Genomic DNA, 57,671 nt, shown 5'->3' with positions numbered 1-57,671 from the left:
GCACCACAGCGCGGACCAGCGATGGCTGCTCGTCATGACGACGCAGGGGCCCGCCTGGGTCCGGAGCGGCGACATCGCGGAAGGTACGGCGGACGCCGTCTTCGCGTACGTGGAGAAGGCGCCCGGACGGGTCGTCACCGGAGACCAGGTGCGCACGGTCTTCACGCCAGAAGCACCCGCCGTGTCCGAACTCGAGCTCGACATGGGAACCGCCCTGCCCCGAGCCGAGGTCGCGCCCGACGAGCCCATCAACGGCGCCAGCAGCTACGCGTCATGGCCGGTGCAACTGCCGGTGCGCCAGCAGGACGGCACGCTGGCCTTCGGCAACGCGCTGTTGCGCCGCACCGCCGATACGGCACCGGGCTATCTCCCGGTGACGCGGGCCAACATCCTCCGTCAGGCGTTCAAGTTCCTCGGCGAGCGCTATGGCTGGGGGCACCAGTTCAATGCGCGGGATTGCAGCGGCCTGACGAGCGAGGTGTACCGCAGCATGGGGCTGCACCTGCCCCCCAACTCGGGACTGCAGGGGAAGAGCGCGGCGCTGAACCACCGCCTCTTCACGGAACAGGACTCACATGCCGAACGGGTGCGCGCCCTGGAACAGGCCCAGGTGGGCGACCTCGTCGTCGTCCCGGGCCACGTGCTGATGATCATCGGCCACGTGAACGGCGAGCCCTACGTCATCCAGGACGTCCCGTACGCCGTTTTCAAGGACCCCGCCACGCGGCAGCTCCGCAAGACGAAGCTGAACCAGGTCTCCGTCACCCCGCTGCTCCCGCTGTATGCCACCGACACGACCCTGTACGTGGATGCGATGACCAGCCTCGTTCACGTCACGCGGCCATAGGCCCGACGGCCCCATCAACAGACGGGTGGCGCTGAGCCCCGGCATCGACTCAAGCGCTGAACGCGCGAATCGTCACCGAAATCCGCCGTCCGCGTGCCTGCGCGGAGGGCGGCACCTCGTGGGTGAAGGCGCGGTTCGTCGACCACGGAATCACGATGACGCCGCCGTTCACCGCGGGGATGTCGATGAAGCCCTCCCCCTTCCAGGGCCGCATGCGGAACGCGCGCTGCTCTCCGAACGAGAGCGTGACGATGGGGGTGCCCTCGACGCGGTTGACGTCACTGTCGCGATGCTTGCCGATGTAGTGGTCCTCCGTGCCTTCGTACCAGTTCAACAGCAGGCCATTGAGGCGCGCGTCGAACTCGGTTCGCGACCACTGGAGCCACTGCTCCATGGACGGGGTGAGGGGCAAGGCCCGGTTGACGCGCCCCGTGTAGTGGTAGTCCGCGCCATAGGCCTGCTGCCACCGTGGCGTGCGGACCCGCCGCCCATGGATCTGGATCTCGTGGAACTCCACGGGATGGAGCCCCCAGAGCGCCTCGAAGGCTTCGTCCAAGAGCACGAGTTCGCGAGGCAACTGCCCCACCAGGACCTCATGACCGTCGCCGAGTGGAATGGAGCGGAGCTCTGCCATGGACTGAACCTATGTCCAGCATCCCGACCGGAGCAAGGTCCCGGAGCCACCCCACCCGAGCGGAGGACCTCCTGGGTGTGCTCACGCTCCGGACACCCGGGCGCCCATCCCTCGAGGCGCCCGGGTGCCCGCCGGCTATCGGAGCGGCGCCTCGACGGTCAACCAGATGCCGCTGTGGGCGCCCGTGGGCGTCAGGGTGACGTACCAGGGGCCCGGCGCTGGATGGGAGACGTTGCAGCCCTGGCGCCCCGCGGAATCTGGAGCGGCGCAGACCCCGTCCACCGGCGTCGGAGGCGCGCCCTGCTGGAGCGAGAGCAGGACGGACCCTTGGGGGCTGGAGCCGGAGCGCCCCGTCCTCACCGCGAGGGTCGGGGTCCCCTCCGGCACCATGAACTTGTAGGTCCGCACCTGGCTCGGGGTCCCCGAAAGCCCCTTCAACAACAGCCCAGGGAGGAGGAACGTCGCGTCATCCACCCACGCGCCATGGAAGCCCACGACCTGCGTATGGGAATGGGCATACGACGTGGACCGCACCATCGCGTACCAGGTGCCCGCCTCCGGAGAGAGCACCTTGCAGCGCACGCTCCCCGCGGAGGGCTCCGGGCAACGCAGGCTCCCCGTCGTGGGGAGCGAGCCCCGCGACAGATGGACAGCCAGGTCTCCCGTCGTGCTCGACGACGACTTCGCATCGAACGTCAACACGGCCTCTCCGGCGGGGACCTCCAGCTTGAAGAACTGCGGCTGCCCGGGTTGGACGGCGAGGTGGGGAATGGGGAGTCCATTGGAGAGCGCGGTGACGCTCCCTGCGCCGAGGAATCCCCCCATCAGCGACTGCTGCTCGTATGACGCGCCCTCGTCGAGCGACACGAACCAGGTCCCCGCGCGAGGATTCTGGATGAGGCACTGCCGCCCCCGGACCGTGGAGGTCACCGTGCAATCCAGGCTCGCGCCCGCCACGGGGCGCCCGCCGAACTTCACCTTCAGCGCGGGAGGTCCACCCCAGCCGTCTTCCGTCGTGAACCACAACGACGCCTGCCCCGGGGGAACCTCCATCTTCCAGAGCTTGCGAGCGCTGGGACGCGCGAACGGAATCGTGATCGGCACGTGTGAGGCGAGCTCTGGAACGTCCTCGCCCGGTGTCAGGGCATACGTCCCGGACACCTGTGAGTACGAATACGTCTCGCGCGACAGCACACCCACGTACCAGGTCCCCGCCTGGGGCTGGACGAAGTCGCAATCCTCCTCGTGCCCTCCCGGACGCGTCGAGGCGCAGTCGTAGGTCGTCGCGGTGGGCAGCGCTCCACGTCGGACGAAGAGGTTCGCGTCAGCGACCCCCTCCGTCCATCCCCGGAGGTTGAAGTTCAGGTCGCTGACCCCCTCGGGTACCTCCATCTTCCAGTAGGTCATCGTGGAGGCAGCGGCCTCCAGCTCGTTCTCCATCAGGCCATTGACCAGCGTCCGCACCTCCCTGTTCGTCGTCGTGAGGCGCAGCGCGCCCTCGAAGTCGCGAGGGAGGTGGACCGTGACGTACCAGACGCCCGCCTCCGGGTTGGGAACACCGCAGGCATTGACGGCTTCGCAGCGCGAGGCGAAGTCCGTTGGGAATCCGCCCCGTTGGATCCAGACGCTGCCATCGGCGAACGGATCCTTCTTGGACCGGAGCACCTCCGCGAAGAGATAGGGCCGCCCCTCGGGGACCTCCACCCGGAAGGTCTGGGACAGGTGCTCCAGGGAGGAGAGGGATACGACGGCATCCTCGGCGGCCGACAGGACGGGGCCCGTCTGCGAATACGTGGCGCGCAGGGTGAGCATCGACAGCTCTCCGGGGTCCGCGACGGAGGACACCGTCACCAACGCGAACCAGATCCCCGCCTGCGGGTCGAAATAGCTGCACGACTCGTTGGAGGTCGACGCGCGCGCCGAGGCGCAATCGTAGTCCGACTCCGTGGGCAACGAGCCCCGCTTGACGTAGAGGTCCGCCCCGACGCCATTGCCCCCCGACAGGGAGAACCGCATCCCCACCTGACCAGGAGGGACCTCCAGACGGAAGTAGTTCAGGGCACGCTTCGTGGTGATGCCCCACTGGGTCTGGTGGGTCCGGATCTCCCGGGGGGCGGTGAGCTTCGCGACGAGCCGCGTCCCCGTGAAGGACGTCTCACCGATGACTCGCACGTACCAGAGGCCCGGTGCGGGGCGCTCGAAGGAGCAACTCGTGGACCGGCCACAGGAGGAGGTGCTCCCGAACGGAGGAACCTCGCCGGGCTTCGGCACCAGTGACACGCTGCCCGTGCCGCCGCTCAGCGACAGCTCGAGGAGTGCCTGATTCGGTGGAACCTCCACGGCGAACACCCGGTCATCGAGCGGCGTCCCGGAGAACTCGGACGAGGGCTGCCCGGCGACCAGCGCGACGGGAGGGGCCGCGGGTTCGGCCGTGTGGCGCGCCGTCACCGTCCGCCCCTGGAGGGGCATGGCGGGGTTGGACTCCACCAGGAAGTACCAGGTCCCCGCCTGGGGATTCTCGACGTCACACGAGCTCGAATCGCTCCCCTTGCAGTTGAAGGTGGACGAGGTGGGCCTGGCGCCGCGACGACCGTAGAGGGTCCCCAAGCCCGCGCCGCCCTCGACCCAGAAGGACGACCGCCGCTGTCCCGCCGGGACCTCCAGGGTGAAGTAATAGCGGTCGTAGGGCTCGCCGCCGATGCCCGACACGGCCTGGCCGTTCGTCAGCGCCTGGGTGCGCACCACGCCCCGATAGGTGCCCTTCATCGACAGATTGGTGAAGGAGCTGGGCGACGAGCCCGGCGTGATCAGCGCATACCAGGGCCCCGCGGCGGGCTCAGTGAAGTCGCAGGCCCCCTGGGTGCTGGTCAGTCGACAATCGTAGGTGGTCCCCACGGGAGGCGCGCCGAAGCGCACGTCCATCTTGAAGGAGCCGGTCTTCAGGGACGGCACCACGAACCGGACGTTGCCCACGTCCGGCGGGACGTCCAGCCGATACAGGAACGGCCCGCCGCTGGCGCTCGAGGCAATGGAGACCGGCTCCCCGTTCACCAACGCGGTGCCCTGCCCCATCCCCACCGCGCCCAGGAGGGTCACCCCACTGAAGGCCGCGAAGCCGCGCACGACGATGAAGTACGTGCCAGCCTGGGGAAGCGTCATCGAGCACGTCTCCGCGTTGCCGCCCACCCACGAGCGACAGTCGTAGCTGCTCGTGGTGGGCATGCTCCCCCGCTTGACATAGAGGTCCGCGTCACCCGTTCCGCCCGTGAGCGTCACGTCGAGCGAGTACTTCCCCGCGGGGACCTCCAGCGCATACAGGAGCTGCGCATCCTTCGCCCCCGAGAGGTTCGAGACGGGCTGGCCCGGGGTGAGCACCGCCAGCGGCGACACCAGCGACGCGAGGAGCTTCGCGCCGGCGAAGGCCTCGTAGCCGCGCAACATCACGTACCAGGTACCCGCCTGGGGCGCGCTCACCCGGCAGCTCTCCGTGTTGCCGGTGTTCCACGAGCGGCAGTCGTAGCTCGTGAGCCCGGGCATCCCGCTGCGCCGCAGATAGAGGTCGGCGTCCCCCGTCCCCTCCGAGAGCACCACGTCCAGTTGCGCCTGCCCCGCGGGGACCTGGAACGAGTACGTCACCCAATCGCCGACCGCGCCGGAGACGTCCGTCACCGGCAGGCCCGGGGTGAGCACGGGAATGGGCTGTGGACGCGGCCCCGACGCGCTGTAGCTCCCCGTGAGCACCACGTTGGAGAAGGAGGTCGTGGCGGTGAGCAGCACGTACCAGGCGCCGGCCGTGGTGCTGCCGGAGACGGTGCAGCGCTCCACACTGTCCGACCCCGAGGAGACGCACTGCGCCTGGGTGTCGGTCGGCGCGGCGCCGAAGGCGACCCGCATGTCCGCGTTCCCCGGGCCGCCGCTCGTGGTGAAGGTGACGGTGTTCTGGTCCACCGGGACGTCCAGCCGGTAGAGCAACTGGGTGCCGACAGGTGCCGCCAGGAAGTAGACGGGGGTGTCCGGCACCAGGACGCCGGCCTCCAATGCCCCGGACAGGCCACCGAAGGAGTCCGACTCCGAGGTGCGAGCTTCACCACCACAGGCGCTCACCAGGAGCAGCGCCCCGGCGAGCAGGAGAATGCATGGACGACGGTTCACGAGGTCCTCGAGACGTGACGGGCCCTCGAGGCAGGCTTCCCCCGAATGCCCTGGTTATGGCAATCGGGTAGCATCTGCATCTGACATCCCGTGCGACCCGAGGAGTGGTCACACCCCGTCAGGCGTCACATCGTGCGCAGCGGACCGTGGTCGTCGCAGTGCGAGTCGTGGACGTGGTGCAGGTGCCCCTCGACGAGGTAGTCGACGTGATCCCCGTGGGGGACGCCCTCGTGTCCGCAGTCCGGGCCGTGCGTGTGCCCCTGCGCGTGGCCCGAACACTGATGAGACGGCGTACAGCGACTCGGGTTGGTCGCGTCCACCGCGATGGTACATTCATCGGTGTGGCCGTTGTGGCTGTGGTGAAGGTGCCCCTCGTGCATGTAGTCGACGTGGTCCCCGTGCTTCACCGGGGTGTGACCGCAGTTACCGCCGTGGACGTGCTCGTGGTTCGTGTGTGTCGTGTGCGCCATGTGCTGCCTCCGTCCAGCGCGGTATAGGGAGCCGGAGGCCCGCCACGAAGCTCCCGCAGTCGCCCCACTGTGCCCGGCACGACGAAGCCGGGACGACTCTTCACGATTCGCGACACGCCCCCGTCCTCGCGGCCTGGACGCGGGGCCAGCCCCTCGGCGGCTCGATTGCCTCCGTGACGCGGTCCGTGACTTGACACCCTGCGTGGCCCCTGCCTAAGGATTGGTTGAGTAGCGACTCGATAACCCCATGGCCCGTCCCGTCTCCATCCGCGACGAAGACATCCTCGATGCGGCGCGAGAGGTCTTCCTCGCGCACGGCATCCGGGCCACCTCCGCCATGGTCGCCGAGCGGGCACGCGTGTCGGAGGGCATCATCTTCCGCCGCTTCAAGACCAAGGACGGGCTGTTCCGCGCCGCGCTCGACCTGGACCTCGTGGACCCGCCGGAGATCGCCGACCTGGAGCAGCGCGTGGGCCAGGGCACCGTCGTCGACAACCTGCACGACGCGGGCGTCGCGCTCGTGGGGATCCTCCGGCTGCTCGTCCCCCTCAACGTCCTCGCCCTGAGCAACCCCAGCCGCTCCGGGCCCATCGGCAGTCGGGCCAGGCCCAATCCCCGGGAGGCCTACTCCTCCATCCTCGCGAACTACACCCGCGGGGAGGTGGCCCTGGGGCGCCTGCGGGACGTCGACCCCGACCTGTTCGCCTGCGCGTTCATCGGCGGCATCAACGACTACGTCGTCGGGCAGACGTTCCGCGCCGACACGACTCCCCTCAGGGCCCTCACCGTGCCCGCCTTCATCCGCGCCCTGCTCGACCTGCTGATGCGCGGCGCCCAGCTCACACCCGAGCCGCCCCGCCGCCGCTGACCCGCTCCCTCCTCACCGCAAGACCTCCCCCGCGCACGCCCCATTAATGAGTCCCCATTCAATAAATCACCGATTCCGGGGCTCTCACGGGATGCGCTCCTGACCTGGCCGCTCTCCTCGTTCACACACCGAGACTTCCTCGAATGCCACTTCTTCGCGCCGAATTAATGAGCGGAAAATCAATAATCAGGGTCCTCGCGATGGCGGTGCTGGGCCTCGCACCAGGAGCGTGGGCGCTCCAACCCCTGGAGACGTTCGTCCGCGCAGCGCGCGAGGGGAGTCCTGACAACCAGGAGGCCCGCGCCACCGCCGCGCAGCAGCAGGCGCAGGCGCAGGTGGCGCTCGGGGGCGCGCTCCCCAACCTCACCGCGCGAGGCACCTACACGCGCAACCAGGCCACCGCGGAGATCAACCTCCAGCTCGACCCCAACGCGCCGCCCATCCGGGCCGTCCTCACGCCCTCGGACCAGCTGGACGCGGTCATCACCCTGAACGTGCCGCTGGTGGACCTCGCCCGCTTCCAGCGCATCTCCGCGGCGCGCACCGGCGCTCGAGCGGCGGAGCATCAAGCCGAGGCCACCCGCCTCCAGGTCGAGGCCAACGTGGTGCAGGGCTACTACCAGCTCGTCGCCAACGCGGCGCTCGTGGAGGCCTCGCGACAGGCGCTCGACGTGGCCCGCGCGAGCCTGACGCTCACCGAGGACCGCCAGGAGGCGGGCACCGCCTCGTCGCTCGAGGTGGACCGCGCCCGCGCGGAGGTGGAGCGACAGGTCCAGCAGCTCGCCTCGTCCGAGCTGTCCCTCTCCCTCTCCGCCCGCTCCCTGGAATCGATGTCGGGGCTCGCCCCGGAGCTGGACGCCCCCGTGGGGCCCATCCAGGACGACCTGCACCCCGAGCCCGGGCTGGAGACGTTCGCGACCCCGGAGCTGGAGCTGCCCTCGCTGGCCGCGGCCCAGGCCAACACACGCGCCGCCGCGCAGCAGGCCCGCGCGCAACGCCTCACGCTCCTGCCCACCCTGTCCGGCAACGTGACGGAGCGCATCACCAACGCCGCGGGCTTCGCCGGGAACAAGGCGTCCTACACGGCGGGGCTCTCCCTGAACTGGATGCTCGACTACACCACCTTCGCCAGCATGAAGAGCCAGGACGCGGCGCTCGCGGTGGCCCGGGCCCGCGAGGAGCGCACCCGTCGGAGCGCGTCCGACGGCATCCACCGCGCGTGGAGCCAGGTCTCCGCCAACATCGCGAAGAGCCGCTCGGCGCGCGCCCAGGTGCAGGCGACGAACCACGCCTCGGAGCTGGCCCTGGACCGCTACCAGGTCGGCGCCGCCACCCAGCTCGACCTGCTCCAGGCCCAGCGCGATGCCTTCAGCGCCGAGGTCTCCCGCATCCAGGCCGACGCCGAGCTGGCCAACGCGCGCGCCCAGCTCCGCATCGCCGCCGGCAAGGACCCGTTCTCGCCCTCCACTCCCTCCGACACCTGAATCCGAGCCCCCTCATGAAGACCTCCGCGTCCACGCCTTGCGCGCTCCTCTTGCTGTCGCTGTCCGCCTGCTCCCGCCAGGAGGCCGAGCCCGCCGCCGCCCCGCCCCCTCCCGCCATCCACGTCGACACCGTCACCGTCGAGGCCCACCCGATGCCCCGGGCGCTCCCCTTGACGGGCTCGCTCGTGTCCAACCAGAAGTCGGACGTGGCGGCCAACGCCTCCGGCGTCGTCATCAAGACCTTCGTCGAGCGCGGCACCTTCGTGAAGGCCGGTCAGCCCCTGGTCCAGCTCGACACGCGCAACGCCGTGCTGTCCCAGGCCGAGGCGCGGGCCAACCTGGGCAACGCCCAGGCGCAGCAGGAGCTGGCCAGGTCCCAGTGCGAGCGCTACCAGAAGCTGCTCGACAAGGGCGCCATCAGCCGCGACGAGTGGGAGAAGATCTCCTCCCAGTGCAAGGCCTCCACCGGCACCGCCGAGGCCGCGCGCGCCCGGGTGGAGCTGGCGCAGAAGACGCTCGGTGATGCCATCGTCCGCGCCCCCTTCGCGGGCATGGTCGACGAGCGCTCCGTCAGCGTCGGTGAGTACGTGCAGCCCAACTCCAAGGTGGCCCACGTCGTGGAGCTGGACCCGCTGCGCATCCAGCTCCTGGTGGGCGAGGCCGACATCCAGCAGATCCAGGAGGGCCAGCAGGTGGCCTTCGACGTGTCCGCGTTCCCCCGTCAGGTCTTCACCGGGACGGTGAAGTACATCGGCCCCACCGTTCGCGCCGACAGCCGCGACCTCGTGGTGGAGGCCGTGGTGGACAACCCGGACCGCAAGCTGCGCCCCGGCATGTTCGCCACCGCGCACCTGCAGCTCACCGAGCACGCGCTGCCCTCCGTTCCCAAGGCCACCCTCGTCGTGGACGGAGAGACCACGCGCCTCTTCACGGTGGTGGAGGGGCACATCGAGGAGCGCGTCGTCCAGACGGGCCCCGAGCGTGATGGTCGCGTCGCGGTCGTCGAGGGCGTGAAGCCCGGCGAGCGCGTCGTCAGTCAACCCGGCCCCCAGGTGAAGGACGGCACGCCGGTCAACTGACCGCGAGCCCCCTCCCCCGCTCTCCACCGAGGACCTTCCCGCATGCAATGGCTCGCCAACCTCGCCGTCCGACGCGCCGTCTTCGCGTCGGTGCTGATGATCGCCATCGTCGTCGTCGGCATCGCCGGCTACGCCAACCTGGGCGTGGACGCCTTCCCCAAGGTCGACGTCCCCGTCATCACCGTCACCACCCGCCTGGACGGCGCCTCGCCCGAGGTCGTCGAGACGGAGATCACCGAGAAGATCGAAGAGGCCGTCAACACCATCTCCGGCATCGATGAGCTGCGCTCCGTCTCCAGCGACGGCGTGAGCCAGGTCATCATCAACTTCACGCTCGAGAAGGACATCGACGTGGCCGCCCAGGACGTGCGCGACCACGTCTCCGTCGTCCTCAACGACCTCCCCACCGGCATCGACCAGCCCGTCATCACCAAGATGGACCCGGATGCCAGCCCCGTCCTCTACATCGCGCTGAAGAGCCCGCCGGGCGCGTCGCTGCGCGACACCACCGAGCTGGCCGACAAGCGCCTCAAGCGGGAGATCGAGAACGTCTCCGGCGTGGGCGAGGTGGCCGTCGTCGGCGGGCGCGACCGGCAGGTCAACGTGTGGCTGGAGAGCGAGGCGCTGCGCGCCTTCGGCGTCACCGCGGCGGACGTCCAGCGCGCCCTGGCCGCGCAGAACCTGGAGGCCCCCGGCGGGACGCTGCAAACGGGACCCAAGGACCTGAGCCTGCGCGTGCAGGGGCGCGTCGAGTCCGTCGAGGCGCTCGGCCGCATCGTCATCCGCAACGTGGAGGGTCGCCCCGTCCGCATCCGGGACGTCGCCCGCGTCGAGGACGGCGAGGTGGAGGAGCAGACGGCGGCGCGCCTGGACGGCGAATCCACCGTCGTGCTGACGGTGCGCAAGCAGAGCGGCGAGAACACCGTCGCGGTGGTGAAGGCGGTGCGCGGGCGGATCGACCGCGTCCGCAAGCTCCTGCCCCAGGGATACACGCTCGACGTGGTGCGGGACACGTCCGGCACCATCCAGACGCAGGTCCACTCCGTGACGGAGCACCTGGTGCTCGGCGCGCTCTTCTCCGCGCTCGTGGTGCTGCTCTTCCTGGGCAACGTGCGCTCCACGCTCATCGCGGCGCTCGCCATCCCCATCTCCATCATCGGGACGTTCGCCCTGATGTGGCTGCAGGGCTTCACGCTCAACATCATCACCCTGCTGGCCCTGGCCCTGGCGGTGGGCATCGTCATCGACGACGCCATCGTGGTGCTGGAGAACATCGTCCGCTTCATCGAGGAGAAGAAGCTCAAGCCCTTCCCCGCCGCCATCCTCGCCACGCGGGACATCGGCCTCGCGGTGCTCGCCACCACGCTGAGCCTCATGGCGGTGTTCATCCCCGTGGCCTTCATGACGGGCATCGTCGGCCGGTTCCTCAAGGGCTTCGGCCTCACCATGGCCTACGCCATCGGCGTGTCCCTCATCGTCTCCTTCACCCTGACGCCCATGCTGGCGGCGCGGTGGCTGGACCCGGCTCCCGAGGGAGGTCACGCGAAGAAGACGGTGCTCCAGAAGCTCGTGGACCGCTTCTACCAACCCATCGAGGACGTCTACATGGCGATGCTGCGCTACGTGATGCGCCATCGCTGGCTCGTCGTCGTGGCGTGCGTGGTGACGCTGGGCTCCTGTGTCCCCATCTTCAAGGCCGTCCCGGTCAGCTTCCAGCCGCCCAACGACGAGGCGAACTTCGCCATCAACATCCGCACCCCGGAGGGCACCAGCCTCCAGTCAACCCTCATCGTCGCCGAGCGCATCGCCCGGGAGACGCGGCGGATTCCAGGCGTCGCCCACACGCTGACCACCATCGGTGACGGCGCCCGGCGCACGCCCAACGTGGCCAACATCTACGTGCGGCTCGTGGACCCCGTCGAACGGACACAGAGCCAGCAGGAGCTGGGGGCGCGCGTCCGACGCGACATCATCTCCAAGCAGCCCAAGGAGCTGCGCATCGACGTCTCCGACGTGAGCGCCTTCTCCGGAGGCTCCAGCAAGTCCGTGCAGTACATCCTCAACGGGCCGGACCTGGACATGCTGGGCGGGTACAGCCAGCGCATCGTCGAGGAGCTGCGGAAGTTCCCCGGCGCCGCGGACGTGGACTCCAGCATGGTGCTGGGCAAGCCCGAGGTGCGCGTCCACGTGCTGCGCGACAAGGCGGCGGACCTGGGCGTCCAGGTGGCGGACATCGCCAACACCCTGCGACTGCTCGTGGGCGGCATGGACGTCTCCACGTTCCAGGACGGCGGCGAGGACTACGACGTGCGTCTGCGGGCCCAGGCGTCCGACCGGAACCACGTGGAGCGCCTCCTGCGGATGACGGTGCCGTCCAACCGGCTCGGCACGGTGCCGCTGCGCGACGTCGTCGAGCTGACCCAGGAGACGGGCCCGTCCGAAATCGCCCGGCTCAACCGCCGCCGGCAGGTCACCGTCGCCGCCAACGTCCAGCCCGGCGTGGGACAGAGCGTGGTGTCCAAGCGCCTGGAGGAGATCGTCAAGACGCTGGAGCTCCCGTCCGGCTACTCGGCGGCGCCCACCGGGCAGTCCCGTGAGATGGGGCGCACCATGGTGTCGTTCATGACGGCGTTCGCCCTGTCCTTCATCTTCATGTACCTCATCCTGGCGGCCCAGTTCGAGAGCTGGATCCACCCCTTCACCATCCTCTTCTGCCTGCCACTCACCGTGCCGTTCGCGCTGCTGTCGCTGCTCATCTTCGGGCAGACGTTCAACCTCCAGTCCGCGCTCGGCCTGCTGGTGCTCTTCGGCGTGGTGAAGAAGAACTCCATCCTCCAGGTGGACCACACCAACAACCTGCGCGCGAAGGGGATGGCTCGGGCCGAGGCCATCCTGGAGGCCAACCGCGACCGACTGCGCCCCATCCTGATGACGACCATCGCGTTCGTCGCGGGCATGGTGCCGCTCGTCACCTCCAAGGGCATCGGCGCGGGCATCAACCGCGCCACCGCGGGCATCGTCGTGGGCGGACAGACGCTCTCACTGCTGCTCACCCTGCTGGCCACCCCCGTCCTGTACTCGCTGCTGGACGACGCCGTGGAGTGGTGGCGCCGTCGCCGGGCGAACCGGGCCGTCGTGGACCGGGGCGAGGGAGAGCTGATCCACCTCGACCGCCCGGAGCCCCTGCCCGTGGAGCCTTCCGCCTCGTCGAGCGGGAGCTGACGAACCGAGAACCCCGTCCCCGGAGGCCGACCGTCATGTTCATCCTGTTCGCCATGTACATGGTCTTGCCCCAGGGGGCGGGCCCGGACGCAGGAAAGACCACCGGGGACGGGGGGCGTCCCCGTCACCCTCCTCCGTCCCGCCGACGCGCGAAGGCCCCCAAGCCCACCGTCCCCCGGCCCGGAGCCATCGCGCGTCGACGCAAGGCTCCCCGCGCGCCCAGAGCGCGTTGACCCGGGTCGACGCATATCGACCTCGACACGAACCTCGCGGCGGAAGGCCGGCCCACCCGCGTCTCGCAACCCCACCCTCCGCTCCACGCCCCCCTGCAAAGGCCGCCCGCGCCATGCCCGACCTCCACTTCTCCGTTCACGCCGAGCGCGACTCATCCAGGACGCTCCGGACCACGACCCGCGCCACCGTCTTCACCCTCGCCCTGCTGACGTCAGGCATCGCCAGCGCGCAGAACACGCTGGACCGCGCCTACGTGGGCTTCACCTGGACTCGGGGGACGGAGATCGGCTCGCAGGGCGGAAAGCTGAAGGAGCAGCTCCGCCTCGACGTCCGGCCCTTCATCCCCGTGGTGTCGCTGGGGAAGCTCAAGCTCATCCCCAGCCTGGGTTTCGAGACGCGATGGATGGGCATGGAGCGCCGCACCGCGCCGCTGCAGACGGAGGACGTCGAGAAGACCGGCAACGTCCACCGCTTCCAGCTCGGGCTCTCCCTGCTGACCCCGATCTCGACTCGGGCGCTGCTCCTGACCGGAATCACCACGAACATCCGCCCGGACTTCTCCAAGGGCTTCAAGGAGTTCGACGCCCAGCGGGACATCGCGTGGACGGGTATCGCCATGGGCAGCTACTTCCTGGGTGGGGACCCGAGGAAGACGCTGACGCTGGGCCTGGCGGCGCAGTACCCGTTCGAGAAGATTCCCGTCTTCCCCATCGTGGGCTTCTCCTATCGCGTGGACCCGTACATCCTGGAGCTCGGCGCGCCACGCACCACGCTGCTCCGGAAGGTGGGCAACAACCTGGAGCTGGGACTCACCGCCGCGTTCGAGCGACAGGTCTTCCGCGCGGACCTGCCCGACACCGACTCGACGGCGGGCGTGCGCTACGTGAGCCAGACGGAGCTGCGCGTCGGCCCGGTGGCCAACCTCCGGCTGGGGTCCAGCAACGTGTGGCTGAGCGCCTCCGGAGGGCTCGATTTCATCAACGACTACGCCCTGCTCGACTCGGAGCGGGAGCGCATCTACCCCGACCTCCCGGGCTCGACGAAGCCAGCCCCCTATCTGCGCTTCCTCGTGAGCTGGCGACCCCAGCACCCCACCGCCAGCAGCCGCCCCGCCCGAGCCCCGGAACCAGCCCCCACCGCGTCGACGCGGAGCCCGTCACCGCTGCTCCGTTGAGACGGCGGAACCTCTGTCTGGGATTCCACTGCGCCCAGCGTAACCCCCAGGGCTACAACGTCGCGGATTCTGTGTCCGGAAGCGCTACCGGGGTAGAAGACAGCGCGGGGCCGCCGTGGTGGTAGGGATTGGGGCACGGCTGGCACAGAGACTGCTTTGGTCCTCTCGCCGCGAATGACTCTCGGCGTCGTTCATCTTGCGAGAAGGCCCCTTGAAGAATCCGATGCTGTGGTCGGTGGTGTCCGCGTTCGCGCTGGCGTCCAGCGCCCTGCTCCCGATGTCCGCGGAGGGCGCGCCCGCCTGTACATGCTCCATCACCTGCCCCAATGGCACGAAATGTGGCGCCGGTGGGGATTCTTGCTCCTGTTCCTGTAGCTGGTGGACGGGCAATGCCAAATGCTCGGGTACCGCATCCAGAGGGCTGAGCGAGTTGGACGTCCCCCGGCTCGTGCGGACCTACCCCGGGACCTTCATCGATCGAGTGAACGAGAGGCTCAGCGACAAGATCGCGGCCGCGGAAGTGAGGACCGCCGTCCTCCAGGCAAAGAATGCCCTGCTGTTCGAAGACGACGAGGCCTATCAGGCCGCGATGCTTGCCCTGGAGGCGACGGTGGACACGCTCAGCACGAGCGACCGGGACATCATCGCGGAGATTGCCGCCGAACTGCTCGCCACCGGGGCACCCGCGGAGCCCGAGCAACAGTAGGCTCGGGTAGGTTCGACGACCGCATGGGTTTCGAATGACATCAGCGCTCCGCTGTGGCCTCTCCCGCTACAACGGAGTGGCACCTGTGACTTGGAGCGCTACCCATGCGGCGGCCAAGACGAGGCGTCCTGACGATAGGGTTTGAAGCATGGCTGGCATGGAGACTGCTTGACCTACCCGTGCCGCGAATTGTTCGCGGTGTCTGTTCATTCTCTCGAGGATGGCCTCATGAAGAGCCCGATGCTGCGGTCGGTGGTGTCCGCTTTCGCGCTGGTGTCCAGCGCGCTGGTCCCGATGTCCTCGGAGGGAGCGGCCAACTGCAGTTGCAGCATCACCTGCGACAACGGCACCACCTGTAACGCCAGCGGCACCAGTTGCTCGTGTTCGTGTAGCTGGTGGACGGGAAACGCCTCGTGCTCCGGCAGCAACTCGGTGGCGATGTCCGACGCGGACGTCCAGCGGCTGATGCAGACCTATGCCCAATCCTTCATCACGCAGGTGGACGAGAAGATCGCCGACAAGAACGCCGTCGCCGAGGTGAAGGCCGCCACGCTCCAGGCCCAGCAGGCCCTGTGGATGGGCAATGACGAGGCGTACGTGGCCGCGATGCACAGCCTGGACGCGGCGGTGGCCCCGCTCAGCACGGGCGACCGGCACACCATCGCGGAGATCGGCGCCCGGCTGCTCGAGTCGGGCATCCCAGGCACCGGGACGACCCAGCCGTAGGCCCAGGCCCGGTCATCGAGCACCTGGAGGCCCGTCAGACGGCGAGCCTCCACGCTCGAGCCCAGAAGGAAGCTCGACCGCTTGTCCTGGATGGAAACCACAACAATCACAGCCACACCCAGAACGTCGTCACCTCCGCCCAGAAGGAGCCACAGATGAGAAAGATGAGCGCGCTCGCCATATCAGTCCTCACCTCACTGTCCCTACTCGCATGCAACTCCACGGATAGCGTCGACCCGATTGGCCAGCACGAGAGCGCCGCAACCAGTCCCTCGGTCGGCGCAAGGACCCGCTACCTGGACAAAGACGGCGGATGTGGAGACAAAGGGACGAATGTCTGCAGTTTCGGCTTTGGTACGACCGACCCCACGGAGATCCTTACCGCGGTGGGAGAGGACAGGGTCGAACTCACCTACCTCGAGAAGCCGGATTTCCTCCTCGGCAGAGGAGGTCTGGCTGTGAAGGAGGCGATTCCGCTGGACGAGGCAACAACGAGCGCGCTCGGTCTTCCAGAAGGGACCATGGTGCACCCCCAGTTCGCCCCTCTGACGAGCAACAGCGCCGGGCTCATGACGGTTTCCCTGAGCGTCGGGACGATCCGCGTCGATACCCCGGACACCGATACGTACGACCCACCGATGCAAGTCCGCTGCTGCGGCGACGGCCAGATCAAGTTCTGCAGAAGCTGCGTTGGTGGAAACAGCAGCGAGCGCCCCCCGTTCAGAGGGAGTGCGTGCTGCCTCAACAGCATCCACTACGATCCAGACCTCCTGGACTGACGTTCGCCAGGTACCGCAAAGGCACACGGCGGCTCGGGAATCTACAACGAGCCGCCACCGGCCTCGGAGGGTCTTCAGGCCGCCCGCAGGATGAGGTGCGTGATCTCCGCGGGTGAGCCGAGCCGCATGGGCGGCCCCGAAAAGCCCGTGCCACTGCTGACGTAGACCCAGGTCGCGCCGAACCTGGCGAGCCCCGCGACCACCGGTTGCCCCAGGCGCAGCAGCCAGCCCAGCGGCCAAATCTGCCCCCCGTGGGTGTGCCCCGACAACTGCAAGTCGACTTCGTGCTGGACGGCTTCGTGGATGGCCTTGGGTTGGTGCGCCAGGAGGACCAACGCTCGACGCGTGTCTCTGCCTGCCACGGCGCCTGGGAGGTCTACCCGGTGGCCGATGTCGAAACGGGTCGACTCGTAGTCGTCGATGCCCGCCAGGTGGAGCACGTGCTCCCCGCGTCCCACCTCCACGTATTCGTTGCGCAGGACCCGCACGCCGAGCTGACCGAGGTGCTCGCACCATCGACTCGCGTCCGCGTGGTACTCGTGATTGCCCGTGACGAAGTAGGAGCCATGGGTGGAGGTGAGGTTCGCGAGCGGCGCGACCTGAAGCGCGAGGTCTTCGACGCTGCCATCCACCAGATCTCCCGTGATGGCAACGACGTCTGGAGCGAGCGCGTTCACCGTCTTCACGACGTGCTCGACGAAATCCCGGCCAATCATCGGCCCGATGTGCATGTCCGACAGTTGAACGATGCTCAGTCCGTCGAGTTCGGGTGGCAGCTTCTTCAGCGGAACCTCGACCCGCTTGACGCGAACCCTGCGGCCTTCTCGGAGCCCCCAACCGCTGGCGACCAGGCCGACCGTCACCGCGGCCAACGCGCCCAGCCGCGCCAACGCCTCCCGACGGTCGGCCTCCATCGGCGGGGAGCCCCCGCTCGCCAACAAGGCGCCCACCCGCAGCACGTCCACCACCACGACCGACATGAGCAACAGCGTGGACACGCCGATCCACACGTAGACCGGCGTGAGCCACCACACCGACCACGCGGGAGGCACCAGCCGGCTCACGAACACCCCCAGGGGAATACTGACCGCGAGCACGCCCAGGCTCAGGGTCAGCGTCCATGTGGCTGGTTTGGGGAGGCCAACATCCCGGACCAGTCGCGCCCACAAGTAGTAGTGCTCGAATGCGAGCCATCCCACCCCGAGCAGCAGAAACCCGCTGAGCGAAGTCCATGCCTCGGAGAGCTTGCTCACGCCGACGGCTCCAGCGAAGCCGCATCGAGGCCATGACCAGAGGGGCATCCCATCATGAGCACCGTCCTCATGCCCCGCCTCCGGCGCCGAGCTTTCCACCGGCGGGGACTTCGTCCTGGTACCGAGCCTCGCCAGTAACGAGCGAGGCGAGCTCCACGACCAGGGCCTGGGCTCGGGGGCTCGCGAGGTTCGCGGCGTGCGCCGCCTGCGTGGTCCACCCCTCCGTGACGTGGACCACGTCCGGATTGCTCGCGGAGCGACCCACGAGATAGAGGACGCAGTCCGTGTTGGTGACGAGGCCCGTGTTGCGCGTGGCGGAGAGCAACAGGGCCACCAGTTCATCGCCTCTGCCCGGGAGCGCAGTCATGGTCGCCCGGAATCCGTACGTTGCCTTCATGTCGGCTCCTTGCATCGCCGCGATTCGTGCGGCGTTGATGCTCCGAAGGTACGCGCGGCCGACAGGACGCTCCACCATGTGGGGTCCGTATTTCTTCTGCGAGAGTCCGGTCGGGACCGCCCACTTCCGGAGAGCATCGCCCTGCGTCAACCACGAGCGTTCTTCTCGAAGGGCATCTGCGGAGCCTGCGCCCCCCACGAACGCCGGTCAGGCTGAGTCCTTCCACGAAGTGGAGGACGGCAATGGAGAGACCACACGGCGACTCTCCGCGTGTCGGCACGGCGCGGTCCCGTGCCGCGTCGACACGCGAATGCCCCGCATGCGTCGTGGCTCCGTCACACGGATACACTAAGGACTTTCCGCTATTTATCGAACTCTCGAATTGACACATCGTGACCGTGGGGCAATCCCACAACCATTGCTTCAGACACCGCTCCGCCGGTCCCCTGTCGTCCAGAACTCCGACGTCATCATGGCCAGTCTTCCACAATGAGGAGGGGGCACCATGCGCTCCGTTTGGACTCGTCGCGTCTGTCTGGCTGTTCTCGCCGCGGGGGCCTCCGCCTGGGCGTCCGCGCCCTCTGTCTCGACCCCGGAGGCCCCGCGAGGCCCTGAGGAATACTTCGTGCCGGAGCTCGCGCTCCCCAGCGGGCAGGTCCCACTGGAGGAGGCATTGCCGAAGCTCGGTCAGGGAGCACAGAAGGCGTGGGAGGACTTCTTCGCGCGCAACGGAAAGGACTTCACCGTCTTCATCGACGCGCAGACGGGGACGGCCGCGAACATCGTGGGTGCTGTTCCGTTGATTCCCGGGCGCGGGACTGGAAACACGGTGACGTTGATGGAGTTGGGCGACAAGCTCGGCTCGAAAGTGGATGTGGTGGATGAAGACGTGGTCGCCAACCTCGTCCGCCGGTTCGTCGAGTCCAACCACGTCGCCATCGGCGTGGACATGCGCCAGCTCGGGGCGCCTCGCGTCCACCCGATCTCCGATGACCTGTGGCAGCTCTCCTTCCCGCAGATCCATCGGGGGATCCCCGTGCGGCACGGACGACTGGCGGCGACCGTGGGCCACGGCAACCTCGTCCTCCTCGGGACCGAGTCCTGGAGCAACGTGGACGTCTCCCCCATGCCCCTGGTGGATTCGGAGCGGGCCATGGAGGCTGGAATCGAGCGGCTTGGGCTGGCCACGAGTCCATCCGAGCTGTGGCTGGAGCCCATCCTGGAGTGGGCCCCGGTGGCCGCGGCGAACGCGGGGTTCGGGAAAGGCCAGCAGCACCGCCTCGTCTGGGCCTATGGCCTGACGCTCCCAGGCATGCACGCGCGGTGGAAGGTGACGGTCGATGCCAGCTCGGGGGTGGTCCTCGCCATCGAGGACGACAACCACCATGTCGACCAGTCGGTCACGGGCGGAATCTATCCGGTGACGAACTCGGGCGAGTGCTCGGACATCAGCGCCTGCGGGACGATGCAGCCCGACACTCCCATGCCATGGGCGGACGTCGGGAACGGCGTCTACGCGGACAGCGCCGGGATGTTCCCCTGGGAGTCAGGCCCCACCGTGACCACGCTGTCCGGGCGCTATTTCCGCATCCAGAGCAGTTGCGGCGCCATCCGGGTCAATGGGACGGGGAGGATTGCCCTGGGCGGCGCCAACAACCAGCATGACTGTATCGTCCCGGCGGGCCTCAGCGCCGGAAATACAGCCGCGGCGCGAACGGCCTTCTACCAACTGAACCGGTTCGCCCAGGTCGGCCGTGGATGGCTTCCCAACAACGCCTGGCTCAATCAGACGATCACGGCCAATGTCGACATCGTATCGACCTGCAACGCCTTCTGGAACGGGACGACCCTCAACTTCTATCGCAGCGGCGGCGGATGCAGGAACACGGGAGAGGCCGCTGACGTCCTGGGCCACGAATGGGGTCATGGCCTGGATGACAACGACACGACGGGGACGCTGAGCAATTCTCCAGAGACCTATGGCGATATCGCCGCGGCGTTCCGCCTGTCGATTTCATGCATCGGGATGGGAGTGGGACCAGACCCCGTCACCACGTGCAACAATCCGAACTACACCACACGGCAACTGAACTTCGAGAGAGACTCTCGCGGCCTCCCCTCCACGCCGCAACGTGTCTGTGCGAACTGCAATTCCGGGGTTGGGCCCTGCGCCAGGAACATCCACTGTGCGTCCCTCATCATGGGGCAGACGGCCTATGACCTCGTCTACCGCGATCTCACCGCGCCGCCCTTCAACTACGACCTGTTCACGGCCCTGCTCATCGGAAACAAGCTCTTCTACCAAGGCAGTGGCAACGTAGGCGCATGGCATAGCTGTAATTGTAGCGCCGGTACGGCAGATGGGTGCGGGGCCACGCACGGGTACATGCAGTGGCTCGCCGCGGACGACGACAACGGCAACCTCAACGACGGCACCCCGCACATGACCGCCCTCTACAACGCATTCAACCGGCACAACATCGCCTGCCACTTGATTCCGCCTGGGAACAGTGGATGCGCCACGGGGCCGACCACCAGACCGAGCGCCCTGGCCGCCGCCTCGTCCGACACGATCACCTTGAGTTGGGCCGCCGTGCCGAACGCCACTGAGTATTGGGTCATGAAGTCGGACGGGTTCAATGCCTGTCGCCTTGGAATGGCCCGTGTCGCGACGGTCACTACCCCGGGCTTCGTGGATACCGAGGTCCTCAACGGGCGCAACACCTGCTACACCGTCGTCGCCGCGAGCAGCGGGGCCTGCTTCACCCCCACCAGCTACTGTACCTGCGCGACGGCGACCTGGTGACCGACCCGACTCCAGGCCGCGGTGGGCCCGCCATCGACGGGGTGTCCGCGAGCCTCAGGGAGGCAGGCAGACGTTCAGCACGAACGTGGCGGTCTTTGCCTCCGCGTCGTTGAAGGCGAGGTCCGGCAGACCATCCGCGTTCCAGTCCGCGATGAGCGCGTCCTGGGCATAGAAGCCCCAGGAGGCCTGCGGCCCCAGGGCGAACGTGCTGGAGGGCTGCTGCAGCACCAGTCGGCTCTCCTGCTCGGTGAAGGAGAACACGTCCATCAGGCCGTCCGCGTTGAAGTCCGCCGCGAGGATGCCGAGGCCCGCACCGAGCCCCAGGGTGTGTCGCGGCGTCAGCGTGGGCTGCCGGGCCGAATCGAAGGTGAGCAACCCCACCGCGCCCCGGTCGAGCAGCAGACCGACGGTGCCCTGCCCGTCCAGGTCCACGCGGCCCATGTTGCGGTGCGTGTACTCGCCGGTGAAGGTCGTCTGGCTGGCGAAGCCGCCATCTCCCTTGCCCCAGAGCACGTAGACCTGGCCCAGGTCGATGCTGGGGTTCCCCGGGCGCATGAGCGCCAGGTCCATGTGCCCGTCCCGGTCCAGGTCCGCGGCGATCAGCGTGTCCACGGTGTAGTTGGCCGTCACCTCGACGGAGACGCGGGGCGCGAACCGTCCACCGCCCGTGTTGAGCCACACGCTCAGGATGATCTTCGAGGACGTGTAGCGCTCCGTCGACACCAGGTCGAAGCGGCCATCCTCGTTCAGGTCCACGGCGATGAGCTCCGTCTGGTCGCTGACCTCCACGTAGCGCTCCGGGGGCGCGAAGCCGCCGCTCGACAGACGCTTGTAGATGACGAGCTGGGGCGAGGTCCCCACCGGCGTGGTGGTGATGGCGGCCAGGTCCTCCCGACCATCCTCGTCCAGGTCCACCGCGACGACGTCCTGCACGCCCCCGGTGGCCGTGCTGCCCGTCGGAGGCACGAACACGGGAGAGAGCATCGTGGTGCTCCTGTCCGTGCTCCCGGACAGCGACAGGTGGATCGCGTTCTTCTCCCGGCTGCCGGCAGCCAGGTCCGTCGCCCCATCCCCGTTGAAGTCGCCGCTGGCGAGCCCGCCCGGGGCACCGTCCAACTGGATGCTGTCGGGGGTCAACGCTCCGCCCCAGTACAGCCGGACGGCGGAGGTGTCCGCGAGCGCCACATCCGCTCGACCGTCGCCATCGAAGTCCCCCGACGCGGGCGAGTAGACACTGCCGCTGAAGCCGAAGCTGCGCAGCGCCGAGAAGGGCGTCGGAGCGGCGCTGCCTGGCAGCACATGCATCTGGGAACCCGGGCTGCTGGTCCAGAACAGGTCCTTCCTGCCGTCGCCCGTGACATCCACCAGGAGGGGGCCGGTCCACAGGTTCCCCTGGGTCCGGGGATGCGCGACCGTGCTCACCAGGGCCAGCGTCCCACCGGAGGGGCTGAAGATGCGGACCTTCTCCGTATCGAGGAGGGCCAGGTCGTCCTCCGCGCCATCGTGGTCGAGGTCTCCCGCGATCAGGTTCCCGTAGCAACTGGTGCACGGCGCGTACACGGGGACCTTGAAGGAGCCCGTCCCCGTGCCGTTGGCCTGCACGATGCGGTTGTTGGCGCTGTCGAGCCGGGCGTAGTCCAGGTACCCGTCCCCGTTGAAGTCGGCCACCACGGGACAGTCGAGCGTGTTGGACGAGACGATGGTGGTGGGCGCGAAGAAGGTGCCGTCGCCCTTGCCTCGATAGAGCAGCGTCGGGCCGAGTTCGACGTGCGCGAAGAGGTCCAGCACCCCATCCGCGTTGAAGTCGCGGGCGGTGAGGCAATCGAAGGTGGTGGTGCGGTTGGTGCCCAGGGGCGTCGCGAGCGGCGACTGGAACGTGCCCGTCCCCCGCCCCAGATACACGGTGAAGCCACCTGTCTTGTACGTGCTGTCGGTCTCCAGGATGGCGGCGACGTCCAGCTTCCCATCCCCGTTGAAGTCCGCCACCACGGGCGGCGAGTGACTCAGGCTGTTGCCGGCGCTGACGGAGTCGGCCAGTCGGGTGAAGGTCCGACCAGGGCCACTGGTGAGCACGAAGATGTTGAACAGGTTGCCCACGACGACGTCCACGCGCGAGTCCCCGTTGAAGTCTCCGGCCCCCACGAACTGCACCACGGTCGGGAGGTCGAAGCTCGACACCGGCGTGAACGAAGTGGACTCACACGCCAGGGGCACGACGTGGCGGTGGTACGCGGGAGCGGAGGGCCGGCCCAGGCCCGCGGCGTTGCGGGCCTTCACCTGGAACAGATACGTCGTGCCGGAGGTCAGCCCCGGAATCGTCGCCACGAGCGTGCCAGCGGGGACGGTGACGGAACCTCCACCGGGTGACGCGGTGACGACGTACTCGGTGACGGCGTCCGTGGCGGGCGCGGAGGCCGCGTTCCACCGCACCACGGCGCCCCCGACCGTGGAGAGCACGCGCACGTCCGTGGGTGCTCGGGGCTGGGCGCGCAGGAGGATGGGCTCGGAGGTGACGGGCGGCCCCGCCCCCACGTCCGTCCTCGCGGTCAGCGTGAAGGTATAGGTGGCGTCGGCGGGGAGCCCGGAGAGCCGGACCACCGTGGGCGACGCGGGGAGGCTCTGATCCACACCCGAGGGAGAGGACGTCAGCCGATAACCGGTGACAGGCCTGCCACCGTCGGAAAGCGGAGGACGCCAGTCCAGCTCCACCTGGCCCTGGTGATAGACGCCCGTGAGACCGACGGGGGCCGAGGGGAGCGCGGGCAGCGTCACGGAGGCGCTGGTGGCGACGGCGCCCACACCCGACGAGTTCTGCGCGGCCACGCTGAAGCTGTACGTGGCGCCATGGGTGAGGCCCGACACGAAGAGGCTCGTCGAGGTGGAGGAGGCCGTCTGCGACGTGCCGACCGGATGCGTGGTGATGACGTAGCCGGTGATGGTCGCGCCGCCGTTGCTCGTGGGCGCGTTCCACTTCACCGTCGCGGAGCCGACACCGGGCACCGCCGTGACGTCCTGGGGCGCGCTGGGAACGGCGGCGGCCCGGACCGACGAGCTGGTGGTGGGCGAGGAGTTGCCCACCGCGTTGGTGGCCACCAACGTGAACGTGTAGCTCACCCCGTTGGTGAGGCCGGTGACGACGGCGGACGGCTGCGTGGTGGTGAGGCTCTGCCCGCCCGGCGCGACGGTGAGGGTGTAGCCCTGGATGGGCTGCCCACCGTTCGAGGGCGTGGTCCACTCCAGCTCCACCTGCCTGTCGCCGCCCTTCGACCGCGACCAGGACGGCGTCCCCGGGACGTCGGAGGTGCGCACGGAGGCCGAGGGACTGGAGGCCTGTCGGGTGCCATCCGCGAAGACCGCGGTGACGGTGACGCGATACTGAGTGCCGTTCGCCAGCCCCGTCACGACCGCCGTGCGAGCCGCGGCCCCCGTGGTGACCTTGGGCCCCGAGGGCGCGGCGACGACCTCGAAGGAGGCCAGCGCGCTGCCGGAGCCCGCAGGGGTGAAGCTCCAGGCGACGGCCAGCTCGCGGATGCCCGGCGTGGCCGTCACGCCCGTGGGCACGGCCAGCTCCTGCGAGCCTCCGTCGCGCTGGCCCGCATCGGGCGAGCCCGCGTCACCGCGCCCGGCGTCCGGCGCGCCCGCGTCGGGTTGCTCGGGTTGCTCGGGCTGCCCCGAGTCCGGCCCGCCCGCGTCGGTGGGCCCGGCGTCCGACGGGGGATTGTCGCCAGGCTTCGTGGTGTCCTCGGAGGACTTCTCACCACAGCCCGCGGCGCCAAGACCGACGAGCGCCGCTGTCAGGAGGAGGACGAGTGTTCTCATGATGCGAGGGCTCTCCAGGTCGCCCGGGAAACCCAGGGGCGTTGTCCTCCCTCAACGCCCCCTCCTGGAGAATGTCGCGCGGAATCCCGGTCGACGAACGGCACGTCACCCGCTTGTTTCAACGACCGGTGTAGCCGCCGATGGCGCCGGTTCGGGTGATGCCGTTCGCGTCGTCGCGCGACGCCCCGAAGGCCACCCGCATCATGCGCGCGTCGCCTCCGCCCGCGACCTGGATGTCCATGATGGGCTGCTCGGCCAGCACCTCGTCGTGGTGATGAGGGTGCCCTCGGTGTGCAGGCGCATCAGCCCCCGCCCCCAGAGGTGACCAATCCACAGACTCCCGTCGCGCGGTCCCCGTTCGAGCGAGGAGACGAAGCGCTCCTTGTCATCCGTCAGGGTGTACTCCACCACCTGCCCCAGACGTCTCCCGCCAGCCGGCTCTCCTCGTCTCGTCCGCCGCGTCCGCGCCGGGCATCTGGATGGCGGGATGGACATGCTCCATCACTCCCAACTTGCAGCGCTGTCGCGGCGCGGGGGTTCCCTGGCCTCCCTGCGCCACGTGGGACCACGCGTTGGCGCAGGGCTCACCTCCCTGGTACCCCGCTTCACCCCAGGATGGATCGCGCCAGGGACAAGCACCCCTTGACAGGATTCTTCCGATCGTTATTTTGAAGTTCGTCAAACTATCGAAAGGTCGTGATGCGGACGCAGGAGGTCTTCAAGGCCATTTCAGATCCGACCCGGCGCAAGGTGCTCAAGCTCCTGCAGGGCGGCTCGAAGTCCGCGGGAGAGCTCGCGGAGGCGTTCGACATCACGAAGGGGTCGCTGTCGCATCACTTCAACGTGCTCAAGGCGGCGGACCTGGTTCGCTGTGAGCGCCGAGGACAGCAGATCGTCTACTCCCTCAACACGACCGTGTTCGAGGACGTAGCGGCAGTCCTGCTCGACCTCTTCAAGGTCGACAAGGGGAATGGAGAGCCGTCATGAGGATGAGCCGAGCCACCGTGCTGAGCCTGGGACTCGTCATCGCGGCGTTCGCGATGGCCTTCTTTCTCTATGGCCGACTACCGGAGTCGATCCCCACGCACTGGAATGCCGAGGGCGTGGTGGACGGACACACGCCGAAGCCCTGGGGCCCCTTCGTCCTCCCGTTGGTGATGACGGCTGCATCCGTGGTCCTGGTGGCCGTGCCGCGCATCTCCCCATGGGGCTTTCGCGTGGCGCGATTCCAGGGAGTCTTCGAGGGCATCCAGCTGGCGGTGATCGCGTTCCTGTTCCTGCTCCACGTCCTGGTGCTGCTCACGGGCATCGGCGTTCCCGTGCCGATGACTCGCGTGGTCCCCGTGGCCGTGGGTCTGCTCTTCATGATCATCGGCAACTACATGGGGAAGTTCACCAAGAACTTCTTCTGTGGAATCCGGACGCCCTGGACGCTCGCGAGCGACGAGGTCTGGCTGCGCACGCATCGCCTCGGGGGACGGCTGTTCGTCCTCTCGGGAGGCATCGTCGTCGTCGCGGGGCTCCTCGGCGGCGGCCCCGTCCCCGTGCTCGCGGCGGTCGCCGTCGCGACGGTGACGCCCGTGGTCTATTCGTACGTCCTCTACCGCCGCCTCGAGGGGGACCACCGCGGGCCGACGGATGGGGCGGGCTCTCATCGTTCTGCGTGAAGGAGGAGGAGCCATGTTCCACAAGACCCGTGACGTATTGAAGAAGCGGACTCGAGGTGCCTGCCTGGGCGCGGTCACGCTCACGCTCACAGCCTGCGCGAGCGCGCCACTCCCCGACGGAGTGGAGCCCAGGCCCGCGGAGACAGCGGCTCCACGTTCCGAGGTGGCCGCTGGCACACAGGTGAAGTCCGAGGAACGACGTCCCTACGTGAACGGCGCGGCATTCCGGAGCGAAGAGGTCGTCGTGGGGCAGGAGCCCTTCCTGCTGCAAGGCACGCTGACGGTGCCCGTGGGGACGGGCCCCTTCCCGGGTGTCGTGCTGGTTCAGGGCTCCGGCCCGCATGACCGGGACGAGCGCATCGGACCCAACACCCCCTTCAAGGATGTCGCCGAGGGGCTCTCGACGTGTGGCATCGCCGTCCTGCGCTACGACAAGCGGACCTTCCGATACAAGGACCGGTTCGCGGGAGGCATCTCCATCGATGAGGAGGTGGTGCTGGACGCGGTCTCGGCCATGGGCGTGCTCAAGACGAACCGGGCCGTGGACGCCACGCGCGTGTTCGTGGCGGGGCACAGCCTGGGAGCGCTCCTGGCGCCGGAGATTGCCCATCGCTCGGCGCCGGTCGCGGGCGCGGTCTTGCTGGCCCCACCGGGGCGTCCCATGTGGCAGTTGATTCCCGCGCAGCTCCGGTATCTGGGCGTGCCGGCGGAACAGATCGCGTTGATTGAGAAGGAAGCCGAGCCATTGAAGTCCGGAACGGCCAGCTCCGGGACCTTCCTCGGCGTGCCGATGGCGTATTGGAAGGACCTGGACTCGCGCGACGGCGTCGGGATGGCGCGAAAGCTCCAGCGCCCCATCCTCATCATGCAAGGGGAGCGGGACTACCAGGTCACCGAGGAGGATCTGGCGACGTGGCGGCGCGGGCTCGCCCAGGTCGACGGCGTCGACGTCGTGACGGTTCCCGGCAGCAATCACCTGTTCATCCACGGCGAAGGCAAATCAGGCCCCGCCGAGTACTCGGTGCCGGGCCACGTGGACGCGCGAGTCATCGAGAAGCTCTGTTCCTTCTTTCTCTCCGCGCGAGAGTGAGCCAGCGCCTGAAGGCCCTGGCTCACCAACCTCATGACAGACAGAGCGGACCACCGTGAGGGAGGACCGCTCCGCCGCTGAGAGCATCGACGACTACGGCGTCATGGGCGCGTACTGGGAGGAATTGTGCACCTCGATGTTGGTGCAGACTTCGGCCGCGTCCCACTTGAAGAGGACGTAGGAGCTCGGGCCAATCCCCTGGACCGCCGCAATCAAGCCGGTATCCCAGGTCGTACACTGCCCATAGGTTCCCCAGGCGTCCCGCGCCTCACAGACCGCATAGGACGCACCGGCGCGCTGTGCAACCGTGCGACACGCGATGTACTGCAAGACATCCGCGCTCTTGCGCGCATCCGCCATACTGCCGCCCGCAATGCGGCTTGCCGTGTTGACCGTGACATCGGAAATGAGCTTCGCCCCGGCATGCGCGGTGCCCATCAGCCCCAAGATGGAACACACAATCGCTACCGGCTTCGTGAACAGCTTCATGCTGACCCCTCTTATTTTCTGCGCCGGCAAGAAGTGAAACTGCAATGCCGGCCGAGAAAATCTAGACCAAAATGCAAAACAAGATCAATACTACAAATATTGGTATGAAGACTGCAGCCCGATGATCTGACCTGGGTCAAAGACGCACGCCCTGGTGTCACGAGATACCGTCCAAGTTTCTCACCGAATGAGCCTCATTGAGTCAGTACATCCGAGCAAGAACGCGCACGCCCCCGGCGTGTCCGCAACGGGCGCCGGGGAGAGTTCATCGGTTGCGACGCGGCGGGTCAGACCTCTCCGAACTTCCCATCGAAAATGCCGTTGGCCTCCAGGGCATCCTTGATTTGTTCGTCGTCGACGATGCTCGGCAATGGCCATCCCCAGAGTCGAAACACTCGAGATTCACCGACCTTCGACTTGTCGATGCGCAAACCCACGACAGACCTGTGCTGCCCAACGAGGTCCGCGTGAAGCGACTCATTGGCTGGGATGTATTGGCCTTCCCTGCACGCGGAAGCATCAACACAGCGGACTTCCCGAGCCATGCTCAGGATGAAAAGGAATTGGGCAGTCCCTCGACAGCAACCGGGACGAGCCGCACGTCGCCAGGCGCCATCTCGCGAAGAACAGACGCCACGTGCTCACTGACGACTGGAGCAAGCGCACCCAACGAAAGTCAGGGTAGAGGCGGCGCAGGAGAATGAGGCAGCAATCATGCGATGCTGCGCGCTCACGGCCTCGTGCTCGCGCGCGACCGAGAGCCCGACGAGACGCCGCGCGGACACATCGTGGCGCCCGAGCCCAGCCGCCGCATCGCCACCAACCTGACACCGATCGCCGCGCGCCCCTGCTCAGGGTCGGCGGCACCTGCGCCGCCGAGCCCTTCTGCCGCCGAGCGGTGACCGAGTGCTACGCACCCCTGCTCAGCGTCGGCGGCACCTGCGTCGCCGAGCCCTTCTGCCGCCGAGCGTCACACCGCTTGCCCGATCGGGCGGATCGTCAGCGTGTTGACGTCGACGCCCGACGGCTGGTCGAGCGCGAAGCAGATCGCCTCGGCGATTCGCTCCGGCGCGAGCGCGTTCGGGGGCGCCGCGCCGTGCCAGAACGCCGTGTCGATCATCCCCGGGTTGACGAGGGTGACGCCGATGCCGCGAGCGGTCGCGTGCAAGCGGATGTTCTCGGCGAGCCCCACGACGGCCCACTTGGTCGCCGAGTAGAGATTCGCCGGGCTGTTCTTCACCCCGGCGACGCTCCCCAGGAGCACGAGTCGGCCGCTCGTCCGCGCCAGGTGCGGGAGCGCGGCCTTGGCGAGCAGCGCGGGCCCGAGCACGTTGGTGAGCACCATCGACGGCCAGAGCTCGGGATCACCCTGCTCGATCACCGGAGCGCCGCCGCGGAAGTGGTCCGCCGAGGCGAAGCCGGCGTTGGCCACCGCCGCGTCGAGCGACCCGAAGCGCTCGACGGTGCGGGCGACGGCTGCCTCGGTGGCCTTCCAGTCGGCCGCGTCCGCGACGATCCCCAGGACGCGGTCAGCGGCATCGACGGACCCGAGGAAGGCGTCGAGCTTTCCTCGGTCGCGCCCGGTGACCGCGACGCGGTGACCGCGCTCCAACAAGAGGCGGGCGGTGTGGGCTCCGATGCCGCTGGTGGCACCGGTGATCAGGACGGTCTTGCTCGATGACATGCCTGGCTTCCTCCGTGGCAGCGTTAACATCGTAACGCTATCAACGATATTGTAGTATCGTCGCTATTATCGCAAGTACGAATCGTCCTGGTAACGTCGGAAACATGAGTGAGGACCTGCGCGCCCGTATCCTCGAGACCGCGAGCCGGCTCCTCGCCGAGGGCGGCGCCGGCGCAGTCAGCACGCGCGCGGTCAGCGCCGCCGCGGGCGTCCACGCTCCGACGCTCTACCGCCTGTTCGGCGACAAGAACGAGCTCATGGACGCGGTCGCCGCCTACGTGCTCGCGTCGTACCTGGAGCGCAAAGCGGCCTTGCCGCCCACCGACGATCCCGTCGAAGACCTGCGCCGGGGCTGGGATCTGCACATCGGGTTCGGGCTCGAGAACCCCGATGCCTACGCCGCGCTCTACGCCAGCAAGCGTGACGCCTCGTCCTCCGCCGCCGAAGCGTCGGAGTCGATCCTCCGCGAGATGATCCACCGCATCGCCGAAGCCGGAAGGCTCACCGTCCCCGAGCCCGTCGCGACGCACCTCGTCCACGTCGCAGGAACGGGGACCGTCTTGTCCCTCGCGAAGTATCCCAGGGGCACCGAGCGCGACCGGCTCACGCACGAGGGCTTCGAGATGGTGCGGCGCGCCATCACCTCGGATCGACGAGACGACGGCACGGACGCGGTCGCCCAGGCGGCCACCACGTTGATCGCGAGCCTGCCCACACTTCCTCAGTTCACGAACGGCGAGCGGGGCCTGCTCACCGAGTGGCTCGCGCGCGTGGAGTGAGGCGGGCGCGAGTCAGCGCGTCGCCCATCCGAGCATCAGCGCGGTCGCGTTCACGAACACAGGTGTGGAGACTCAGGGGCTGAAATCCTCCACACGCCCGCTGACCCGCTGGCCCCGGTGCCACACCTCGACGATGCGGTGGACGGCCTCGATGTTCGCGTCCGGGTTGCCGTCCACGATGATGAAGTCCGCGCGCTTGCCGGGCTCCAGCGTGCCCCGGTCGTCGAGCTTCAGCAGCGCGGCCGCGTCGCGCGTGGCATGCGTCAGCGCCTCCACCGGGGTCAGCCCCGCCTGGACCATCAGCTCCAGCTCCCGGTGCTCCGCGAAGCCCGGGATGCGCAAGGGATTGGCGCCCGAGTCCGAGCCGAACCCGATGTTCACCCCCGCGTCGTGCAGCGTCTTCAGGTTGCGCAGGTTCATGTCCAACGAAGCCTTGTTCTCGACCAGGGTCTTCGCATTCCCCAGCACCTTCGCCCGCCACGCCTCGTCCTCGAACTGCTCGGCCAGCGCCGGCTGCACGGCGTGCTGGAAGAAGGGCGTGCCCATGAAGGCCGGCCGCTCCGCGAAGATGTAGAACGTCTCGTCCAGCCCCAGCGTCGGCACGTACCAGGTCCCGCGCTTCTTCATCTCCTGGATGAGCTCCGCGTCCACGGGCACGTCGCGCACGCCGTGCGCGAGAACGTCCACCCCATCCCGCACCAGCCGCTTCGCGTCCTCCAGGTAGTAGACGTGCGCGGCCACCCGCAGCCCCTGGCGGTGCGACTCGTCGATGATGGCCGCGTAGACCTCTGGTGACATCTTCGCGGGCATCGTCCCGTGGAAGTCATCCACCCAGAGCTTCACCAGCGCGGGGTGCCTCGACGCCGTCTCGCGCACCGCCACCCGGGCCTCGTCCACCGTCTTCGGACGGTAGAGCTGATCCTCCCCCACGTTCACCGGGGGCGCCGCCGACGGCACCCCCATTCCACGGTCCGCCCCGAGGATGTCCGCGCCATGGGCTGCGCCCGCCGCCAGCTCCTTCTGGAACTGCTGGAACGCCGCCGGGTTGAACCCCAGCGACAGGAGCGTCGTCACGCCATACGCCTCGTACTGACGGGCCTGCCGCCCCACGTTCTCCCGCGTGTAGTGCCCCGCGCCCGAGTCCGTGCCATCCACCACGCCCAGGTGCGCGTGGTTCACGACGAGCCCCGGGAGCACCGTCCTGCCGCGCAGGTCGATGACCTGGGCGGAGGCCGGCACCTGCACCACGTCCGACGGCCCCACCGCCTTCAACGTCCGCCCCTCCACCACGAGCGTCGCGTCCTCGAGGGGCGCCCCGCCCCGTCCGTCGATGAGCCGCGCGCCCTTCAGCACCTGGACCCCACCTCGCCGCGGCGACTCCTCCAGGGGACGAGGCGACCCGGGGGCATGGCGGGCACACGCCAGGAGGCCCAGCACCGGGACGAACAGCAGCGACTTGGAACGAGAGCGGCTCATCGACCAGGACACACGGGCCTCCAGCGGACGCATGGAGCGCGCCCCGCTCCATCGCGCCTGCGTATCGTCCCGCGCGTTTTCGTGGCGCGTGAAGCGCATCCCGGCTAACGGAAGCGTTCACACCGGGACATCCCCATGGCCCCATCCATTCCCCTCGACACCCGGAGCGCGCGCTAGCATGCGCGGCCCATTTCCCACCCGGGACAGGAGCCCCACATGACCCAGATGACCTACCGCCGCCTCGGACGCTCCGGACTGACCGTGTCCGCCATCGGCCTCGGCTGCAACAACTTCGGCACCAGCGTGGACCTTCCCGGCACGCGCAACGTCGTCAGCGCCGCGCTCGACGCGGGCGTCACCCTGTTCGACACGTCGGACTCCTACGAGGGCTCCGAGGACCTGCTCTCCCAGGCCCTGGGGACGCGCCGCCGGGACGTCATCCTCGCGACGAAGTTCGGCAGCAACCTCAAGGGCGAGAACGGCGAGGACTGGGGCGCGCGCGGCTCGCGCCGCTACATCCGCCGCGCCGTGGAGCGCTCGCTCAAGACGCTGCGCACGGATTGGATCGACCTCTACCAGCTCCACTGGCCCGACCCGGCCACCCCCATCGAGGAGACGCTCACCGCCCTCACCGAGCTCGTGCGCGAGGGCAAGGTCCGCTACATCGGCTCGTCGAACCTCAAGGGCTGGCAGGTGACGGACGCGGAGTGGACGTCGCGCACGCGCGGCCTGGAGCGCTTCGTCAGCGCCCAGAACGAGTACAGCATCATCGGGCGCGGCGTGGAGGAGGACCTGGTGCCCGCGCTGGAGCAGCACGGCATCGGCCTGGTGCCCTACTTCCCCCTCGCCAGCGGGCTGCTCACCGGCAAGTACAAGCGCGGCGTCGGCACCGAGGGCGCCGGCCGCATCCAGCGCTGGAAGAAGATGAACCCGCTGCTGAGCGACCAGGTGTTCGACGTCGTGGAGAAGCTGGAGGCCTTCGCCCGCGAGCGCTCCATCACCCTGCTCGACGTGGCCATGGGCGGTCTCGCCTCGCGCCCCACCGTCGCGTCCGTCATCGCGGGCGCCACGTCCGCCGAGCAGGTCAAGGCCAACGTCCGCGCCGGCATGTGGAAGCCATCCGCCGCCGACTGGACCGCGCTGGAGCAGTTGCTGCCCCGCGGCGCCGGCATCACCGTCAACGAGCACCTCTACGCCTGAGGCGTGGCCTGGGCCCCGGGGAGCACGCCCGGGGCCTACAGCTTGATGACCTCCGTCCCCCGTCGCGGGAGGCTCACGCGGAACACGGTGTAGGGGCCCTCCATCCCCGACTCCACCTCCACCTGACCGTGGTGGGCCTGGATGATCTGCTGGACGATGTAGAGCCCCAGGCCCAGCCCCCCGTTTCGGCCGCGCCGCTGGGCGCCGCCGCGAAACGGGTCGAACAGGTGGGGCTGGAGCGCCGGGGGAATCACCCCCACGTTGCGGATGGTGAAGGAGACCGCGTCCGCCTGGGTGCCATCCAGGCGCAGTTGGACGGGCGCGTTCGCGTCCCCGTGCTGGAGCGCGTTGCCGATGAGGTTCGACGCCACCTGGGCCAGGCGATCCGAGTCCCAGTCGCCCACCAGGTCCCCATCCTGGGACATCTCGATGGGGTGCTTGGGTGAGGCGGCCTGGTGCTCCTGCACCATGCGGTGCACGAGCGCCCCGAAGTCCGTCTCGCCGCGCCGCAGGGGGATGCCGCCGGCCAGTCGCGCGCGCGCCAGGTCGAGCACGTCTTCAATCATCCGCCCCATGCGCTTGCCGCTGGCCAGCATGCGCCCCGCGCTGCGCCGCACCGCCTCGTCCTCCGAGCGACGCTGGAGCAGATCCGCGGCCGTGAGGATGGCGCTGAGCGGGTTGCGCAGGTCGTGCCCGAGCACCGCGGTGAACATCTCGTTGAGCCGCAGCGTCTGCGTCAGCTCCTCCAACTGTCGCGCGAGCTGCTGCTTCTGCCGGTGGAGCTGGAAGAAGACCTCCGCCTTGTTGCGCAGCACGAGCGGCTCCAGCGGCTTGTAGAGGAAGTCGACGGCGCCCGCGTCGTAGCCCTTGAACTGGCGCCGCTTGTCGTTGGCGCCCGCCGTCACGAAGATGATGGGGATGTGGCGCGTGCGCTCCATGCCCCGCATCAGCTCCGCCAGCTCGAAGCCGTCCATCTCCGGCATCTGCACGTCGAGGAACGCCAGGGCCACGTCGTCGTGCTGGAGGAGCAGCTCGAGCGCCGCCGCGCCGGAGCGAGCCTGGAGCACGTCGACGTCGTCGCGGTGCAACAGCGCCGCGAGCGCGATGAGGTTCTCCTCGAGGTCGTCCACCAACAGGCACTTCACCCGTGGCGAGATGCTGATGTGTTCCTTCCCGGGAGCGCTCACGTCTACTCCTTCTGGAAGATGCGATCTTCCCGGTCGACGACCGAGAAGGCCGGCTCATGCTGGGAGAAGCGCAGGGACTCCCGGGCCCCCAGGCCCAGGAAGCCCTTGCGACAGAGGGACTCCTTGAACAACCCCACCGCCCGCTCCTGCAAGTCCCGGTCGAAGTAGATGAGGACGTTGCGACAGGAGAGGAGCTGCACCTCCGCGAAGACGCTGTCGGTGGCCAGGCTGTGGTCGGAGAACACGATGTGTTTCTTCAAGGAGCGGTCGAACACGGCGTTGCCGTAGGCCGCCGTGTAATGGTCCGACAAGGAGCCCCGCCCTCCCGACTCCATGTGGTTGCGCGTGAAGGTGGCGACGCGGTCCACGGCGTAGACGCCCGCCTCCGCGCGCTGGAGCGCGACCGGGTTGATGTCCGTCGCATAGATGAGGGTGCGCTCCAACAGCCCCTCCTCGCGCAGCAGGATGGCCAGGGAGTAGACCTCCTCGCCGGTGCTGCAGCCCGCCACCCAGACCTTGAGCGACGGGTACGTCTTCAGGAACGGGACGACGCGCTCGCGCAGGGAGCGGAAGAAGGACGGGTCCCGGAACATCTCGCTCACCTGCACGGTGAGGTAGTCCAGCATCGTGGGGAACAGGGCCGGCTCGTGGATGATGCGGTCCTGGAGCTGCGACAGCGTGCGACAGCCCACGCTCTCCGCGGCCTGCAGCAGCCGCCGCTGGAGCGACTGCGGCGCGTAGCCGCGGAAGTCATAGTGGTACTTCAGGTAGATGGCGTCGAGCAGCAGCTTGAGCTCGATGTCCAGGTCCTTGGAATCCATGTCGGTGGAGCGTCCCTACGCCTTCGGCATCCACACGCGGATGAGCGAGAGGAGCTTCTCCACGTCGAGCGGCTTCGCGATGTAGTCGTTGGCGCCGGCGGCCAGACACCGCTCCTGGTCGTCGCGCATGGCCTTGGCCGTGAGGGCGATGATGGGCAGCTTCTGCCACTCCGCCCGCTTGCGGATCTCCCGCATCGCCGTGAGGCCGTCCATCTCCGGCATCATGATGTCCATCAGCACCAGGTCCACGCCCTGGGCCGTCTGGGACAAGGCCCCCGAGAGCCGGTCCAGCGCCTCGCGGCCGTTGCGGGCGATCTCCACCTTGACGCCCCGGGGCTCCAGCACGCTGGAGAGGGCGAAGATGTTCCGCACGTCGTCCTCCACCACCAGGATGCGCCGCCCGTCCAGCGCGGCCTCGCGATCTCTCGCCACCTGGAGCATGCGCTGGCGCTCCGGAGGCAGCTTGGACTCCACCTGGTGCAGGAAGAGCGTGACCTCGTCCAGGAGCCGCTCCGGCGAGCGCGCGCCCTTGATGATGATGGACTTGGAGTAGCGCCGCAGCTTCTGCTCCTCGTCGCGCGTGAGCGAGCGGCCCGTGTAGACGATGACCGGCGGGAACGACACGTCCTCCAGCTCCGCCATCTGCTCCAGCAGCTCGTACCCGCTGAGGTCCGGCAGGTTGAGGTCCATGACGATGCAGCCGTAGGTCACTCCGCGCAGCTTCTCCAGCGCCTCGCCCGCGGTGGCCACGCCCTCGATGACCACGTCCTCGCTCTCCAGCAACTTCTGGAGGCTCTCTCGCTGGCGCTCGTCGTCCTCCACCACGAGCACGCGCTGCACGCCCGGGGTCAGCTTCGTCTCCAGCTTGCGGACGGCCTCCATCAGTTGCTCGCGCCGCACGGGCTTGAGCGCGTAGCCCACCGCGCCGCGCTCCAGCGCCTCGCGCGACGCGTCCGACACGGAGATGACGTGGACGGGGATGTGCCGCGTGCGGGGGTCGCGCTTGAGCTGGTCCAACACCATGAGCCCGGACTGGTCCGGCAGGTTCATGTCCAGCAGCACGGCGCTCGGCTGGCAGGCGATGGCGGCCTCGTAGCCCGTGCCGCCCCGGTCCGTCACCACGCACAGGAAGCCCAGCTCCCGGGCCAGGTCGCGGAGGATCTCCGCGAAGCGGGGGTCGTCCTCCACCACGAGGATGAGCCGCGCGCCCGCGGTGAGCCGGTCGCGGTCGTCCTCCACCGGCGCGCTCGAGCCCGTCAACGGACCCCGCTCCGCGGGCCCGGTGCCGACGGGAGGCAGCGTCGCCACGCCCGCCGCGGCGCGCGCGGTGGCGGGGGGAGACAGCCACTCGGAGGCGACCGCCGTCGGAGACGTCCCGGACACGGGCTGGGCGACCGGCAGCGTGAGGGTGAAGGTGCTCCCCGCCCCGGGCTCGCTCTCCAGGCAGACGTCCCCGCCCAGGAGCCGCGCCAGGTCGCGGGAGATGGACAGGCCCAACCCGGAGCCGCCGTACTTGCGATGGGTGCTGCCGTCGGCCTGTCGGAACGCCTCGAAGATGACGGCGTGCAGATGCGCGGGGATGCCGATGCCGGAGTCCCGGACGGCGAAGGCCACGCGCCCCGGCCCCGCCGGGGAGACGCGCAGGGAGACCTCGCCCTTCTCCGTGAACTTCAGCGCGTTGGACAGCAGGTTGCGCAGCACCTGCCCCACCCGCTGCGGGTCCGTCTCCAGCGTCTCCGGGACCCCCGCCTCCACGCGCGCCGTGAAGGCGAGCTGCTTCTCGTTGGCCAGGACGGAGAACGTCCGCGCCAGGCCCTCCACGAAGCGCGAGAGGACGACCGTCTCCGGCTGCACCTCCACCTTGCCCGCCTCGATGCGCGACAGGTCCAGGATGTCGTTGATGAGGCCCAGCAGGTCGTTGCCCGCGGAGGCGATGGTCTGCGCGAACTTCACCTGCTCCTGCGTGAGGTTGCCGCCCTTGTTGTCCGCCAGCAGCTTGGCGAGGATGAGCGAGCTGTTGAGCGGCGTGCGCAGCTCGTGGCTCATGTTGGCCAGGAACTCGGACTTGTAGCGGCTGGTGCGCTCCAGCTCCGTCGCCTTCTCCGTCAGCGAGGCCTGCGCCCCGGTGAGCGCGTCGCGCTGACGCTCCAGGAGGCGCGCCTGGGTCTCCAACTGGGCGTTGGTCTGCTCCAGCTCCGCCTGCTGCTCCTCCAGCCGGCTCTGCGAATCGCGCAGCACGCGGCTCTGCTCCTCGATCTCCTCGTTGGAGGCGCGCAGCTCCTCCTGCTGCGCCTGGAGCTCCTCCGCCTGACGCCGCGTCTCCTCCAGCAGCGCCTCCAGCCGCGTGCGGTCATTCGCCGCGCGCACCGACGTGGCGATGGACTCCGACACCCGCTGGAGCAGCTCCAGGTCGGAGGGATGGACGGCGTGGAGGAAGCCCAGCTCCAGGACCGCCAGCGTCTTGCCATCCACCACCGCCGGCACCACCAGCAGGTGCCTGGGCGTGCCCTGGCCCAGGCCGGAGGAGATGGGCAGGTAGCCCTCGGGCACGTCGCGGACGTGGAACACACGGCGCGCCTGGAGGGCCTGCCCCACCAGCCCCTCGCCCGGGCGCACGGTGTCCGTCGTCGTGAACGACGCGGGCAACCCGTATCCCCCGAAGCGCTGGAAGTGCGTCGAGCCCTCCGCCAGGTAGATGGCGCCCACCTGCGCGTCCAGGTACTGCGCCAGTTGCTGGAGGACGTTCTGCCCCAGCTCCGTCAGGCGCTGGTCGCCCTGCATCCGCTCCGCGAGCTGGGTGTGCCCCTGCTGCACCCACGCGCGGATGGCGCCAGCCCGGAAGTCGCGGGACGTCATGTACGCGGACATGCCCACCAGCACGAGCAGCAGCGCGGCCCCGAGCCAGGAGACCGCCAGGGCCATGGTGGCCGAGCGCTGGAACTCCTCGCTGCGCGTCTCCAGCAGCCGGCGCTCCTCGTTCTCCATCTGCTCGATGAGGGTGCGCACGCGGTCCATCAGCGCGATGCCCTCGTCGGAGCGCACCCGCGCCAGCGCCACGTCCGTCTTCCCGTCCTTCTTCAGGGAGATGGTCGCGTCCAGCTCGACCAGCTTGGCCTGGACGAGCGGTGTCAGCATGTCGATGCGCTGCGTCTGGAGTGCGTTGTCCCCCACCAGTCCGCGCAGGCGGGTCATCTGCTCGGGGATGCTCCGACTCGCCTCGCTGTAGGGCGACAGGTACGTCGCCTCCCCCGTCAGCAGGAAGCCGCGCTGGCCTGTCTCCGCGTCCTTCAGCGCGGACAGCAGCGTCTTCAGCCGCTCGACCACCTCCATGGTGTGACGCACCAGCTCCGCCGCCGAGGAGTGCGTCTGGAGGGAGCGATACGACAACATCGCGATGGCGAGGATGGCCACCGCCGCCAGCACCAGCCCCGCGAACGTGCCGGTGGGCAGCAGCGGCCCGAACCGCGCCGCGCGCTGGGTGCCCCGGGCCGGGTCCATGGACGGGGCGCTCATCCACCCCTCCCTGCGGCGACGAACGGACGGAATCCCTGGGGACGGAGCTGGCGGACATGACGTCCGCACACACGGCACTGGAGAACACCTGTCATGGAGAGCGCGACCGGAGCGGGGATGAGCGGCGCAACCGCGCCCGAGTAGCACACCCCCTGGCCCTGTCCCGGCGCCAGGTCGCGCACACTGTCGGCTTCCTTACGCTTCGCGCCCAGCCCTGCACACCTCGGGACGGGGAGCACACTCCCCGTCCCGGTGAGCCGGGACCTCCCGCCTCACACCATGAGGGCCCGGGGCCTCAGACGGAGATGACCACCTTGCCGAAGTGGGCGCCGGACTCGAGGTAGCGCAAGGCCTCGGGCGCCTCGGCGAAGGGGAACACCCGGTCGATGACGGGCTCGATGCGATGCTGGGTGATGAGGCGGTTCATGTCCTCGAACATGGCGCGACTGCCGACGTAGATGGGGTGCACCCGCACCTTCCTCGACGCGACGAGCGCCTCGTTCGGCTTCCCGGGCGCGCCGCTGAGCAGGCCGATGAGGTAGAGCTGGCCCCCCTCGCGGGTGGACCCGATGGACTGCGGCAGGGTCTTCTCCCCGCCCACCTCCACCACGTGGTCGACGCCCTGCCCGCCCGTCATCGCGAGGACCCGGGCATCCCAGTCTGGTTGTGTCCGGTAGTTGACCGTGCCGTCCGCGCCGAGCGCCCGCGCGCGCTCCAGCTTCGCGTCCTGGCTCGACGTCACGAGGACGCGCGCGCCCAGGGCCTTGCCGAACTGGAGCGCGAAGATGGACACGCCGCCCGTCCCGAGCGCCAGCACCGTCTGCCCGGCCTGGAGCCCCCCCGTGGACACCAGCGCGTTCCAGACCGTCACCGCGGCGCAGGGGAGCGTGGCGCCCGCCTCGAAGGACAGGTGCGTGGGGAGGTGCACCAGCCCCTCGGCGTCCACCACCACCTGCTCGGCGAGCACGCCGTCGACGCCTCCGCCCAGCGCGGCCGGGCCGCCCGGCGGGCGGGGACCGTCCGTCCAGGTCTGGAAGAACGTGGGGGCCACGCGGTCCCCGGGCTTCACCCGGGTGACACCCGGCCCCACCGCCAGCACCTCGCCCGCGCCATCCGACGTGGGGACGAGGGGCATGGAGCCCAGGCCCGGGTAGCGGCCCTGGGAGATGATGGCGTCGCGGTAGTTGAGCGACACGGCGCGGATCCGCACCACGGCCTGACCGGGACCGGGCCGGGGATCGGGGCGTTCGACCTGGACCCAACGGGCGTCGCGCCCGGGCTTCTGGAGTTCGTAGGCTCGCATGGCGCGAGTGCCTAGCGCCGCCGCGCGCGGTCCGCCACCCGATGTCGCGCCCCCCCGGGGTCAGTGTTCCACGCGCCACACCCGCAGCGCCGTGTCCCGTCCCGCCGTCGCGAGCAGGCCGCCCGTCGGGCTCCAGGAAACCCCCGACAGGGATTCGTCGTGGAAGCCGATGACCTGGCGGGAGAGGTCGGGCGTCGTCGTGTCCCAGACGAAGACCTGCCCTCCCCACCCGCCTCCGCCCAGGCGTCGCCCATCCGCGCTCCAGGAGAGCGCGGACGGCACGATGGCGGCGGACGACTCGGCCACGAGCCGCCCCGTGGCGATTTCGCGGATGGACAGCCCTGGCCGTCCGCCCACCGCCACCTGCGTCCCGTCCGGGCTCAACGCGGCGGCGAGCGACACGACGTCCACGCCGGGGTCCACCGTGTCGATGCGGCGGGTCTGGCTGTCCCAGATGCTCCAGCTCACGCCCGCGTAGACCACGACGAGGTAGCGCCCGTCGGGCGTCCATCCCAGCGCGAGGACCTCCTGCGTCCCATCCGGGAAGCGGAACAGCTCCGTGTTGCCGACCACGCTCCAGACCTTGATGACCCCGCGTTGGTTCGCCAGCAGCGAGGAGCCCCCCACGCTCGCCATCAACCGCGCATCACCGCTCAACGCCACGCGGTAGACCTCCTGCGTGGCCGCGGACGTCCCCGCGTCGTGCCGATAGGGCAGGTACGCGAGCGTGCCCTCCGCCGCGCGCCAGATCCTCACGATGCCGTCATCGCCCCCCGTCACCAGGAGCGCCCCGTCCCGGCTCCAGTCCAACGCGCGCACGCGCTTGCCCCCGTGCGCGGAGAGCGTCCGCACGGCGTCGCCCTCGGGGCTCCACAGTTGGACGACGCCCTCGTAGCCGCTCGAGGCGAGCAGCGCGCCGGTGGGGCTCCAGGCGGTGGCCTCCACGAAGGTCGTGTGCGCGAGCAGCTCGCGGCGCAGATACGTCCGGGCCTCGACATCCAGCGAGAGCACGTCGAGCTGGTTGGGGAAGTCGTCCACGACGACGAGCTCGCGCCGCGTGGGGTGGAAGCGGACGGCGTCGAAGCCCATGGAGGAGCCCGTCGGTGGCGCCTGGCTCGCGTCCACTCGCGCCTCGCCGGTGGCGGCGTCCAGCACGAACAACCTCCGCGAGGCATCCCCCACCGCGAGCCAGCGACCGTCCTGGCTCCAGTCCAGGAGCGTGGCGAAGCCCCAGCTCCCCTGGTGTCGAGACTCCACGCGCGCGTCGGCGGCGACGTGGATGGAGACCTCGCCCATGAGCCCCGCCGCGAAGCGCGAGCCATCCGGTGCCCACGTGAAGCCCGCCGCGTGCGACACCAGGGACTCCACCTTCGGACGCCCGAGCGCGTGGACCTCCACCCAGGGGTCGAAGACCGGTCCCGCCTCGAGCCCCAGGCGGGCGCCATCCGGGCTCCAGACGAGGCGCCGCACCTGGCCCACGGCCACCACCGGCTCGCCCAGGAGCGTCCCCGTGTCGGCCTCCCAGATCCGGATCTCCGTCCCCACGTCCGTCGCGGTCGCGAGCCGCGTCCCCTCCGGGCTCCACGCCAGCGCGCGCACCACGCCCTCCGGGAGGGCCCACTGGCGCAGGACGGTGCCCGTCGACGGGTCCAGGAGGACGAGCGTCCCGTCCGTCAGGCCCGCCGCCAACCTGTTGCGCGTGGGACTCCACGCGGCGGACAGGAAGCGCGCCTCCTCGATGGGAGGAATCACCCGCTTCACCCGCCCGCTCGCCACGTCCCAGATGCGGAGCACACCTCCGGAGACGCCCCCGTCCAGGACGACCAGGCTCTCGCCATCCGGGCTCCACGTCGGGACGCCGGGACGGGTCGCGCCGGTGCGCTGCCACTCCAGCACCGTGTCGACCTCCGGCGCGAAGCGCGCGGTGACGACCCGGTCGCCCTCCAGCCTCAGCTCGCAGCGACGGGACGTGCCTTCACACGCGGAGAGCCCCAGGTAGCGCCACCCCGGCGCGGGCGTGGCCTCCAGCACGACGATCGCGCCCGTGGCGAGCCGGGTCGCGCACGTGCCCGGGCAGTCGAGTCCGCCGACCAGGCTCGACAGCGTCCCCTGCCCCACCACCTCCAACGTCAGCGTGGCGGTCCCCTCGGGCCTGGAGTCCACCACGGCGAAGTCGAGCGCGGGGGACCAACCTCCCAGGCCCCCGTGGACGTCGACCGCGCGGCACCGGGCCTGGTAGTTCCCCTCGTGGGGGATGGACACCTCCACCTGCGCGGACACGCCGCTCGCCACCTGCTCCGACGACGCGAGCGTCCCTCCAGCGCCCCAATCGAAGACGTACGTCACCGCGTCGCCTTCGGGGTCACTGGCCGTGCAGGAGAACCGGATGGACGCTCCCGGTTCGAGGCGGGCGCGATCCAGCTCCAGCCGTGCGACACCGGGAGGACGCGAATCGTTGACCGGAGGCGGGGACTCCGTCCCGGGGCACCCGCTCATCAGACAGACCAGCGATGCCAGGAGGACGGGGGATGCCCGAGTGCCTCGGCGGGAGTCGACGAAGACAGGACGAGACGTCATGCTCACGCTCCAGCGCGCCCGGCCCGTGTCGCGCTGGGAAACTCACTAATCCCCGGAAACGCGTCTGTCAAAGCCTGACGCGCCCCGAGCAACGACCGGGTCAGGCGCCGGAACAGACCTCGTCCGTCAGGGCACTTCTCGAGGAGGGCGCCCCATGACGACACCGATTCTCGACGGCATTCGCTTCCTGGAACGTCAGTTCGTCGTCACGACCGTGGTGGGCTCCGGGATGTTCGACCCCGTCGAGCATGGCCTGAAGCCCGCGCCGTTCGCGACCAGCGGCCACCGTGGCTTCGTGCGCGACTTCTCCATCACTGAAGGCAGGCTGTTCCTGGAGACGCTGCTGATTGGAGACAGGGCCACGCACCTCAGGCTCCGGTACGGCAGGGCGAGGCCGCTCCTCGGCGTCCATCCCCGCCTCGTCGAATCCTTCGGGTTGCAGGTCCAGTACGACGATCTCCACTGGCCCGTCCCGTTCACGGGCGCGATGCGCATCGGCGTGGGCTACCTCCATCGTCACGTCCTCGACTTCGAGCACCCCGCCCCGCTCTGGCCCTACGCGGAGGCCCACGAGCTGCGCTTCGAGGAAGGCGCGCTCATCGAGGCCGCGGACCGCACCGAGGCCCTGGCCCGCGCCGGCAGCGAGCTCCTTCCTCACGGGTGCGCACGACAGCAGGCTCGCGAGACCCGGGCACGGCTCGCCCGGGTCTTCCCGTGGACGACGACCTGAGGCCGTCACGGTGGTTCACCTGGCGGCCTGGAGACGGGCCTGCGCGGCCAGGTAGAGCGGAAGCTCCTCGGAGATGGCCTTCGCGACGCTCGGACGCTCCCGCAGACGCGCGTAGTACGCCTTGAGCACGGGCCACTGCGACAGCTTGATGGGCGTCGCCGGGCAGGTGTTCAGCAACGTCACCAGATAGGCATCCGCGACGCTGAAGCGGTCGAGCAGGAACTCGCGCTCCGCCAGGTGCTGCTCCAGGAAAGCGAAGCGCGGCCCACACCGCTCCACGGCATGGGCCTTGACGGCGTCGGGAGCGCTCCGGTCGAACCACTCGAAGAAGATGGCCTTGTGGATCTCCGTGCCGACGAAGGCCAGCCAGCGGTGGAGCCGGGAGCGCTCGACGGGGTCCACCGGGATGAGGCCCGCCTCCGGGTGTGACTCGGCGACGTGCAGGAGGATGGCGATGTTCTCCAACAGGAGCTCTCCACCATCGGTGAGCAGCGTCGGCACCATGCCCAGCGGGTGGATGGGCGTGTAGTCGCCTCCGTCGTGCGTGCGCCGCGCCCGCGTATCCACCTCCACGAACGTCGCGGGGACTCCCGCTTCGTACAAGGAGATGCGGGTCGCCATCGAGGTGGCGAGCGGCGAGAAATAGAGCTTCATGGTGTCTCTCCGGGCAGGCCCTGCGTTCCCGGCGTGGGAACGCGTGGACTCTCCCCTCCGCGCCCTGATGCGTCCAACGCATCGTTCGCATAGGCTCGATGCATGGCGGACATTCCCCTTCCTCCCACCTCCAGTCTCGACGTGAGGGACCTGCGCGTCGTGCTCGCGCTCGCCACCGCGGGGACCACGGCCAAGGCGGCGGCGCGACTCCACCTCACCCAACCCGCGGTGAGCCGGGCCCTGCTGGGCGCGGAGGAGAAGCTGGCGACACGCCTCTTCGACCGGACACCTCGGGGGCTCGTGCCCACCGCCGCGGGCCGGCAGCTCATCGAGGGCGCCTCACGGTTGCTGGTGGAGCTGGGCGACCTGGAGCGCGGGGTCCGCGCACCGGAGCCGGCCCCCACCCGGCTGCGCCTCGTCTGCGGTTGCTACACGGCCTACCACTGGCTGCCGTCGACGCTGCTCTCGCTGCGCCAGAGCCTCCCCGGGCTGGAGGTCCGACTGGCGGTGGAGCACACGCGAGACCCCATCCCCGCGCTGGAGGCGGGCGACATCGACATGGCGCTGGTCACCACGTCGACCGTCCCGCGCGAGCGCCTCGAGACGCGGACCCTCTTCACCGACGAAATCGTCTTCGTCCTCGCCGCCGGTCATCCGCTCGCGCGGAAGAAGACCCTCACGCGGGCGGACCTCCAGGCCCATCCCCTGCTGACCTCCCCCACGCCGCCCAGGGAGGACGTCTGGTTCGTGTCACGCGTCTTCGGCCGTGAGCGGCCCACGCTGCGCGTCGAGCGGCTCCCCTTGACGGAGGCCATCCTCGACATGGCCCGCGCGGGGCTGGGCATCGGGATGCTGTCGGAGTGGATCATCGGCCCCCACCTGCGAGATGGGACACTCGTCACCAGACGACTGGGTTCGGGGCCCCTGGTGCGCACGTGGCGGCTCGCCTACCGGCGGCAGGTAGAGGCCCCCGCCCTCCGTCTGGCGGCCGTGCTGGAGGGGCTGGCTCCCAAGCGCATCGCCGGGAGCTGAGGAGGCTCGTCCTGAGACTGCAGTGCGGGATGTCCCGGCTCGAAGACGTCACGCAAGCCGCTGGGGACCAACGAGCCCGATGTCACTCCGCTCCCGGAGTGCCGAGGTAGCGGCCGATGACGCGCCTTCGCCAGACAATCGTCATGAGGGTGGCGCCCGCCGCTGCCGCGCCGAGCCACGCCAGCGCGAGGAATGGAAACTCCCCGCCCCCTTCGAGTGGAATGAAGCTGCGGTCGAGCCATCGGAACAGTGCCGGGGTCACGAACTCCATCACGAAGAGGAACACGATGACTCCGGCCCATGCGCCCACGATGGCGATTAGAATCTGGGAGAGTCGCGCCAGCGTGTGCATTCAGGCCTCCACTACCGCTCGACAGTACTCCCACCCGAGCATCTCGGGGCATCGCACGACGGCCAGCCCGCAGCCCCAGTGGGGGAGTCGCTGAACACGAAGCGGAAGGCAAGCTCCCTCGCGGCTCCAACGCCAGCCCGCATCCGTCAATTGCTGACCATCTGGGGTCAACGAGACTCACGGCGCTCGGGCACCTCCGCATTCGTGGGCCGGGGCGTGTTAGGTTTTGGTGTCGGCGTGTCTCCTCGCAACGTGGGGCAGGGAACGAGATGACCGTCTGGAACTTCAGCACGGGACCGGGGACCCATGCGCTCGTGGTCGGCGTTGGCCGCTATCCGCACCTGCTGGGAGGGGGCGGCACGCCCTTCCCGGACCACGGGGGCATGGGCCAGTTGACCTCCGCGCCCGTGTCGGCCACGGCCTTCGCGGACTGGCTCACCAGCACCTACCAGCCGCCGACGCATCCCCTGCGCTCCATCGACGTGCTCGTCTCCGGTGGCGCGCCGCTGACCTACCAACCCGCCGTGGCCGGCGCCCAGGCCCAGGTCGTGGAACGCGCCACCTTCGACAACTTCAAGGCGGCCGTCCTGCGCTGGTACGCGGCGCTGAGCACCTCTCCCGACAATCACGCCGTCTTCTACTTCTGCGGGCATGGGCTCGCCGCGGGGCTGCAGACCACGCTCCTGCTCGAGGACTTCGGGGACGTGCCCCACGCGGCGTTCGCGCACGCGCTCGACTTCGACCGGTTCTACCTGGGCATGGACCCGTGCCCGGCCCGCACGCAGTGCTACTTCGTCGACGCGTGTCGGGTGGCCTCGCGGACGCTGTTCGAGATCGACACCTTCGGGGAGTCCGTCCTCACGCCCTCGCGCAAGCACTCGACGCCCGCCCGGCGCGCGCCGGTGTTCTACTCGACCATGCTCGGGACCCAGGCGTTCGGCCGCGCCGACCAGCCCAGCCTGTACACGAGCGCCCTGCTCAAGGCCATGAAGGGCGCGGGGGCCATGCGCAAGGGGAACGCCTGGGAGATACGCCCCACCACGCTCCTGACGGCGCTGGATGACCTGCTCGCGCGCGAGGCGGAGGCCGCCGGCGCCACGCAGAACTGCAACGCCAACAACGTCGTCGACTTCCCGTTCCACCGCCTCCCCTCCCCTCCCGAGATTCCGGTGACGGTGAGCTGCGTCACCCAGGTCGACCTGACCAACGCGGTCCTCCGCGTCGTCGGAGGCGCGACGCCGCACGAGCACGCGGCCTCCTCGCCGCCGTGGAACCTGGTGCTGCCCTACGGCACGTATGAATTCATCGCGGCGCCCGAGGGGGCGCCCCCCGACACCCCCAGGCACGTCCACACCGAGCTGGTCTTTCCGCCCCACACGGAGGTGGTGCTGCCATGCCCGTAGAGCTTCGCATCCACATCGACGGAGAAGAGCACGCTCGGGGCACCGCCATCTCCACGACGGTCCGCAACCTGGCCGACGGCGAGGGACAGGAGGTGCTGGTCCTCGTGGGCGACGTCGCGCGCGTCCAACTGGAGCCAGGACAGTACTTGATCGAAGCGAGCCTCCCCTCGGGCGAGCGGCTGCGACGGCCCGCCGACCTCCGCGAGGGGGCGCCCCCCGTCGACGTCAGCCTCAAGCCCCTGCGCGCGCCGAACGCGAAGCTCTCGCGACAGCACCTGCTCATGCCCGCGGAGCGCCTGCGCCCCGCACCACCGCCGCCGTTCTCTCCGCTCCTGTCATTCACCGGCGTGGCGGGGGGAACCAAGACCCGGGTTCCCTCCCGCCCCCCCTCGAGCACACCGCCACCGAGAGAAGGGCATGGTTACGAAACCGAACGACCGTACGAGGAGCCCCCGTTCTTCGGCGCGCTCGGGATTCGAGAGGAGGCGCCGCTCCCCGTGGTCTCCGTCCTCTGGCGGAACCCCCGCGCGCCCGACCCCACGCCCACCACGGCGGCGCTGGCCGGTGAACGCGACCTCCAGGACCAGCCCTTCCCCGACCGGCTTCCCTTCCTGAGCCACGACGGCACGCTCGTGACCTATGCGCTGCCCCGCCCTCCTGGTCCGCTCCCGGCGACCGGCACCCTCGTCATCCGGTGGGACCAGCAGCTCGTCCTGATTCCCGTGGCGCGTTGGGAGGGGCTGCCCGGGTCGTCCGCAGACGCGCGCATCGAGTTCGTGGTGAACCTGTCGACCCAGACGGTGTCCGCCATGGTGGCGGACCCCATCTTCGGTCCCATTCTCGGCTACCTCACCTCCGGTCAGCTCGAGAAGGCGGCGCACACCCTGCGGACCGCCGTGCCGTTCTCGCGACTCGAGCGCGACGAGCACGACCCGTTCGCCGCCGCCATCAGCGCCCTGGTCCTGGCCCGCACGATGTTGTCGGGGAACTCCGAGCACGAGGCGAAGTGGTACGAGTGGCTCCGCTTCCTGGACAAGGACGCGCCCCACATCCTCGAGCTCATCAAGTCCCACCTGCCCAAGGTCCAGGTCGAGTGGCGGAGCTGGGTGCATCTGCTCACCACGTGGACACCCAACATCCCGGACACGGCCATCCTCGAGGGCTGGCTGCGACTCACCGACGAGAGCACCGACACCGACGAGGAGGCCGCCGAGGCGCTCGCGTGCTTCCTCCAGGCCTTCCAGCGAGGCGTGCCCTACTTCTCCGTCAGCCTGCGGATGCTGCTCGACGGGCTCCTCCACTTCGACCCGGGCGCGCTCTCCCAGGACCAGCGCGAGCCCTACCGGCACGCCCTGCGGACCGTCCGGCAGTGGGCGACGTGGGTGGACCCTCGGGAGCCCTTCACCACGCTGCGCATCCCCCGGGAGGACTGACCATGTCGCTCTACCGCGTCCACCTGCTCCCCGCGCAGCAAGGTGACTGCATCCTCATCGAGTACGGCCGCCCGGAGCGCCCGCATCGCGTGCTCATCGACGGCGGCATCGCCGGTACGTGGAAGCACCTGAAGCCCCTCATCGAGGCGCTGCCCGTCGAGCAGCGGCGGTTCGACCTCCTCGTCGTCACGCACATCGACCAGGACCACATCGAGGGGGCGCTGTCGCTGTTCAAGTCCCCACCCGAGGGGCTCTCGTTCGACGACATCTGGTTCAACGGCTACAAGCACCTGGAGGAGAGCGACCTGGAGGACTTCGGCCCGCTCCAAGGCGAGGTCCTCACGCGGCACCTGTGGACCGTGCCGGCGTGGAACCAGCACTTCGGCCGACGCGCGGTGGTCGTCCCGGACACGGGCCCCCTGCCCACGCGCGAGCTTCCGGGCGGGATGCGGCTCACGCTGCTGTCGCCCACGCGAGAGCGGCTGAAGAAGCTCCGGGGCGTCTGGGCGAAGAAGTGCGAGGAGGCGGGCCTGGTCCCGGAGGTGGAGCCACATCCCCCCGCGCCCGAGGGCCTCGAGGTGATGGGCGGCATCGACGTCGCCACGCTGCTCTCCGGCCGGTTCAAGGAGGACGACGCGGAGGCGAATGGCAGCTCCATCGCGTTCATCGCCGAGCACGGCGGCCGCTCCGTGCTCTTCGGCGCGGATGCCCACCCGAGCGTCCTGTGCGCCTCCATCGCCCGGCTCGCGGGGGGGCGCGCGAAGGTGGATGCCTTCAAGCTCCCGCACCACGGCAGCCGGAAGAACGTGAGCCGGGAGCTGCTCGCGCTGGTGGACACGCCCCGCTACCTGTTCTCCACCAGCGGCAGCCGCTACCGCCACCCGGACCGCGAGGCCGTCGCCCGCGTCGTCGCGAACACGCAACCCGCGGAGCTGTGGTTCAACTACCGCAGCGCGCACACCGAGGCCTGGGACAGCGACGCGCTGCGCGGCGAGTGGCGCTACACGACGCGGTACCCGCCCCTCGACGCGGGCGGAATCACGCTGGACCTGTCCTGACGGCGCCGCGCGGCGCCCCCACACCCCCATCCGCTCTCCAGGAGCCGATATGTCCATGGAACCGCTGGACCTCTCCGATTCTCCTCCACCTCGACGTCTGGGATTGGCGCTCTCGGGAGGCGGCAGCCGGGCCGCGGCCTTCCACCGCGGCATCCTGCGTGGCCTCATCGAGTTGCAGTTGGTGCCTCGCGTCGACGTCGTCTCCACGGTGTCCGGGGGCTCGCTCTTCGGCGGTGCGTGGATGGCGGCGCGCGCGAACGGGACGGCGGACGTGGACTTCCTCTCCGAGTTCGGCGCGCAACTGCAGAAGGGCTTCGTGCTGCGCGCGCTGGCGAGCCTGCGCGGGCTCAAGATGCTGCTGCCCTGGTACAACCGCTCCGACTTGATGGCGGACCTGTTCGACGCGCTCGTCTTCCAGCGCCGCGAGGCCGGGAAGAAGCAGCGCAGCACCCGCCTCGCCGACCTGCCGGACCACCCCGCGCTGTGCGTCAACACCACGCTCGTGAACAACGGGCAGGTGGCCAAGTTCAGCAAGGACGGCTTCTCCGCGCCGAGGGTCCGTCCCCGGGAGGACCCTCCCCGCCCCTACGACGCCCGCAACAACCTGCCCATCGCCCTGCCCGACTTCCGCCTGTCGCGCGCGGTGGCCGCGTCCGCGGCCTTCCCCGTCGGCCTGCCGCCGATGACGCTGTCGAGGAAGAAGGACCTGAAGAACGCGCTGTTCTTCGAGGAGCTGGAGAACCACGACCGGCTCACCCTGACGGATGGAGGCGTCCTGGAGAACCTGGGCGTCCAGACCCTCCTCATGAGCCACCGCTTCGGCACCTGGGACCTCATCGTCAGCGACGCGGGGACGAAGGAGGAGGCGTGGAAGAAGGGCTTCCTCAACGTCCTCAAGGACCTCGCGGTGCCCCTGGTGAGCGGCGGCGTGCTCACCCAGCTCCTGCTCATCATGAACAGCAAGCAGAACCGCTGGATGCGCTCGGCGACCGTGCAGGAGTTCGAGACGAGCTGGCTCAAGGACGAGCTGGGGCAGCGGCTGTCCGCGGGCAGCCACCCGGCTGCGGGCGAGGGCATCCAGCGCTACCTCCAACCGGAGCCCCGGCGCACCCGACGTCGCCTGTGGTTCATCCGCGTCAACCAGTGCCTGGAGGACTTCGTCACCGGCCTGCCGCTCTGGCGGCTCGTGGAGCTGCGGAGCGCCAGGCCCGAGGGAGGCACGGGTGGCTCCATCCCCCGCGGCTACGAGGAGCGCATGGTGTTCCTGCGCACGCACGGCGTCGACCTGGGCGCCGCGAGGCGCGTCTATGACGACATGGGGGGACGCACGCGCGTCCAGGAGCTCAACGAGGTCGCCACGGGGTGGACGGGGCTGTCGGCGCGCGACATCGAGGGGCTCGAGCAGCATGCCCACTGGCAGGTCCTCGCCTCGCACGCCATCTTCGGCGTGGAGGAGAAGGCCGTCTCCGGAGACGTCTCGTCGCGCACGGGGTGAGGCGACTACCCGGGCCGCGCCTCGTCCCCGAGCACCGCGTCCAGGTGCGCTCGCACGTGGCGCCGCGCGCGGTGCAGGCGGCTCTTGAGGGCCCGGACCTCGATGCCCACGACGCGGGCAGCGTCCTCCGCGGGCAGGCCCTCCACGTCGCGCAACAGCAGGGCCTGTCGCTGGGGCTCGGGCAGGGCGCGGATGGCGGCCTCGAGCACCGTGCCCACCTGTCGCGCATGGGAGCGCAGGTCCGGCGCCTCCTCGTCGGAGGCCACGACCGCCGCCTCCGGCGAGTCCAGGGAGTGGAAGGACTCCGGCGCCCCGCTGCGGAGGCGACGCAGGCGGAGGCAGTGCGTCCGCGCCACCTGGAACAACCAGGTGGACAGGGCCCCCTCGCCGCGGAAACCGCCGAGCCCCCGGAACGCCGCGAACAGCGTCTCCTGGAGGACGTCCCGGGCATCCTCCTCCGAGCCGCACAGCCGCAGGCCGAAGCGGTAGACCTGTCCTTCGTGCCGGGCGAGCAGCTCCTCCACGGCGCCCGCCTCGCCCGAGCGGGCGGCCTCGATGAGCTGGTCGGTGGTTCGCGCGGACGTCATGGGCACTCCTCGGCGGGCTCCGGTCCTCCCGAGAGATATCGCCGACCGTGCCCGTGTGCCGCACCGCCGAGCAGTCCCCCGGCGATTACTCCCAGTTCGACATGGCCCCCAGGCTCAGGACGTTGCGGAAGCCCTGCTCCTTCAGCAGGCGCTCGGCCCGTCCGCTGCGCGCGCCGCTGCGGCAGTAGACGACGATGGACGTGTCCGGCCCGCCGAGCTCGCCCAGACGCGCCGACAGGTCGTCCACGGGGATGTTCACCGCGCCGGGCAGGTGCCCTTCGGCGAACTCCTCGGGGGAGCGGACATCGACCAGCGTGGCGCCCTCCTGGACGCGCCGATGCGCTTCCTGACGGACGGGCGGATGGCTGGCACAGGCACTGACGAACAGGCCGACACAGACGGCCGAGACGAGCGACCGGAGCTTCATGGCGGGGCACCTCCTGCGCCCGGGGCCAGACGCCCCGGGCCGACACTCTGCCAGGTGAGAGCCACGGGTGCGCACGGAGGATTCAACCCGGGGGGACGCCCAGGAGCCCCCCAGAAGGCCCGCGGCGCGGGCCTCCGTGACGGTCGAGGTCAGGACCTCAGACGCAGGACCAGCTGTCCTCCGTCCACTCCCCGCACTGGCTCTTGCGGCAGAGCGTGTAGTTGCAGCTCTCGCCGAGGTAGCCGCAACACGCGATGGGGTCCGCCGCCGTGCCCGAACAGGTGACCTGGCGGGCACCGCGATACGTGGTGGGCGCCGCGTTGTCGTCGCAAGAGCCGCCGTTGTCGTCCGAGTCACTCCCACACGCAGCCAACATCGGGACCGCCACAAGCATGAACAAGATTCGTCGCATGCTCGAAGGGAGACCATGTCTCGCGCACCCCAGGCCAGGGCTCAGGAGTGAAACATCCGGGTCACAGCTTCACGCTGCGCCACGAATTATCCCGACGTGAGAGGGCAAGAACAAGAAGCCACCGCAAGCCCTGACAAGCACGTCGCCCTCACGCGGCGTAGCTCACAGACGGACCTGGAGCAGCACCGTGGCGCCGTAGGCGTCCTGGGGGGAGAGAGGAATAGACCACGTGCCCCTGCGAGTCGGCCTTGCCTTCGGTCTCGTGGGGGTCGCGGAGACCATTCGCTGTCATGAGCGCGGCCGCGGCTACCACACTCCCGCCCCGGGACGCGCTCCCGGTCCGCCCCACCCGGCCCGGCGGTCACTCCATGCCGCAGGGCGCCACGTTCGAACGGCGCACACTTCGTCACGAAGCAGTGCCTCGCGCGACACCGCTGGAGTACAAACGACGTAATGTGGGTGCTCGAGCGCAAGCCCCCGCCGACGTCGGCCCCTCGCGCAGAAGGACATCGAGACATGATCGCAACCCGGTGGTTCGGACTGGCTTCCCTGACGCTGCTGCTGACCACGAACGCCCTGGCCGAGGACCAGGCCCCTGCCGCCGAGACCAAGGCCCCCGCCGCGGCGCCGGCCCCGGCCGCTGCCCCCGAGACCGGGCCGACGGGCCGGTGGACGACCATCGACGACGAGACGAAGAAGCCCAAGTCCGTCATCGCCATCTACGAGGAGAACGGCAAGCTGTTCGGGAAGATCGAAAAGCTCTTCCGCGATCCGAAGGAAGAGCAGAACCCGGTCTGCGACAAGTGCGAGGGCTCGCTGAAGAACCAGCCCATCATCGGGATGACCATCCTCCAGAACCTGAAGAAGGATGACGACGAGTGGACGGGCGGCACCATCCTCGACCCGGCGAACGGCAAGACCTACAAGTGCAAGGTCGCCGTCGAGGACGGCGGAAAGAAGCTCAAGGTCCGCGGCTACATCGGCATGTCGCTGCTGGGCCGCACCCAGCACTGGGTCCGCGCCACCGAGTAGCGCGTCGCGCCCCATGCGCGGCCCCCGAGGGCTCCCTGGCACTCCCCGGGGGGCCCTCTTCCATTCAGGCCCGCGTCCCCGTCATCACGACCCGGCGCAACGCCCCCCCGCGATGGACTCCAATCCCTGTCGCAAGGAGTCGAGGGGCTGTTCACCCACGCGGCGGGACACCTCCTGTCCCAGCGCGTCCAGGAAGAGGAAGGTGGGGACACCGCGAATGCCATGGTCCGTCGCGGCCCGCCGCCCCTCGGAGGTGCCGACGTCGAGCCGGAGGACCTCGACGCCCTCGTGCGAGCAGTGGCGCTCCAGGAGCGCCACGACGGGCTCCATCCGCCGACACACGGGGCAGCTCCCACTCACGAACTCCACCATCGTCGGATGTTCGATGCGCGCGAGCACCGAGGGCCCCCCGGAGGAAGGAACGAACCCGTCCTCGGGCACTGCACACGCCCCCGAGCCCCCGGCTTCGGCGGTGCAGGCGGCCCCCACCTCGGCCGGAGCGTGGCCCTCCGCCACCACGGCCGGCGCCTCCACGGACGGCACCAGCGCCTGGAGCGAATCCGTGAAGAGCAGCACCCCCAGCCCCGCGAGCAACACGCCCGTGGCGACCTCGACCTTGCGGAGGTGGCGCTTCGCCCGCTCCAGCCAACGCAGCGCCACCGGCGCGGCGAGCGCCACGAGCAGCATGGGCAGCGACAACCCCGCCGCGTAGGTGCCCAGATAGAGCGCGCCCATGGCGGGCTCCGCGGTGGACGACGCCGTATAGGTGAGCACGGCGCCGAGCACCGGCCCGATGCACGGCGTCCAACCGAGGGCGAACGCCGCCCCGAAGAAGAAGGCCCCGAGCAGACTGCCTCCGCGCCGCACCCGCCCCAGCAGGGGCCTCGACTCCCCATCCAGCCACGGGAGCCGGATGAACCCCAGTTGATTGAGGCCCAGCAGGACGAGCGCGACGCCGCCCACCTGGAGCAGCCCAACGCGGTGCTCCGCGAGCACGCCGCCCACGGCCGTCGCCGCCATCCCCAGCGCGACGAACACGGTGCCCAACCCCAGCGAGAAGGCCAGCGCCACGCCCCAGGGACGCCGGGCCTCCCCGCCCTCGCGCCGCAGCTGCGCCAGGGACTCGCCCGCGAGGAACGACAGGTAGAGCGGAACCAGCGGAAGGACGCAGGGAGATAGGAACGTCAGGAGGCCCGCGAGGAAGATGCCGGGGAGATCGAAACCCATGCGCCCCAGGACACGAGCGGAAGTCCGCGAAGTTCCCGCGCGCGCGTCTTCACTGCGCCAGCCGGGCGAGGGCGTCGACGAGCACGGACGCCTCCATCTCGGAGACGACCAGCGCGGCCCTGCCGCCCTCGCGTGGCGCCACGCAGATGCGCTCCCCCACGGGGCCACTCATGCAGCGCGTCCCACCGCCGGCGAAGCTCACCGCCTCTCGCGCCGCGGGTGAGCCCGGCGGCGGCAGGAAGAGCGTCATCGCCTTGCCCTGCTCGTGCCGATACAGCAGCGACGCGGAGAGCTGCCCGTGCAGCGTGCAGCGCCGGGCACCGAGCAGCGTCGCGTCGGGCACCTGCGGCACCTGCACCGCGTACCCCACCTCCCGCTCCACCCACGCCCTCACCGCCGAGGGGTCCGACGACTCGAACTCGCAGGGCATGGTGCGCGAGAAGGCCTTGAGGTGATGCCGCTCGAGGTCCATCGCCAACGCGTCGTTCATCGCGCCACGCCGCGAGCTCCAGGCGATGCCCGCGGCGGCCAGCGCCAACGCAACCCCCGCCGCCACGGGCCAGCGGCGCGGAGCGGGACGTGGGCGCGCGGTCAGGTGGCGCACCGGCGCCATCGGGCGGGAAGGCGCGCGGGCCCCGGCGGCGGCGTGGAGTTGGAGCGCCTCGCGCAGCGCGACGTAGCGGGACGCCTCGCGGGTACAACCCACGCAGCGGGACAGGTGGCGTTCGACCTCTCGCTGTTCGTGCGCCTGGCATTCCCCGTCGAACCACGCGGAGAGCCGCTCCTGCCACTCCGGGCTACAGGCTTCCATGTGCCTTCTCCTTCTCGAGGAAGTCGAGCATCGCGCCCCGTGCTCGCGCCAGGCGCGAGCGCACCGTCCCCACCGGACAGCGCTGCAGCCGGGCGATCTCCTCGTAGCTCAGCTCCTCGACCTCACGCAGCCACAGCGCGTCCCGCCACTCCGGCGCCAGCGACTCCAACGCCGCCTTCATCCCCGCGCTCAGGGTCCGGGCATGCAGCTCCGCCTCCAGGTCCGCGGAGGGCTCCGGAGGGGTGTGCTTCCCCAATCCACCCTCCAGCACCTCCAACCGGGGGCGCAGCCCGCGGCGGGAGTTGAGGAAGACGGTGCGCTGTACCGCGAGCAGCCAGCCCTCGAGCCGCTCCGGGTCTCGAACCTCGCCGTGGCGCTCCAGCGCGCGCGCCACGGTCTCCTGCACCAGGTCGTCCGCCTCCGACGCGCTGCCCGTCAGTTGGCGCCCCACCCGCCGCAAGGCAGGCAGGTGCTTCAAGGCGCGATGGATGAAGGACCGACTGCTCACGCGGACCCAGGACACGGTGGCCCCCGCGAAAAGTTCCCGGGAACCGACGTCCCCTCCGGGAGGAGGCGCCGCCCCCCCCAGCGTGAGTGCCACACCCGCACACCGAGTCATCCCAGGGACCGGCGGACAGCGGGCTCCCTCCCTCGCCTGCTTCGAGGCACACCGCCCAACGACTTCCTGGTGGAGGGGCACCGCCGCCGTGGTGCAGTTCGTCGGACGCAAACCGGTCTCACTCTGAGAGAAATCCAGTCAGGGTGCGTCGTTTCCAATCGCAGGCACCTGACACATCCGCTCCGATCTCAACACAGCGTGACACGGCGGCACGGCAGGAATTGAGGGCTGCCGCGTGCCACCTCAAGCAAGACACACAAATCAAGACAAGCCAGACCTCCGCGCCCAAGCCGGTCCGGGCCCCCCGGCGGCATGCCGCGCCCGGCCATGGACGGCCTTTCCCAGAGGAGGAAAGCCGGGCCTGGAGCGATTCCCGCATCCGTTTCAGGTCTCGACAGGCAGGCGTGGACGGGGGATGAGCTCCAACGCGTGACGCTGGATCTCCGTCTCGGACGCCCTTCGCGACGGAATGCGATGCACCGTGCCAGAACCCTTTCATGGCGTCTCACCCAGACACCCCACTCCCTGAGTAGGAACGCGATTCTGTTTGAAATACGGAAATAGATTCACGTAGAGTCCGTTAGAGATTTGGGGCCGAAGACGAGCACCCGTTGTGCCCAAGGGGGGGGCGTGGCGAACCTATTCGCAATCCATTCCATTGGTGAGTCGCTCGTCTCCTACCTCCGGCACGCCTATGAGGCCTTGCCCGCGGAGCAGCGAGCGAAACTCCCGAACGTCCAGGCCTTCGAGCTCTTCTCCAGCAAGGAGATGGGCGGTGGCCCCAATGCCACCGAGCCCACCCGGCCCGCGCTGACGCTGTATCTGTATCGCGTGACAATGAATGAGCACCTGCGGAACCAGCCCGTCACCGGGGCGTCCGCGTCGGCGCGTCCACCGCTCGCGTTGGATCTCCACTATCTGCTGACCGTCTGGGCGGAGGACGCCAAGGACGAGCACCGCCTGCTGGGCTGGGCCATGAACCTGCTCCACACACACCAGACGCTCAGCGCGTCGGACCTCAATGAGGACGGTGGGTGGAGGCCGGGGGAGATGGTGCAGCTCATCCCCGCGGAGCTGAGCAACGAGGACCTGATGCGCATCTGGGACACGTTCCAACGCCCCTACACGCTCAGCGTCTCCTACATCGCCCGCGTCATCCGAATCGACGCCACGGACGATTCCGTGGCGAAGGCTGTCGTCGCTCGACGTCTTTCCTTTGGGGACCGGGGGGAGACGCCGTGACATGGGAGTCCATCGACAATCGAATCCTCGCGGCGCTGCGCTTCCTGGATGGGGAGACCTTCGAGCCCCTCGTCGATCCGCTCACCGTCTCCGGGGACGCCGCCCGCGTGGTGCGCAATCCGCGCTCGCTGTACGTCCTCACCCAGGCCCCGGGCTTCGAATCCTATACAGGGCGCTTCGACACGCCGCCTCCGCCCGCCGCCACGCCGTTCACGCTCACGGTGGCCGACCCGAGCGGAAGACACCTCCCCCGCCGCGTCTCGCTCGAGCTGCCGCGCGACGCCTCGCGCACGCCCGTGGACCCCAGTCGCTCCGTCTTCACGCCGGTGGACGTCCGCATGTACCTGTCCCCCACCGCCCGGCCCGCGCCGGGCAGCGCGGTGGTGCGCCTGTCGCTCGTGGACGACGACGAGGTGCCCCTGGCCCGCTGGGTGGTGCGCATCAAGGTCGCCGTCCCGGACCGGCCCGCCACGGTGGGGCTCGGGCTGTCGGACGCGCGCGGCGAAGTGCTGCTGCTCGTCCCCCGCATCCCCATCATCCGCTGGGGACAAGAGGAGGATGACGCGCTCATCCACACCAACTTCCCGGCCACCCTGGAGGCGGCGCCCACGCCGAGCGGGGCGGGACCTCCGGATCCGGACGTCCCGGAGGCCAGCTTCACGTTGCTGCCGCTCACCCTCCAGGTTGCCTCCGGCCTGGAGATTCACCGTCGGATCCAGAT

General features: G+C 69.5%; 47 protein-coding genes (2 of these 47 cut by a window edge). 24 read left to right on the top strand and 23 right to left on the bottom strand.

The window, feature by feature from the left end; genetic code table 11:
- Window positions 1-847: the 3' portion of an SH3 domain-containing protein gene (locus LZ198_RS18185; RefSeq protein WP_253973261.1), read on the top strand. The gene continues 611 nt to the left of window position 1, outside the view; 847 of the gene's 1,458 nt are visible here — the last part of the coding sequence; its start codon lies beyond the left edge, outside the window; its stop codon occupies window positions 845-847.
- Window positions 848-896: 49 nt separating this feature from the next.
- Here the strand turns inward: LZ198_RS18185 and LZ198_RS18180 are convergent, their stop codons facing one another.
- From LZ198_RS18180 to LZ198_RS18170, 3 genes are all read right to left on the bottom strand, one after another.
- Window positions 897-1,481: an alpha-ketoglutarate-dependent dioxygenase AlkB gene (locus LZ198_RS18180; RefSeq protein WP_253973260.1), complete on the bottom strand. Its 585-nt coding sequence runs from the start codon at window positions 1,479-1,481 to the stop codon at window positions 897-899.
- Between the two features lie 135 nt (window positions 1,482-1,616).
- Window positions 1,617-5,633, bottom strand: coding sequence for a PPC domain-containing protein (locus tag LZ198_RS18175; RefSeq protein ID WP_253973259.1), 4,017 nt, complete (start codon window positions 5,631-5,633; stop codon window positions 1,617-1,619).
- Between the two features lie 125 nt (window positions 5,634-5,758).
- A complete protein-coding gene (locus tag LZ198_RS18170) occupies window positions 5,759-6,103 on the bottom strand; it encodes a hypothetical protein (RefSeq protein ID WP_253973258.1) in 345 nt (114 codons plus the stop codon).
- Window positions 6,104-6,350: 247 nt separating this feature from the next.
- Between LZ198_RS18170 and LZ198_RS18165 the strand changes: the two genes are divergently transcribed.
- From LZ198_RS18165 to LZ198_RS18130, 8 genes are all read left to right on the top strand, one after another.
- The gene (locus LZ198_RS18165) at window positions 6,351-6,971 is read left to right on the top strand and encodes a TetR/AcrR family transcriptional regulator (protein ID WP_253973257.1); all 621 of its coding nucleotides are present in this window, start codon (window positions 6,351-6,353) and stop codon (window positions 6,969-6,971) included.
- Between the two features lie 200 nt (window positions 6,972-7,171).
- Window positions 7,172-8,455, top strand: coding sequence for a TolC family protein (locus LZ198_RS18160; RefSeq protein ID WP_253973256.1), 1,284 nt, complete (start codon window positions 7,172-7,174; stop codon window positions 8,453-8,455).
- Window positions 8,456-8,469: 14 nt separating this feature from the next.
- On the top strand, window positions 8,470-9,534 hold the full coding sequence (locus LZ198_RS18155) for an efflux RND transporter periplasmic adaptor subunit (RefSeq protein ID WP_253973255.1): 1,065 nt from the start codon (window positions 8,470-8,472) through the stop codon (window positions 9,532-9,534).
- 42 nt (window positions 9,535-9,576) lie between these two features.
- Window positions 9,577-12,756, top strand: a complete 3,180-nt coding sequence (locus tag LZ198_RS18150) for an efflux RND transporter permease subunit (RefSeq protein WP_253973254.1) — start codon at window positions 9,577-9,579, stop codon at window positions 12,754-12,756.
- 346 nt (window positions 12,757-13,102) lie between these two features.
- The gene (locus LZ198_RS18145; RefSeq protein ID WP_253973253.1) at window positions 13,103-14,164 is read left to right on the top strand and encodes a hypothetical protein; all 1,062 of its coding nucleotides are present in this window, start codon (window positions 13,103-13,105) and stop codon (window positions 14,162-14,164) included.
- A 448-nt stretch (window positions 14,165-14,612) separates the two neighbouring features.
- The gene (locus tag LZ198_RS18140) at window positions 14,613-14,870 is read left to right on the top strand and encodes a hypothetical protein (protein ID WP_253973252.1); all 258 of its coding nucleotides are present in this window, start codon (window positions 14,613-14,615) and stop codon (window positions 14,868-14,870) included.
- Between the two features lie 228 nt (window positions 14,871-15,098).
- A complete protein-coding gene (locus tag LZ198_RS18135) occupies window positions 15,099-15,596 on the top strand; it encodes a hypothetical protein (protein WP_253973251.1) in 498 nt (165 codons plus the stop codon).
- Window positions 15,597-15,751: 155 nt separating this feature from the next.
- The gene (locus tag LZ198_RS18130) at window positions 15,752-16,375 is read left to right on the top strand and encodes a hypothetical protein (protein WP_253973250.1); all 624 of its coding nucleotides are present in this window, start codon (window positions 15,752-15,754) and stop codon (window positions 16,373-16,375) included.
- Between the two features lie 74 nt (window positions 16,376-16,449).
- Here the strand turns inward: LZ198_RS18130 and LZ198_RS18125 are convergent, their stop codons facing one another.
- Together LZ198_RS18125 and LZ198_RS18120 are read right to left on the bottom strand one after the other, a co-directional pair.
- Window positions 16,450-17,628, bottom strand: a complete 1,179-nt coding sequence (locus LZ198_RS18125) for a metallophosphoesterase (RefSeq protein ID WP_253973249.1) — start codon at window positions 17,626-17,628, stop codon at window positions 16,450-16,452.
- A gap of 67 nt (window positions 17,629-17,695) precedes the next feature.
- Complete coding sequence (locus LZ198_RS18120) at window positions 17,696-17,995, bottom strand: putative quinol monooxygenase (RefSeq protein ID WP_253973248.1); 300 nt, start codon at window positions 17,993-17,995, stop codon at window positions 17,696-17,698.
- Between the two features lie 655 nt (window positions 17,996-18,650).
- Between LZ198_RS18120 and LZ198_RS18115 the strand changes: the two genes are divergently transcribed.
- Entirely contained in the window at window positions 18,651-20,831 is a 2,181-nt protein-coding gene (locus tag LZ198_RS18115) for a gluzincin family metallopeptidase (protein WP_253973247.1), read from the top strand.
- Window positions 20,832-20,885: 54 nt separating this feature from the next.
- On the opposite strand, the gene LZ198_RS18110 is transcribed toward LZ198_RS18115, so the two are convergent.
- Together LZ198_RS18110 and LZ198_RS42920 are read right to left on the bottom strand one after the other, a co-directional pair.
- Window positions 20,886-24,650: an FG-GAP-like repeat-containing protein gene (locus tag LZ198_RS18110; protein WP_253973246.1), complete on the bottom strand. Its 3,765-nt coding sequence runs from the start codon at window positions 24,648-24,650 to the stop codon at window positions 20,886-20,888.
- Window positions 24,651-24,768: 118 nt separating this feature from the next.
- Window positions 24,769-24,891: a hypothetical protein gene (locus LZ198_RS42920; RefSeq protein ID WP_256559671.1), complete on the bottom strand. Its 123-nt coding sequence runs from the start codon at window positions 24,889-24,891 to the stop codon at window positions 24,769-24,771.
- 458 nt (window positions 24,892-25,349) lie between these two features.
- On the opposite strand from LZ198_RS42920, the gene LZ198_RS18105 reads away from it, so the two are divergent.
- From LZ198_RS18105 to LZ198_RS18095, 3 genes are all read left to right on the top strand, one after another.
- Entirely contained in the window at window positions 25,350-25,637 is a 288-nt protein-coding gene (locus tag LZ198_RS18105; protein WP_020479202.1) for an autorepressor SdpR family transcription factor, read from the top strand.
- A gap of 2 nt (window positions 25,638-25,639) precedes the next feature.
- Window positions 25,640-26,317 (top strand): SdpI family protein, encoded by a 678-nt coding sequence (locus LZ198_RS18100; RefSeq protein ID WP_253973245.1) that lies wholly within the window; start codon window positions 25,640-25,642, stop codon window positions 26,315-26,317.
- A 208-nt stretch (window positions 26,318-26,525) separates the two neighbouring features.
- Window positions 26,526-27,407 carry an alpha/beta hydrolase family protein gene (locus LZ198_RS18095; RefSeq protein WP_253973244.1) on the top strand — a complete coding sequence of 294 codons (882 nt, stop codon included), beginning with the start codon at window positions 26,526-26,528 and terminating at the stop codon, window positions 27,405-27,407.
- 93 nt (window positions 27,408-27,500) lie between these two features.
- Here the strand turns inward: LZ198_RS18095 and LZ198_RS18090 are convergent, their stop codons facing one another.
- Complete coding sequence (locus LZ198_RS18090; protein ID WP_253973243.1) at window positions 27,501-27,896, bottom strand: hypothetical protein; 396 nt, start codon at window positions 27,894-27,896, stop codon at window positions 27,501-27,503.
- Between the two features lie 970 nt (window positions 27,897-28,866).
- Window positions 28,867-29,580, bottom strand: coding sequence for an SDR family oxidoreductase (locus LZ198_RS18085; protein ID WP_253973242.1), 714 nt, complete (start codon window positions 29,578-29,580; stop codon window positions 28,867-28,869).
- Window positions 29,581-29,684: 104 nt separating this feature from the next.
- Here LZ198_RS18085 and LZ198_RS18080 point away from each other — a divergent pair, with 104 nt between their 5' ends.
- The gene (locus LZ198_RS18080; RefSeq protein ID WP_253973241.1) at window positions 29,685-30,359 is read left to right on the top strand and encodes a TetR/AcrR family transcriptional regulator; all 675 of its coding nucleotides are present in this window, start codon (window positions 29,685-29,687) and stop codon (window positions 30,357-30,359) included.
- Window positions 30,360-30,431: 72 nt separating this feature from the next.
- On the opposite strand, the gene LZ198_RS18075 is transcribed toward LZ198_RS18080, so the two are convergent.
- The gene (locus tag LZ198_RS18075; RefSeq protein WP_253973240.1) at window positions 30,432-31,835 is read right to left on the bottom strand and encodes an amidohydrolase family protein; all 1,404 of its coding nucleotides are present in this window, start codon (window positions 31,833-31,835) and stop codon (window positions 30,432-30,434) included.
- A 216-nt stretch (window positions 31,836-32,051) separates the two neighbouring features.
- Between LZ198_RS18075 and LZ198_RS18070 the strand changes: the two genes are divergently transcribed.
- Window positions 32,052-33,035, top strand: coding sequence for an aldo/keto reductase (locus tag LZ198_RS18070; protein WP_253973239.1), 984 nt, complete (start codon window positions 32,052-32,054; stop codon window positions 33,033-33,035).
- Between the two features lie 35 nt (window positions 33,036-33,070).
- Here LZ198_RS18070 and LZ198_RS18065 read toward each other — a convergent pair whose 3' ends face one another.
- From LZ198_RS18065 to LZ198_RS18045, 5 genes are all read right to left on the bottom strand, one after another.
- Entirely contained in the window at window positions 33,071-34,222 is a 1,152-nt protein-coding gene (locus tag LZ198_RS18065; protein WP_253973238.1) for a hybrid sensor histidine kinase/response regulator, read from the bottom strand.
- A gap of 2 nt (window positions 34,223-34,224) precedes the next feature.
- A complete protein-coding gene (locus LZ198_RS18060) occupies window positions 34,225-35,043 on the bottom strand; it encodes a CheR family methyltransferase (RefSeq protein WP_253973237.1) in 819 nt (272 codons plus the stop codon).
- A gap of 15 nt (window positions 35,044-35,058) precedes the next feature.
- A complete protein-coding gene (locus LZ198_RS18055; RefSeq protein WP_253973236.1) occupies window positions 35,059-38,556 on the bottom strand; it encodes a response regulator in 3,498 nt (1,165 codons plus the stop codon).
- A gap of 295 nt (window positions 38,557-38,851) precedes the next feature.
- Window positions 38,852-39,859, bottom strand: coding sequence for a zinc-dependent alcohol dehydrogenase family protein (locus tag LZ198_RS18050; RefSeq protein WP_253973235.1), 1,008 nt, complete (start codon window positions 39,857-39,859; stop codon window positions 38,852-38,854).
- A gap of 60 nt (window positions 39,860-39,919) precedes the next feature.
- Window positions 39,920-42,436, bottom strand: coding sequence for a WD40 repeat domain-containing protein (locus LZ198_RS18045; protein ID WP_253973234.1), 2,517 nt, complete (start codon window positions 42,434-42,436; stop codon window positions 39,920-39,922).
- Between the two features lie 154 nt (window positions 42,437-42,590).
- Here LZ198_RS18045 and LZ198_RS18040 point away from each other — a divergent pair, with 154 nt between their 5' ends.
- Complete coding sequence (locus LZ198_RS18040; protein WP_253973233.1) at window positions 42,591-43,166, top strand: hypothetical protein; 576 nt, start codon at window positions 42,591-42,593, stop codon at window positions 43,164-43,166.
- Window positions 43,167-43,181: 15 nt separating this feature from the next.
- On the opposite strand, the gene LZ198_RS18035 is transcribed toward LZ198_RS18040, so the two are convergent.
- A complete protein-coding gene (locus LZ198_RS18035) occupies window positions 43,182-43,820 on the bottom strand; it encodes a glutathione S-transferase family protein (RefSeq protein ID WP_253973232.1) in 639 nt (212 codons plus the stop codon).
- A gap of 102 nt (window positions 43,821-43,922) precedes the next feature.
- On the opposite strand from LZ198_RS18035, the gene LZ198_RS18030 reads away from it, so the two are divergent.
- On the top strand, window positions 43,923-44,852 hold the full coding sequence (locus LZ198_RS18030) for a LysR family transcriptional regulator (protein ID WP_253973231.1): 930 nt from the start codon (window positions 43,923-43,925) through the stop codon (window positions 44,850-44,852).
- An 82-nt stretch (window positions 44,853-44,934) separates the two neighbouring features.
- Here LZ198_RS18030 and LZ198_RS18025 read toward each other — a convergent pair whose 3' ends face one another.
- On the bottom strand, window positions 44,935-45,204 hold the full coding sequence (locus LZ198_RS18025) for a hypothetical protein (RefSeq protein ID WP_253973230.1): 270 nt from the start codon (window positions 45,202-45,204) through the stop codon (window positions 44,935-44,937).
- A gap of 269 nt (window positions 45,205-45,473) precedes the next feature.
- On the opposite strand from LZ198_RS18025, the gene LZ198_RS18020 reads away from it, so the two are divergent.
- The 4 genes from LZ198_RS18020 to LZ198_RS18005 are packed head-to-tail and all read left to right on the top strand — an operon-like array spanning window position 45,474 to window position 50,593.
- Window positions 45,474-46,607 (top strand): caspase family protein, encoded by a 1,134-nt coding sequence (locus LZ198_RS18020; protein WP_253973229.1) that lies wholly within the window; start codon window positions 45,474-45,476, stop codon window positions 46,605-46,607.
- Window positions 46,598-48,040 (top strand): hypothetical protein, encoded by a 1,443-nt coding sequence (locus tag LZ198_RS18015; RefSeq protein ID WP_253973228.1) that lies wholly within the window; start codon window positions 46,598-46,600, stop codon window positions 48,038-48,040. The genes LZ198_RS18020 and LZ198_RS18015 overlap by 10 nt, the downstream gene beginning before the upstream one ends.
- A gap of 2 nt (window positions 48,041-48,042) precedes the next feature.
- Window positions 48,043-49,098: a ComEC/Rec2 family competence protein gene (locus LZ198_RS18010; protein ID WP_253973227.1), complete on the top strand. Its 1,056-nt coding sequence runs from the start codon at window positions 48,043-48,045 to the stop codon at window positions 49,096-49,098.
- Between the two features lie 49 nt (window positions 49,099-49,147).
- A complete protein-coding gene (locus LZ198_RS18005) occupies window positions 49,148-50,593 on the top strand; it encodes a patatin-like phospholipase family protein (RefSeq protein WP_253973226.1) in 1,446 nt (481 codons plus the stop codon).
- A 5-nt stretch (window positions 50,594-50,598) separates the two neighbouring features.
- On the opposite strand, the gene LZ198_RS18000 is transcribed toward LZ198_RS18005, so the two are convergent.
- The 3 genes from LZ198_RS18000 to LZ198_RS17990 form a co-directional block, all read right to left on the bottom strand.
- On the bottom strand, window positions 50,599-51,180 hold the full coding sequence (locus LZ198_RS18000) for an RNA polymerase sigma factor (RefSeq protein WP_253973225.1): 582 nt from the start codon (window positions 51,178-51,180) through the stop codon (window positions 50,599-50,601).
- 85 nt (window positions 51,181-51,265) lie between these two features.
- Window positions 51,266-51,607 carry a rhodanese-like domain-containing protein gene (locus tag LZ198_RS17995; protein ID WP_253973224.1) on the bottom strand — a complete coding sequence of 114 codons (342 nt, stop codon included), beginning with the start codon at window positions 51,605-51,607 and terminating at the stop codon, window positions 51,266-51,268.
- Window positions 51,608-51,764: 157 nt separating this feature from the next.
- Window positions 51,765-52,001 (bottom strand): hypothetical protein, encoded by a 237-nt coding sequence (locus LZ198_RS17990; RefSeq protein WP_253973223.1) that lies wholly within the window; start codon window positions 51,999-52,001, stop codon window positions 51,765-51,767.
- Window positions 52,002-52,535: 534 nt separating this feature from the next.
- On the opposite strand from LZ198_RS17990, the gene LZ198_RS17985 reads away from it, so the two are divergent.
- Complete coding sequence (locus LZ198_RS17985; RefSeq protein WP_253973222.1) at window positions 52,536-53,051, top strand: DUF2147 domain-containing protein; 516 nt, start codon at window positions 52,536-52,538, stop codon at window positions 53,049-53,051.
- An 84-nt stretch (window positions 53,052-53,135) separates the two neighbouring features.
- Here the strand turns inward: LZ198_RS17985 and LZ198_RS17980 are convergent, their stop codons facing one another.
- Genes LZ198_RS17980 through LZ198_RS17970 form a run of 3 tightly spaced genes read right to left on the bottom strand, consistent with a single transcriptional unit; the run spans window position 53,136 to window position 55,597 of the window.
- Window positions 53,136-54,278, bottom strand: a complete 1,143-nt coding sequence (locus tag LZ198_RS17980; protein WP_253973221.1) for a cytochrome c biogenesis protein CcdA — start codon at window positions 54,276-54,278, stop codon at window positions 53,136-53,138.
- Between the two features lie 49 nt (window positions 54,279-54,327).
- Window positions 54,328-55,089, bottom strand: coding sequence for an anti-sigma factor family protein (locus LZ198_RS17975; protein WP_253973220.1), 762 nt, complete (start codon window positions 55,087-55,089; stop codon window positions 54,328-54,330).
- Window positions 55,076-55,597, bottom strand: coding sequence for an RNA polymerase sigma factor (locus LZ198_RS17970; protein WP_253973219.1), 522 nt, complete (start codon window positions 55,595-55,597; stop codon window positions 55,076-55,078). Before LZ198_RS17970 ends, LZ198_RS17975 begins: the two co-directional genes overlap by 14 nt.
- A 741-nt stretch (window positions 55,598-56,338) precedes the next feature.
- Here LZ198_RS17970 and LZ198_RS17965 point away from each other — a divergent pair.
- Both LZ198_RS17965 and LZ198_RS17960 read left to right on the top strand, forming a co-directional pair.
- Window positions 56,339-56,950 carry a DUF4255 domain-containing protein gene (locus LZ198_RS17965; protein ID WP_253973218.1) on the top strand — a complete coding sequence of 204 codons (612 nt, stop codon included), beginning with the start codon at window positions 56,339-56,341 and terminating at the stop codon, window positions 56,948-56,950.
- A protein-coding gene (locus tag LZ198_RS17960) for a hypothetical protein (RefSeq protein ID WP_253973217.1) crosses the window boundary here: on the top strand, window positions 56,947-57,671 show its 5' portion. It continues 13 nt past the right edge of the window; the window shows 725 of its 738 coding nt (coding positions 1-725); it begins with the start codon at window positions 56,947-56,949; its stop codon lies off the right edge, out of view. The genes LZ198_RS17965 and LZ198_RS17960 overlap by 4 nt, the downstream gene beginning before the upstream one ends.

The sequence above is a fragment of the Myxococcus dinghuensis genome (assembly GCF_024198235.1).
Lineage (GTDB): Bacteria > Myxococcota > Myxococcia > Myxococcales > Myxococcaceae > Myxococcus > Myxococcus dinghuensis.
Note: the sequence above shows the minus strand (reverse complement) of the source record. Positions and strands in the feature narration are given on the sequence as shown.

Excerpts from the sequence above, each read along its gene's own strand:
- LZ198_RS18180 (WP_253973260.1), bottom strand. The coding sequence starts at position 1,481 with ATGGCAGAGCTCCGCTCCATTCCACTCGGCGACGGTCATGAGGTCCTG.
- LZ198_RS18170 (WP_253973258.1), bottom strand. The coding sequence starts at position 6,103 with ATGGCGCACACGACACACACGAACCACGAGCACGTCCACGGCGGTAAC.
- LZ198_RS18165 (WP_253973257.1), top strand. The coding sequence starts at position 6,351 with ATGGCCCGTCCCGTCTCCATCCGCGACGAAGACATCCTCGATGCGGCG.
- LZ198_RS18160 (WP_253973256.1), top strand. The coding sequence starts at position 7,172 with ATGGCGGTGCTGGGCCTCGCACCAGGAGCGTGGGCGCTCCAACCCCTG.
- LZ198_RS18155 (WP_253973255.1), top strand. The coding sequence starts at position 8,470 with ATGAAGACCTCCGCGTCCACGCCTTGCGCGCTCCTCTTGCTGTCGCTG.
- LZ198_RS18150 (WP_253973254.1), top strand. The coding sequence starts at position 9,577 with ATGCAATGGCTCGCCAACCTCGCCGTCCGACGCGCCGTCTTCGCGTCG.
- LZ198_RS18145 (WP_253973253.1), top strand. The coding sequence starts at position 13,103 with ATGCCCGACCTCCACTTCTCCGTTCACGCCGAGCGCGACTCATCCAGG.
- LZ198_RS18135 (WP_253973251.1), top strand. The coding sequence starts at position 15,099 with ATGAAGAGCCCGATGCTGCGGTCGGTGGTGTCCGCTTTCGCGCTGGTG.
- LZ198_RS18130 (WP_253973250.1), top strand. The coding sequence starts at position 15,752 with ATGAGAAAGATGAGCGCGCTCGCCATATCAGTCCTCACCTCACTGTCC.
- LZ198_RS18120 (WP_253973248.1), bottom strand. The coding sequence starts at position 17,995 with ATGACTGCGCTCCCGGGCAGAGGCGATGAACTGGTGGCCCTGTTGCTC.
- LZ198_RS18110 (WP_253973246.1), bottom strand. The coding sequence starts at position 24,650 with ATGAGAACACTCGTCCTCCTCCTGACAGCGGCGCTCGTCGGTCTTGGC.
- LZ198_RS42920 (WP_256559671.1), bottom strand. The coding sequence starts at position 24,891 with ATGGACATCCAGGTCGCGGGCGGAGGCGACGCGCGCATGATGCGGGTG.
- LZ198_RS18105 (WP_020479202.1), top strand. The coding sequence starts at position 25,350 with ATGCGGACGCAGGAGGTCTTCAAGGCCATTTCAGATCCGACCCGGCGC.
- LZ198_RS18100 (WP_253973245.1), top strand. The coding sequence starts at position 25,640 with ATGAGCCGAGCCACCGTGCTGAGCCTGGGACTCGTCATCGCGGCGTTC.
- LZ198_RS18090 (WP_253973243.1), bottom strand. The coding sequence starts at position 27,896 with ATGAAGCTGTTCACGAAGCCGGTAGCGATTGTGTGTTCCATCTTGGGG.
- LZ198_RS18085 (WP_253973242.1), bottom strand. The coding sequence starts at position 29,580 with ATGTCATCGAGCAAGACCGTCCTGATCACCGGTGCCACCAGCGGCATC.
- LZ198_RS18080 (WP_253973241.1), top strand. The coding sequence starts at position 29,685 with ATGAGTGAGGACCTGCGCGCCCGTATCCTCGAGACCGCGAGCCGGCTC.
- LZ198_RS18075 (WP_253973240.1), bottom strand. The coding sequence starts at position 31,835 with ATGAGCCGCTCTCGTTCCAAGTCGCTGCTGTTCGTCCCGGTGCTGGGC.
- LZ198_RS18070 (WP_253973239.1), top strand. The coding sequence starts at position 32,052 with ATGACCCAGATGACCTACCGCCGCCTCGGACGCTCCGGACTGACCGTG.
- LZ198_RS18060 (WP_253973237.1), bottom strand. The coding sequence starts at position 35,043 with ATGGATTCCAAGGACCTGGACATCGAGCTCAAGCTGCTGCTCGACGCC.
- LZ198_RS18055 (WP_253973236.1), bottom strand. The coding sequence starts at position 38,556 with ATGAGCGCCCCGTCCATGGACCCGGCCCGGGGCACCCAGCGCGCGGCG.
- LZ198_RS18050 (WP_253973235.1), bottom strand. The coding sequence starts at position 39,859 with ATGCGAGCCTACGAACTCCAGAAGCCCGGGCGCGACGCCCGTTGGGTC.
- LZ198_RS18045 (WP_253973234.1), bottom strand. The coding sequence starts at position 42,436 with ATGACGTCTCGTCCTGTCTTCGTCGACTCCCGCCGAGGCACTCGGGCA.
- LZ198_RS18040 (WP_253973233.1), top strand. The coding sequence starts at position 42,591 with ATGACGACACCGATTCTCGACGGCATTCGCTTCCTGGAACGTCAGTTC.
- LZ198_RS18035 (WP_253973232.1), bottom strand. The coding sequence starts at position 43,820 with ATGAAGCTCTATTTCTCGCCGCTCGCCACCTCGATGGCGACCCGCATC.
- LZ198_RS18030 (WP_253973231.1), top strand. The coding sequence starts at position 43,923 with ATGGCGGACATTCCCCTTCCTCCCACCTCCAGTCTCGACGTGAGGGAC.
- LZ198_RS18025 (WP_253973230.1), bottom strand. The coding sequence starts at position 45,204 with ATGCACACGCTGGCGCGACTCTCCCAGATTCTAATCGCCATCGTGGGC.
- LZ198_RS18020 (WP_253973229.1), top strand. The coding sequence starts at position 45,474 with ATGACCGTCTGGAACTTCAGCACGGGACCGGGGACCCATGCGCTCGTG.
- LZ198_RS18015 (WP_253973228.1), top strand. The coding sequence starts at position 46,598 with ATGCCCGTAGAGCTTCGCATCCACATCGACGGAGAAGAGCACGCTCGG.
- LZ198_RS18010 (WP_253973227.1), top strand. The coding sequence starts at position 48,043 with ATGTCGCTCTACCGCGTCCACCTGCTCCCCGCGCAGCAAGGTGACTGC.
- LZ198_RS18005 (WP_253973226.1), top strand. The coding sequence starts at position 49,148 with ATGTCCATGGAACCGCTGGACCTCTCCGATTCTCCTCCACCTCGACGT.
- LZ198_RS18000 (WP_253973225.1), bottom strand. The coding sequence starts at position 51,180 with ATGACGTCCGCGCGAACCACCGACCAGCTCATCGAGGCCGCCCGCTCG.
- LZ198_RS17995 (WP_253973224.1), bottom strand. The coding sequence starts at position 51,607 with ATGAAGCTCCGGTCGCTCGTCTCGGCCGTCTGTGTCGGCCTGTTCGTC.
- LZ198_RS17990 (WP_253973223.1), bottom strand. The coding sequence starts at position 52,001 with ATGCTTGTGGCGGTCCCGATGTTGGCTGCGTGTGGGAGTGACTCGGAC.
- LZ198_RS17985 (WP_253973222.1), top strand. The coding sequence starts at position 52,536 with ATGATCGCAACCCGGTGGTTCGGACTGGCTTCCCTGACGCTGCTGCTG.
- LZ198_RS17980 (WP_253973221.1), bottom strand. The coding sequence starts at position 54,278 with ATGGGTTTCGATCTCCCCGGCATCTTCCTCGCGGGCCTCCTGACGTTC.
- LZ198_RS17975 (WP_253973220.1), bottom strand. The coding sequence starts at position 55,089 with ATGGAAGCCTGTAGCCCGGAGTGGCAGGAGCGGCTCTCCGCGTGGTTC.